The sequence below is a fragment of the Streptomyces malaysiense genome (genome assembly GCF_000980885.2).
GTDB classification, from domain to species: Bacteria; Actinomycetota; Actinomycetes; order Streptomycetales; family Streptomycetaceae; genus Streptomyces; species Streptomyces malaysiense.
Map to the genome: position 1 here is coordinate 1 of NZ_LBDA02000094.1, position 57,671 is coordinate 57,671.

Annotated in this window: 48 protein-coding genes and 2 pseudogenes; 26 read left to right on the forward strand and 24 right to left on the reverse strand. The window is 74.4% G+C overall.

Features of this window, described 5'->3' with window-relative positions:
• Positions 1–78 precede the first annotated feature (78 nt).
• The 7 genes from VT52_RS31195 to VT52_RS31225 form a co-directional block, all read right to left on the reverse strand.
• Positions 79–708: an acetate uptake transporter gene (locus VT52_RS31195; protein WP_046420579.1), complete on the reverse strand. Its 630-nt coding sequence runs from the start codon at positions 706–708 to the stop codon at positions 79–81.
• A 260-nt stretch (positions 709–968) separates the two neighbouring features.
• Entirely contained in the window at positions 969–2,534 is a 1,566-nt protein-coding gene (locus VT52_RS31200) for a sodium/solute symporter (RefSeq protein ID WP_079175399.1), read from the reverse strand.
• Positions 2,535–2,577: 43 nt separating this feature from the next.
• Entirely contained in the window at positions 2,578–2,931 is a 354-nt protein-coding gene (locus tag VT52_RS31205) for a hypothetical protein (RefSeq protein ID WP_206306653.1), read from the reverse strand.
• A gap of 13 nt (positions 2,932–2,944) precedes the next feature.
• On the reverse strand, positions 2,945–3,763 hold the full coding sequence (locus VT52_RS31210) for a LytR/AlgR family response regulator transcription factor (protein ID WP_046420576.1): 819 nt from the start codon (positions 3,761–3,763) through the stop codon (positions 2,945–2,947).
• Positions 3,764–3,794: 31 nt separating this feature from the next.
• On the reverse strand, positions 3,795–4,985 hold the full coding sequence (locus VT52_RS31215; RefSeq protein ID WP_053055490.1) for a sensor histidine kinase: 1,191 nt from the start codon (positions 4,983–4,985) through the stop codon (positions 3,795–3,797).
• 44 nt (positions 4,986–5,029) lie between these two features.
• Positions 5,030–5,716: an ABC transporter ATP-binding protein gene (locus tag VT52_RS31220; protein WP_046420571.1), complete on the reverse strand. Its 687-nt coding sequence runs from the start codon at positions 5,714–5,716 to the stop codon at positions 5,030–5,032.
• Positions 5,713–6,801, reverse strand: coding sequence for an ABC transporter permease (locus VT52_RS31225; RefSeq protein WP_046420570.1), 1,089 nt, complete (start codon positions 6,799–6,801; stop codon positions 5,713–5,715). Before VT52_RS31225 ends, VT52_RS31220 begins: the two co-directional genes overlap by 4 nt.
• A gap of 171 nt (positions 6,802–6,972) precedes the next feature.
• On the opposite strand from VT52_RS31225, the gene VT52_RS31230 reads away from it, so the two are divergent.
• From VT52_RS31230 to VT52_RS31245, 4 genes are all read left to right on the forward strand, one after another.
• On the forward strand, positions 6,973–8,265 hold the full coding sequence (locus VT52_RS31230) for a sensor histidine kinase (RefSeq protein WP_079175394.1): 1,293 nt from the start codon (positions 6,973–6,975) through the stop codon (positions 8,263–8,265).
• Entirely contained in the window at positions 8,262–8,912 is a 651-nt protein-coding gene (locus VT52_RS31235; protein WP_046420568.1) for a response regulator, read from the forward strand. The genes VT52_RS31230 and VT52_RS31235 overlap by 4 nt, the downstream gene beginning before the upstream one ends.
• A 453-nt stretch (positions 8,913–9,365) precedes the next feature.
• Complete coding sequence (locus VT52_RS31240) at positions 9,366–10,934, forward strand: SDR family oxidoreductase (RefSeq protein WP_046420565.1); 1,569 nt, start codon at positions 9,366–9,368, stop codon at positions 10,932–10,934.
• A gap of 129 nt (positions 10,935–11,063) precedes the next feature.
• Positions 11,064–12,440: a cryptochrome/photolyase family protein gene (locus VT52_RS31245; RefSeq protein ID WP_046420563.1), complete on the forward strand. Its 1,377-nt coding sequence runs from the start codon at positions 11,064–11,066 to the stop codon at positions 12,438–12,440.
• Between the two features lie 19 nt (positions 12,441–12,459).
• Here VT52_RS31245 and VT52_RS31250 read toward each other — a convergent pair whose 3' ends face one another.
• On the reverse strand, positions 12,460–13,887 hold the full coding sequence (locus VT52_RS31250) for an amino acid permease (protein ID WP_046420561.1): 1,428 nt from the start codon (positions 13,885–13,887) through the stop codon (positions 12,460–12,462).
• Positions 13,888–14,177: 290 nt separating this feature from the next.
• On the opposite strand from VT52_RS31250, the gene VT52_RS31255 reads away from it, so the two are divergent.
• The gene (locus tag VT52_RS31255) at positions 14,178–15,629 is read left to right on the forward strand and encodes a purine-cytosine permease family protein (RefSeq protein WP_206306654.1); all 1,452 of its coding nucleotides are present in this window, start codon (positions 14,178–14,180) and stop codon (positions 15,627–15,629) included.
• Between the two features lie 235 nt (positions 15,630–15,864).
• On the opposite strand, the gene absR1 is transcribed toward VT52_RS31255, so the two are convergent.
• Complete coding sequence (gene absR1, locus VT52_RS31260; RefSeq protein WP_046420559.1) at positions 15,865–16,947, reverse strand: beta-glucuronidase AbsR1; 1,083 nt, start codon at positions 16,945–16,947, stop codon at positions 15,865–15,867.
• A gap of 94 nt (positions 16,948–17,041) precedes the next feature.
• On the opposite strand from absR1, the gene VT52_RS31265 reads away from it, so the two are divergent.
• On the forward strand, positions 17,042–18,754 hold the full coding sequence (locus tag VT52_RS31265; protein WP_046420557.1) for a LuxR family transcriptional regulator AbsR2: 1,713 nt from the start codon (positions 17,042–17,044) through the stop codon (positions 18,752–18,754).
• Between the two features lie 100 nt (positions 18,755–18,854).
• Here VT52_RS31265 and VT52_RS31270 read toward each other — a convergent pair whose 3' ends face one another.
• Positions 18,855–21,467, reverse strand: coding sequence for a CHAT domain-containing protein (locus tag VT52_RS31270; protein WP_240509951.1), 2,613 nt, complete (start codon positions 21,465–21,467; stop codon positions 18,855–18,857).
• Positions 21,468–21,541: 74 nt separating this feature from the next.
• On the opposite strand from VT52_RS31270, the gene VT52_RS31275 reads away from it, so the two are divergent.
• From VT52_RS31275 to VT52_RS31285, 3 genes are read left to right on the forward strand one after another with little or no spacing between them, the layout of a single operon-like run.
• Positions 21,542–22,966, forward strand: coding sequence for a S8 family peptidase (locus VT52_RS31275; protein ID WP_046420553.1), 1,425 nt, complete (start codon positions 21,542–21,544; stop codon positions 22,964–22,966).
• 59 nt (positions 22,967–23,025) lie between these two features.
• Positions 23,026–23,601, forward strand: coding sequence for an RNA polymerase sigma factor (locus VT52_RS31280; protein WP_037663849.1), 576 nt, complete (start codon positions 23,026–23,028; stop codon positions 23,599–23,601).
• Positions 23,598–24,098, forward strand: a complete 501-nt coding sequence (locus tag VT52_RS31285; RefSeq protein WP_046420550.1) for a hypothetical protein — start codon at positions 23,598–23,600, stop codon at positions 24,096–24,098. Before VT52_RS31280 ends, VT52_RS31285 begins: the two co-directional genes overlap by 4 nt.
• A 12-nt stretch (positions 24,099–24,110) precedes the next feature.
• On the opposite strand, the gene VT52_RS31290 is transcribed toward VT52_RS31285, so the two are convergent.
• Entirely contained in the window at positions 24,111–25,337 is a 1,227-nt protein-coding gene (locus VT52_RS31290) for a cytochrome P450 (RefSeq protein WP_046420548.1), read from the reverse strand.
• 476 nt (positions 25,338–25,813) lie between these two features.
• On the opposite strand from VT52_RS31290, the gene VT52_RS37325 reads away from it, so the two are divergent.
• Positions 25,814–26,269 (forward strand): hypothetical protein, encoded by a 456-nt coding sequence (locus VT52_RS37325; RefSeq protein WP_046420544.1) that lies wholly within the window; start codon positions 25,814–25,816, stop codon positions 26,267–26,269.
• 69 nt (positions 26,270–26,338) lie between these two features.
• Here the strand turns inward: VT52_RS37325 and VT52_RS31300 are convergent, their stop codons facing one another.
• From VT52_RS31300 to VT52_RS31315, 4 genes are all read right to left on the reverse strand, one after another.
• The gene (locus VT52_RS31300) at positions 26,339–28,558 is read right to left on the reverse strand and encodes an NADP-dependent isocitrate dehydrogenase (protein WP_046420542.1); all 2,220 of its coding nucleotides are present in this window, start codon (positions 28,556–28,558) and stop codon (positions 26,339–26,341) included.
• Positions 28,559–28,837: 279 nt separating this feature from the next.
• Complete coding sequence (locus tag VT52_RS31305; protein WP_046420540.1) at positions 28,838–29,926, reverse strand: mechanosensitive ion channel family protein; 1,089 nt, start codon at positions 29,924–29,926, stop codon at positions 28,838–28,840.
• 189 nt (positions 29,927–30,115) lie between these two features.
• The gene (locus tag VT52_RS31310) at positions 30,116–31,627 is read right to left on the reverse strand and encodes an amino acid permease (protein WP_046420538.1); all 1,512 of its coding nucleotides are present in this window, start codon (positions 31,625–31,627) and stop codon (positions 30,116–30,118) included.
• A 60-nt stretch (positions 31,628–31,687) separates the two neighbouring features.
• On the reverse strand, positions 31,688–32,767 hold the full coding sequence (locus VT52_RS31315; protein WP_240509952.1) for a hypothetical protein: 1,080 nt from the start codon (positions 32,765–32,767) through the stop codon (positions 31,688–31,690).
• Between the two features lie 298 nt (positions 32,768–33,065).
• Between VT52_RS31315 and VT52_RS31320 the strand changes: the two genes are divergently transcribed.
• From VT52_RS31320 to VT52_RS31335, 4 genes are all read left to right on the forward strand, one after another.
• Complete coding sequence (locus VT52_RS31320; protein ID WP_046420537.1) at positions 33,066–34,499, forward strand: FGGY family carbohydrate kinase; 1,434 nt, start codon at positions 33,066–33,068, stop codon at positions 34,497–34,499.
• Between the two features lie 98 nt (positions 34,500–34,597).
• Positions 34,598–36,010: an FAD-dependent oxidoreductase gene (locus VT52_RS31325; RefSeq protein ID WP_046420535.1), complete on the forward strand. Its 1,413-nt coding sequence runs from the start codon at positions 34,598–34,600 to the stop codon at positions 36,008–36,010.
• Positions 36,007–37,269 carry an FAD-dependent oxidoreductase gene (locus tag VT52_RS31330; protein ID WP_046420532.1) on the forward strand — a complete coding sequence of 421 codons (1,263 nt, stop codon included), beginning with the start codon at positions 36,007–36,009 and terminating at the stop codon, positions 37,267–37,269. Before VT52_RS31325 ends, VT52_RS31330 begins: the two co-directional genes overlap by 4 nt.
• Before the next feature lie 39 nt (positions 37,270–37,308).
• Complete coding sequence (locus tag VT52_RS31335) at positions 37,309–38,586, forward strand: HEAT repeat domain-containing protein (protein ID WP_206306656.1); 1,278 nt, start codon at positions 37,309–37,311, stop codon at positions 38,584–38,586.
• A 39-nt stretch (positions 38,587–38,625) separates the two neighbouring features.
• Here the strand turns inward: VT52_RS31335 and VT52_RS31340 are convergent, their stop codons facing one another.
• Positions 38,626–39,384: a crotonase/enoyl-CoA hydratase family protein gene (locus tag VT52_RS31340; protein ID WP_046420588.1), complete on the reverse strand. Its 759-nt coding sequence runs from the start codon at positions 39,382–39,384 to the stop codon at positions 38,626–38,628.
• A 43-nt stretch (positions 39,385–39,427) separates the two neighbouring features.
• Positions 39,428–40,399: a lysylphosphatidylglycerol synthase transmembrane domain-containing protein gene (locus tag VT52_RS31345; protein WP_046420528.1), complete on the reverse strand. Its 972-nt coding sequence runs from the start codon at positions 40,397–40,399 to the stop codon at positions 39,428–39,430.
• Between the two features lie 195 nt (positions 40,400–40,594).
• Between VT52_RS31345 and VT52_RS31350 the strand changes: the two genes are divergently transcribed.
• From VT52_RS31350 to VT52_RS31370, 5 genes are all read left to right on the forward strand, one after another.
• The gene (locus VT52_RS31350; RefSeq protein ID WP_046420526.1) at positions 40,595–42,499 is read left to right on the forward strand and encodes an ABC transporter ATP-binding protein; all 1,905 of its coding nucleotides are present in this window, start codon (positions 40,595–40,597) and stop codon (positions 42,497–42,499) included.
• 208 nt (positions 42,500–42,707) lie between these two features.
• Positions 42,708–42,956, forward strand: a complete 249-nt coding sequence (locus tag VT52_RS38265) for a hypothetical protein (protein ID WP_046420525.1) — start codon at positions 42,708–42,710, stop codon at positions 42,954–42,956.
• Positions 42,953–45,334 (forward strand): glycoside hydrolase family 65 protein, encoded by a 2,382-nt coding sequence (locus VT52_RS31360; RefSeq protein WP_046420523.1) that lies wholly within the window; start codon positions 42,953–42,955, stop codon positions 45,332–45,334. Before VT52_RS38265 ends, VT52_RS31360 begins: the two co-directional genes overlap by 4 nt.
• A gap of 108 nt (positions 45,335–45,442) precedes the next feature.
• Complete coding sequence (locus tag VT52_RS31365) at positions 45,443–45,877, forward strand: cold shock domain-containing protein (protein WP_046420586.1); 435 nt, start codon at positions 45,443–45,445, stop codon at positions 45,875–45,877.
• Positions 45,878–45,956: 79 nt separating this feature from the next.
• Positions 45,957–46,706 (forward strand): thioesterase II family protein, encoded by a 750-nt coding sequence (locus VT52_RS31370; RefSeq protein ID WP_046420584.1) that lies wholly within the window; start codon positions 45,957–45,959, stop codon positions 46,704–46,706.
• A gap of 147 nt (positions 46,707–46,853) precedes the next feature.
• Here the strand turns inward: VT52_RS31370 and VT52_RS31375 are convergent, their stop codons facing one another.
• The 4 genes from VT52_RS31375 to VT52_RS31390 are packed head-to-tail and all read right to left on the reverse strand — an operon-like array spanning position 46,854 to position 50,317.
• Positions 46,854–47,507, reverse strand: coding sequence for a M15 family metallopeptidase (locus VT52_RS31375; RefSeq protein ID WP_046420521.1), 654 nt, complete (start codon positions 47,505–47,507; stop codon positions 46,854–46,856).
• A gap of 48 nt (positions 47,508–47,555) precedes the next feature.
• Positions 47,556–48,737, reverse strand: coding sequence for a cytochrome P450 (locus VT52_RS31380; protein WP_046420519.1), 1,182 nt, complete (start codon positions 48,735–48,737; stop codon positions 47,556–47,558).
• Between the two features lie 25 nt (positions 48,738–48,762).
• On the reverse strand, positions 48,763–50,118 hold the full coding sequence (locus VT52_RS31385) for an NAD(P)/FAD-dependent oxidoreductase (RefSeq protein WP_046420517.1): 1,356 nt from the start codon (positions 50,116–50,118) through the stop codon (positions 48,763–48,765).
• The gene (locus tag VT52_RS31390; protein ID WP_046420515.1) at positions 50,108–50,317 is read right to left on the reverse strand and encodes a ferredoxin; all 210 of its coding nucleotides are present in this window, start codon (positions 50,315–50,317) and stop codon (positions 50,108–50,110) included. Before VT52_RS31390 ends, VT52_RS31385 begins: the two co-directional genes overlap by 11 nt.
• Before the next feature lie 225 nt (positions 50,318–50,542).
• Here VT52_RS31390 and VT52_RS31395 point away from each other — a divergent pair, with 225 nt between their 5' ends.
• The 7 genes and pseudogenes from VT52_RS31395 (at position 50,543) to VT52_RS31420 (ending at position 55,427) form a co-directional block, all read left to right on the forward strand.
• Complete coding sequence (locus VT52_RS31395; protein ID WP_046420582.1) at positions 50,543–51,265, forward strand: FadR/GntR family transcriptional regulator; 723 nt, start codon at positions 50,543–50,545, stop codon at positions 51,263–51,265.
• Positions 51,262–52,098, forward strand: coding sequence for a sterol desaturase family protein (locus tag VT52_RS31400; RefSeq protein WP_046420512.1), 837 nt, complete (start codon positions 51,262–51,264; stop codon positions 52,096–52,098). Before VT52_RS31395 ends, VT52_RS31400 begins: the two co-directional genes overlap by 4 nt.
• 37 nt (positions 52,099–52,135) lie before the next feature.
• Complete coding sequence (locus VT52_RS31405) at positions 52,136–52,489, forward strand: hypothetical protein (RefSeq protein ID WP_046420510.1); 354 nt, start codon at positions 52,136–52,138, stop codon at positions 52,487–52,489.
• A 128-nt stretch (positions 52,490–52,617) separates the two neighbouring features.
• Positions 52,618–52,834 (forward strand): annotated as a pseudogene (locus tag VT52_RS39165) (acyl-CoA dehydrogenase family protein); the annotation flags it as partial.
• Positions 52,831–53,910 (forward strand): enoyl-CoA hydratase/isomerase family protein, encoded by a 1,080-nt coding sequence (locus tag VT52_RS31410; protein WP_046420508.1) that lies wholly within the window; start codon positions 52,831–52,833, stop codon positions 53,908–53,910. The pseudogene VT52_RS39165 and the gene VT52_RS31410, both read left to right, overlap by 4 nt.
• A 424-nt stretch (positions 53,911–54,334) precedes the next feature.
• The gene (locus VT52_RS31415) at positions 54,335–54,550 is read left to right on the forward strand and encodes a CbtB domain-containing protein (protein ID WP_046420505.1); all 216 of its coding nucleotides are present in this window, start codon (positions 54,335–54,337) and stop codon (positions 54,548–54,550) included.
• A 25-nt stretch (positions 54,551–54,575) separates the two neighbouring features.
• A complete protein-coding gene (locus tag VT52_RS31420) occupies positions 54,576–55,427 on the forward strand; it encodes a CbtA family protein (protein ID WP_046420503.1) in 852 nt (283 codons plus the stop codon).
• 109 nt (positions 55,428–55,536) lie between these two features.
• Here the strand turns inward: VT52_RS31420 and VT52_RS31425 are convergent, their stop codons facing one another.
• The 3 genes and pseudogenes from VT52_RS31425 to VT52_RS31435 all read right to left on the reverse strand — a co-directional run bounded on the left by VT52_RS31425 (position 55,537) and on the right by VT52_RS31435 (position 57,486).
• Positions 55,537–56,112, reverse strand: a complete 576-nt coding sequence (locus VT52_RS31425) for a histidine phosphatase family protein (protein WP_046420501.1) — start codon at positions 56,110–56,112, stop codon at positions 55,537–55,539.
• A gap of 80 nt (positions 56,113–56,192) precedes the next feature.
• A pseudogene (locus VT52_RS36325) lies at positions 56,193–56,351 on the reverse strand (short-chain fatty acyl-CoA regulator family protein); the annotation flags it as partial.
• 100 nt (positions 56,352–56,451) lie between these two features.
• Positions 56,452–57,486: an SDR family NAD(P)-dependent oxidoreductase gene (locus VT52_RS31435; protein WP_107481500.1), complete on the reverse strand. Its 1,035-nt coding sequence runs from the start codon at positions 57,484–57,486 to the stop codon at positions 56,452–56,454.
• Positions 57,487–57,671: the final 185 nt, after the last annotated feature.

Below are 57,671 nucleotides of genomic sequence, written 5' to 3' on the forward strand. Positions count from 1 at the left end.
TCCTTCAGCAGGTTGGCCAGGCTCATGTCACTCATCAGGACTCCGTCGTGGTCGGTCGGGTGGGCGGCGGTGGCGGAATCAGCCCGCGAGCGGCCAGGTGGGCAGGGACTTGTCCTTCCAGGTGGCGTTGGCCACGCCGGCGAACGAGCCGTACCAGGCCAGCAGCGCGGTGAGCAGGCCCGCCCAGCCGCCGGCGTGCGAGACGCCGGTGCTCTGCCCCAGCTCTCCGGCGGCGAGCAGGACGAAGGTCAGCGACAGCACCGTGAACACGGCGAGCAGGACCGCGTTGATCCGGGTGGCGACGATCGTCATGTAGACGGTGAAGACGGCCCAGGCGAGCAGGAACAGGCCGGTGGCCTGGTAGGCGTGGGCCGCAGGCAGCTTCGGGGCGACGAACCGGACGTAGGCCGCGAAGGAGAGCCAGAAGCTGCCGTAGGAGGTGAAGGCCACGGCGCCGAAGGTGTTGTTCTTGCGGAACTCCCACATCCCGGCGAGCAGCTGGGCGATGCCGCCGTACCAGAGGGCGAGCGGCAGCACCACGCCCTCCAGGGCGCCGTCCTTGATCAGGCCGGCGTTGAAGACGGAGAGCACGAAGGTGGTGAGGGCGAAGGCCGCCAGGCCCAGGGGACCGGGGTCGGCGATCTGGGCACGGGCCGCGGGACTCGCCGGGGTCCGCTCGTCGGTGCCGGGCGTCTGGGTGTCGGTCATGGTGCGGTCCTAGGGTCGAGGAGTGGCTCGGACAGCGGTCCGGGAGCGAGGCGGTGCGGACGCGGGCACGGCGACACGCGGGGGCGGTGTGCGTCGGGCCGCGGGGCCGGTCCGGGCGCGGGTGCGCGGACGGACGGAGCGGGTCCGGCCGCCGTTCCCGGTCGGGGAGCGGCCGGCCGTCCCTTGCCGGTGCCTTTCTCTGGTCGGTTACTGTGCGGCACACCCGCCCCGCCGGGGAGTCCCCGTACGGGACTTGTCGGTCAGCGGCGGCCGTCGCGCGACGAACGGACGGGGGCGGAGGACGAACGGTCGCCATCCGCTGCCGAGCGGTCGGCCGGACCCGCCGCGAGTGCCTCCGGAAGGTGCAGCCGGGCCAGCATCACGGAGGCCGCCGCCGGCACCCGGCCGGGCGTGAGCAGGGAGACGCCCACCATCGTCAGGAAGGCGGCCGGGACGCTCCAGGCCGCGGGCTCGGCGAGCAGGGCCCCCGCCCGGCCGCAGCCGCCCACCCCCAGCAGCGCGAGGGTCGGCGCGGCCGCGGACAGCCCGCCGCCGACCACCATCCCGGCGACGGCTCCGGCCGCGGTCAGCCGCCGCCACCAGATGCCCAGCACCAGCAGCGGGCAGAACGTGGAGGCGGCGACCGAGAAGACCAGTCCGACTTCGTGGGCGACGGACATCCCGCTGCCCGGCAGCAGCAGCGCGATCGCGCAGGGCACCACGACGGCCGGCGCGGCGGCCCGGCGAAATCCCCGTACGTCCCCGCCGAACAGGTCCTGCGACAGTACGGCGGCCACGGACAGGGCCAGCCCCGAACAGGTCGACAGGAAGGCGGCGAAGGCACCCGCGACCACCAGCGCCGTCAGCAACTGGCCCGTGGCGCCCGGCACCAGGTGTCCGGGCAGCAGCAGTACCTCGGTGTCCGCCCGGCCGGCCGCGGCCAGGCCCGGTGCGTAGCGCCGGCCGAGGGCGCCGTACACCTCGGGCAGCAGGTAGAAGACGCCGAGCAGGCCGAGGACGCCCACCGTCGTTCGGCGGGCCGCGCGGCCGTCCGGGTTGGTGTAGAAGCGGGCGGTGACGTGCGGCAGGCCCATCGTCCCGAGGAAGGTGGCCACCATCAGCGAGTAGACGCTGTAGAGCCCCTGCCCGCCGCCGTGCCCGCTCGCCGTGTGCGCCACGGGCACGGGAGCGGGGGCGGGGCCGCCGCCCGGGTGCCAGACGCCGCGCCAGACGAGCAGCAGCGCCAGGGCGGGGACGGCGAGCGCGGTCAGCTTCAGCCAGTACTGGACGGACTGGACGAGCGTGACGCTGCGCATGCCTCCGGTGATCACGCTCACCAGCACCACGGCGGTCACCAGCACCGTACCCGACCAGGCGGGCGCGCCGAGGACCGTGTGCAACGCGAGCCCCGCGCCCACCAGTTGGGGTACCTGGTAGAGCAGTCCGATGAGTACGACGAACACGGTGGCCGTCCGCCGGACCGCCATCGAGCCGAGGCGCGCCTCGGCGAAGTCGGAGACGGTGTAGGCCCCCGAGCGGCGCAGGGGCGCGGCCACCAGGACGAGCAGCACCAGATAGCCGGCCGTGTAGCCGACGCCGTACCAGAGCATCGTGCTGCCGTACGTCGCCAGCAGCCCGGCGATGCCCAGGTAGGAGGCGGCCGAGAGGTACTCGCCGCTGACGGCGGCCGCGTTGCGCAGCGGTGAGACGGTACGGGAGGCGACGTAGAAGTCCGGGGTGGAACGGGACCGCAGGCCGTAGCCCCCGATGCCCACCGTCACGGCGACGACCAGGAGGACGGCCGTCAGGTTCGCCGGCGCGTTCACCGGCACCTGCTCGTGAGCGGCGGACACGCCGGCCGGCTCGCCGTCATGAGCGGCGGACGTGTTCGTCGAAGTCGCGTTCGTTGCGCTCGGCCCGGCGCACGTAGCAGATCCCGGCCGTCACCAGCAGCCCGTAGACGGGCGGTCCGAGGGCCAGCCAGGGCAGCGCGGTGCCCCACGGCCGCGCCCAGTGGGGCAGCGGCACGTGTCCGAGCAGCGGCGGCAGGGCGGCCAGCGGCAGGAAGACCGCGGCGCAGACCAGCAGCCCGAGCCGGAGCTGGGTGCGCATCAGCGCCTTCATGTACACCTCGCCGAGCGGGGTCTGCTCGTGCACGTCGCGCACCGCGGCGTCCCGCCTGCCGGGCCGGGCGGCACGGGTGCGGGGGTGGCTGACGCTCACGCGCCTGGACGGGTCACCCATGGGCGGCCCGTCCGCCGCGCGGGAGACCGGAGGCGGGCGGCAGCATCAGTTCGCGCAGCCGGCGGCTGCTGCGGCGGCTCACGGGGAGCACGGTGCCGGCCACCCGGACCGACAGCCGCCCCGAGTCGGCGAGGAGTTCCTCGATATGGCCGGTGGCGACGAGATAGCGGCGGTGCACCCGCACGAACCCGGCGTCCTGCCACTGGTCCTCCAGGCTGGACAGCGGGGCCCGCAGCAGACAGCTGCCGGACGCGAGGTGCAGGCGTACGTAGTCGCCGCACGCCTCCACGTGCCGTACCTCGGAGCGCTGCACGAAGCGGGTCACCCCGGATATCTCCACCGGGATCGTCTCGTCGGCGGCGGGTGGCTGCGTGCGGGGTGCGGGCGGCGCGGGCGGGGGCGCCGGGGCCGGCTCCGGGGAGGCGCCGGCCGAGGTCCGCCGCTCGGCGATCCGCCGCACGGTCTCCGCGAGCCGCTCGGCGCGGACGGGCTTGAGCAGGTAGTCGAGGGCGCGCACCTCGAAGGCCGGCACCGCGAAGTCGTCGTACGCGGTGACGAACACGACCGGCGGCGGCTCGGCGAAGCGGGACAGGACCCGGGCCACCTCCAGCCCGTCCAGACCGGGCATGCGGATGTCGAGGAAGACCGCGTCCACGGGGTGCCCGTGGGCCAGGGCGCGGTCCAGGGCCAGCAGGGCCGCGGGGCCGTCCGCCGCGCACTCGACGGGGCCGACGCCCTGGTGCAGTCCGAGCAGGTAGACCAGCTCGTCGCGGGCGTGCGGCTCGTCGTCGGCCACCAGGATGCGCAGCATGCGCAAATATGAGCATTGCTCATATAGTTGGTCAATCACTCAAGGAGTGTGGGATTGGCCACATCTGCGGGGCCGTCACCCCCGCACGGTACTTGGGCACCCGCAGCCGCACCTTGGTGCCCGCGCCGGGCGCGGTCTCGACCACCAGCCCGTACGCGTCGCCGTACACCCGCCGCAGCCTGGCGTCGACATTGCCGAGGCCCACGCCGCCCGAACCGCCGCCCGCCGCGGAGGTGCCGCCCGAGACCAGGATGCGGCGCAGCATCTCGGGGTCCATGCCGGCCCCGTCGTCCTCCACCGTGATGTGCGCCTCGGCGCCGACGTCCCCCGCGAGCACGGTGATCCGCCCCGGCCCGGTGCCGCCCTCGAAGCCGTGCCGCACCGCGTTCTCGACCAACGGCTGCACGCACAGGAACGGCACGGCCACCGGCAGTACCTCCACGGCCGCCTGGACGTCGATGCACAGCCGGTCGCCGAACCGTGCCTGCTCCAGCACCAGATACTGGCCGATCGATCGGAACTCCTCGGCCAGGGTGGTGAATTCGCCGTGCCGACGGAACGAGTAGCGCGTGAAGTCGGCGAAGTCCAGCAGCAGTTCACGGGCCCGCTGCGGATCGGTGCGCACCAGCGAGGCGATCGCGGTCAGCGCGTTGCAGGAGAAGTGCGGTGATATCTGCGCGCGCAGCGCCCGCAGTTCCGCCTCCACCAGGCGGGTGCGGGAGCGGTGCGTCTCCGCGAGTTCCAGCTGACCGGAGGTCCAGCGCGCCACCTCTCCGGCGGCCCGGACCAGGCCCGCCGACACACCCGGGGCGTAGACCAGCAGCGCGCCCTCGACCCGGTCCTCCACCACCAGCGGCGCCACGACGGCCTCGCGCAGCTCGCAGCGCAGGTCGCCGCACCACACCCGGTCCGCCTTCAGCACGGCGCTCCCGCCCCCGGCCAGCACGTCCCCCGCCAGCTCCGCCGCGCCCGCGCCATGGTGCCTCCCGGCGCCGTCCCAGGCGAGCACCCGCTCGGTGTCGGTGACGGCGAGACCCGGGGCGCCCAGCAGCTCGCGCAGGTGCCGGGCGGCCGCACCGGCCGACGTCTCGGTCAGGCCGGCGCGCAACGCCGGCGCCGCGAGGGACGCGCGGTGCAGCGCCTCGAAGGCCGCCTGCCCGGCGCGCCCGTCGAAGCCGGCGTGCCGGCGCAGCCGACCGGGCCGCCGGAACATGTCTGCCATGCCGGCCAAGGTAGCCGTCCGGACACCGTGCGAGGTACCCCGGGTCACTTCGCCGGTCTCGGCACCGGCACGAGCCTGCCGTCCCGCACCTCGGCCGTCCGGTCCGCGGCCGCGAGGTGGGTGCGGTCGTGGGTGACCAGGACGGTGGCGGTGTCCCGGTCATGGGTGAGCCGGACCAGCAGGTCGAGGACGGCGGTGCCGCGCTCGTGGTCCAGGGCGCTGGTGGGCTCGTCGACCAGGAGGACGGTGGGGTCGTTCATCAGCGCGCGGGCGATGTTGACGCGCTGACGCTGGCCGCCGGAGAGCTGGTGGGGGCGGCGCCCGGCCTGGTCGGCGAGGCCGACCGCGTCGAGGAGCGCCATGGCCCGCCCACGGGCCCCGGCGGGCGAGCGGCCGTCGATGTGGGCCATCACCTGGAGCTGCTCGGCCGCGGTCAGCGAGGGCAGCAGGTTGGGCTGCTGGAAGACGATGCCGATCCGGCCCCGGCGCAGCTCGGTCAGCTCGCCCCGGCCCAGCCCGGTGGTACTGGTGCCGTCGATGGTGACGGTCCCGGTGTCGGGCGTGATCAGGGTGGCGGCGACGGCCAGCAGGCTGGACTTGCCGGAGCCGGAGGGGCCGACCACGGCGGTCAGGCTGCCCCTGGGCACTTCCAGGCTGACCCGGTCCAGGGCGGTCAGCCGGGTGTCCCCGTCGGGATAGGTGAGGGTGATGTCGTTCAGGCTCAGGCTCATCGGGCGCTCCCCAGGGCGGTCAGCGGGTCGACGGAGGTGATGCGGCGGACGGACAGCGCGGCCCCGAGGGCGCCGAGTACGACCGTCACCGCGGCCGGGACCAGGACGGTGCCGGGGGAGAGGACGAACGGCACGGCGCCATCCACGACGAGGGCTCCCAGGGCGGCGGCGATGCCGGTGCCGAGCAGGGTGCCGCCGACGAGCAGGACGACGGCCTGGCCGAGCGCGTCCTTGAGCAGATAGGCGGTGGAGGCGCCCAGGGCCTTCAGCACGGCGACGTCGGCGCCGCGCTGGATGGTCCACACGGTGAAGAAGGCGCCGATGACCAGCGCGGAGATGGCGAACAGGAAGCCGCGCATCAGCTGCAGCGAGCCGTTCTCGGAGGTGTAGGAGCCGATCGCGGACAGCGAGTCGGCGGTGGAGACGGTTTTGGTGCCGGCCCGCCGGTCGACGGCCGCGATGTCGGTCCCCGAGGTGGTGGTCAGGGCCAGGACGGTGGCGGCCGGGCGTTCCCCGTCGCCGGTGGGCGGCGCGGTCCCGCGCCAGACGTCGAGACCGGTCCAGACGACCGGGGTGTGGCTGAAGAAGGCGTCGCCCCGCACCGCGGCGACCGTCAGCCGCTGTCCGGCGAGGGTGAGGGAACCGCCGGCCCCGACGCCGAGGTCGTCGGCCGCCCCGGTGGACAGCACCACCGTACGGTCGCCGAGCCTGTCGCCGTCCGGGGCGAGGCGGGAGCCGGGCCGGACACCGAAGACGGAGACCCCCGTGCTCCGGTTCCCGGCTGTGGCCTTGGTGGTGGTGATCCCGAGGGGTTCGGCGCTCTCGACGCCGGGGGCCCCGGCCCACTGCCGCAGCTGGGCCTCGGTGACGGTGGAATCGGCGTACGACAGACCCTGGCCGTGGGCGGGGGCCTGGAAGGCGATCTCGGTGGCGGGCAGCCCCGTGATGGCCGAGACGTTCTGCCGGCCCAGTCCGGCCGTCAGCCCGGACAGCAGCCCGACCAGCAGCGTGATCAGTACGACGACGGTTCCCATCAGGGCGAAGCGCCCCTTGGCGAACCTCAGATCTCTCCAGGCGACGAACACGGCCTCGGCTGTCCTTCCAGCGGTGAAAACGGTACGTCCCCACCGTCGCCGCCGAGCCCCCGTCCGCGCGTCCGGCGCAGGACGGCACTTCACGGGCCGGAAGGCGGCGGGCGGGTTCCAACTTTCGACAGAGGCCGGCGGGCCGGGGACTTCCGTAGCCTGGGAGGCACTGTGAACACCGCTTCCCCCGCTTTGACCCCCACCACCCGGGCCCTGTCCTGGTGCCTGCACCTGCTGGTCCTCGGCCTGCTCACGCTGGCCGCCTGGCGGGCCGTCGCCGACAGCCGTCCCACCGCCTGGCCGGTCGTCGCCGCCGCCGCGGCCTGCGCCGGGGTGTACGCGGCCGGGCCGCTGCTGCCCGGCGTCCGCCGCTCCCGACGGGCCGCGGCCCTGTGGCTCGCCGCGGTGGGCGCCGTATGGCTGGCGCTGCTGGTCCTTTCCCCCGACGCCGTGTGGATGGCGTTCCCGCTGTACTTCCTCCAGCTCCATCTGCTGCCGCGCCGGGCCGGGCTCGCCGCCGTGGCCGCCACCGCCGCGGCGGCCGTCGTGGGCTTCGCCGCCCATCAGGGCTTCTTCAGCGCGGCCATGGCGATCGGCCCCGCGCTCGGCGCCGCGGTCGCGGTCGCGGTGGTGCGGGGCTACGAGGCTCTGTACCGGGAGAGCGAGCGGCGCAGGCGCCTGATCGAGGAACTCACCGCCACCCGAGCCGACCTGGACCGGGTCCAGCACACCGCGGGGGTGCTGGCCGAACGCGAGCGCCTGGCCCGTGAGATCCACGACACCCTCGCCCAGGGCCTGTCCAGCATCCAGTTGCTGCTGCGCGCCGCCGAACGCGCCCTGCCCGCACGGCCCGATGCCGCCGCCGGGCATGTGGAGGCGGCCCGCCGGGCCGCGGTGGACAACCTCGCCGAGGCCCGCCGCTTCGTCGCCGCCCTCACCCCGCCCGCCCTGGACGGCACCACCCTGGCCGACGCGCTGGCCCGGCTGTGCGCCACCACCGGCACCAACCACCGGATCGCCGCGCGCTTCCACCTCACCGGCGACCCGGTCCCGCTGGCCACGGAGCACGAGGTCGCCCTGCTGCGCATCGCCCAGTCCGCGCTCGCCAACACCGTGCGCCACGCCCACGCCACGAGTGCCGACATCACCCTCGGCTACCTCGGCGACCGCGTCGCCCTCGACATCGCCGACGACGGCACCGGCTTCGACCCCGCCCTGCTGCCCGCGCCCGATCCGGAGAGCGGCGGCTTCGGCCTGGCGGCGATGCGCGCCCGGATGCACGCCCTCGGCGGCACCCTGACCATCGGGTCCGCGCCCGGCAAGGGCACTTCCCTGGCCGCCCGGCTTCCGCTCGGCGAGGCCGCCGGCGACCGGCCGGGAAGCGCGTCCGGGATCATGTACGACAGCACGTCCACCCCCGCACCCACTTCCGCACCCGACACCACGCCCGAGGCTCGCCCATGACCGACGACAGTTCCCCCGGCACCCCCATCCGGCTGCTCCTCGCCGACGACCACCCCGTGGTCCGGGCCGGGCTGCGGGCCGTGCTGGAGACCGAGCCCGGCCTCGTCGTCGTGGCCGAGGCCGCCACCGCGGAGGAGGCCGTGGACCGTGCCGCCGGGGGCGACGTCGATGTGGTGCTGATGGACCTCCAGTTCGGCAAGGGCATGGGCGGCGCGGAGGCCACCGCGCGGATCACCGCCAGGCCGGGGGCCCCGCGCGTGCTGGTCGTCACCACCTACGACTCCGACGCGGACACCCTGCCCGCCATCGAGGCCGGGGCCACCGGCTACCTCCTCAAGGACGCGCCGCCCGAGGACCTGGCCGCCGCCGTGCGCACCGCCGCGGCCGGCCGCACCACCCTCGCGCCCACGGTCGCCGAGCGGCTCATGAACCGGCTGCGCATGCCGGGCACCGCGCTGACCCGGCGCGAGACCGAGGTCCTCACGCTGGTCGCCGACGGCCTCTCCAACCAGGCCATCGGCCACCGCCTCCACCTCACCGAGGGAACCGTCAAGTCCCACCTCGCCCGCGTCTACACGAAGCTGGGCGTCGACTCCCGCACGGCGGCGGTCGCCGCGGCCACGGATCTCGGGCTCATCCGGCGTTGACCTCGGCGTCGTCCGCCGTGCGCCGCGGACCGGGCGCGCGCCCCGACCGCGCTCGCCGGTCGCCGAGGCCGAGGAGGCGGGCCTGCCCGAGTCGCCGGCGCGGATCTCGGTGGACCCGCTGCGCGGCACCTCGTCCGGAAGGCCGTCGTCCTCTCCTGCTCTGCGCGCGCCGCAGCGCCGCGGCCGAGGCGACCCCCGACGCGGTCGACGTGCCGGACACCGAGCGGGCCCGCCGGATCGTCGCGGAGGAGTGGGCACGGCTGGGCGTGGCGGACGAGCCCGCTGCGACCCGGCGAGTGACCTGGGGGCCGCCCCCGAACCCCCTCGAAACACTCCCGTACGTCACCCGATCGGTCCATGCCCCGGGCGCGTCCCCGCACGCGACCGCCACGCTGGAGACAGCCGGGAGCGCGATCCGACGCCCCGGGAGGCGAGCGTGGACGGGGCGGATCCGTGACGGACGAGACAGTGGCCCAGAACGCGCACGAGGACGGCTCGCGGGCCTGCCTGGTCACCGGCGCCAGCGGGTACATCGGCGGCCGCCTCGTGCCGGAACTGCTGGACGCCGGGTACCGGGTGCGCTGCCTCGTCCGCACCCCGCACAAGCTGCGCGACCACCCGTGGGCCGGCCGGGTGGAGATCGTCCAGGGCGACGTCACGGACGCGGCGTCGGTGGCGCGGGCGATGACCGGCATGGACGTGGCCTACTACCTGGTGCACGCGCTCGGCACGGGCCGCGATTTCGAGCGCACCGACCGGCAGGCGGCCCGGGTCTTCGGCGAGCAGGCCCGCCGGGCCGGCGTGCGGCGCCTGGTCTACCTCGGCGGGCTGACCCCGGCCGAAGTGCCCGAGCGCGAGCTGTCGCCGCATCTGCGTTCCCGGGCCGAGGTCGGCCACATCCTGCTCGCCTCCGGCGTGCCGACCGCCGTGCTGCGTGCCGCCGTCATCATCGGCTCCGGCTCCGCGAGCTTCGAGATGCTCCGCTACCTCACCGAACGGCTGCCGGTGATGGTCACCCCGCGCTGGGTGCACACCCGGATCCAGCCCATCGCCGTACGGGATGTGCTGCGTCTGCTGGTGGGCTGCGCGAAGCTGCCCCCGGACGTCAGCCGCGCCTTCGACGTCGGCGGCCCCGAGGTGCTCACCTACCTGGACATGATGCAGCGCTACGCCTCCGCCGCAGGGCTGCCCCGGCGGGTGATCCTGCGCGTGCCGGTGCTCACCCCGGGCCTGTCCAGCCACTGGGTCGGGCTGGTGACCCCGGTGCCGGCCGCCATCGCGCGCCCGCTGACGGAGTCGCTGCGGCACGAGGTCGTCTGCCACGAGAACGACATCGAGCGGTACGTGCCGAGCCCGCCCGGCCACCCCCTCGGCCTGGACCGGGCGCTCGCCCTGGCGCTCCAGCGGGTCCGCGAGGCCCAGGTCGTCACCCGCTGGTCCTCCGCCGCCGTGCCGGGCGCCCCGAGCGATCCGCTGCCCACCGACCCGGACTGGGCGGGCGGCAGCCTGTACACGGACGTGCGCGAACGCGAGGCGGACGTGCCGCCCGAGGCGCTGTGGCGGGTCGTGGAGGGCATCGGCGGCGAGAACGGCTGGTACTCCTTCCCGCTGGCCTGGGCGGTGCGCGGCTGGCTCGACCGGCTCGTCGGCGGTGTGGGCCTGCGCCGGGGCCGTCGGGACGCGCGGCGGCTGCGGGTCGGCGACTCACTGGACTTCTGGCGGGTGGAGGAGATCGAACGCGGCCGGCTGCTGCGGCTGCGCGCCGAGATGAGGCTGCCGGGCCTGGCCTGGCTGGAGATGCGGGTGGACGACGACGGCGGCGACGTCCGGTACCGGCAGCGGGCGCTGTTCCATCCCCGCGGGCTGCTCGGCCACCTGTACTGGTGGAGCGTCTCGCCCTTCCACGCCGTCGTATTCGGCGGCATGGCCCGCAACATCGTGCGCGCCGCCGCCCGCGCCCAGGACGACGAAGGCCGCCACGACCGCGACCCGGCCGCGACCGGGCACGGCGCCTCAGGATGACCACCGCCACCCGGACCCGGACCCGACGCGGACCTTGACCCGGACCCGGGCCGACCCGGATCCGCGTCCGGGCCGCCGCGCCGCCGGAGGACCGCGACCGCCCCGGTCACCGCGAATAGGCTGACCGCCATGTCCGTCTCGCTCGTCCTGTTCACCTCCGACCTGCGTCTGCACGACCATCCGCCGCTGCGGGCCGGGCTCGCCGCCGCCGACCAGGTCGTCCCGCTGTTCGTCCGGGACCGTGCCGTCGAGGCGGCCGGGTTCGCCACCCCGAACCGCACCGCGTTCCTCGCCGACTGCCTGGCCGACCTGGACGCGTCCCTGCGCGAGCGCGGCGGGCGGCTCGTGGTGCGCTCCGGCGACCTGGTGTCCCAGGTGTGCGGCACGGCGGCGGAGGCGGGCGCCGACGAGGTGCACCTGGCGGCCGCGCACAGCGCCTTCGCCACACGCCGGGAGGACCTGCTCCGGCGGGCGCTGGAGGCCGACGGGCGGCGGCTGTTCGTGCACGACGCGGTGACCGTGGCCGTGCCGCCCGGCGAGGTGACCCCGGTCGGCTCCGACCACTTCGCGGTCTTCACACCGTATTACCGCCGCTGGTCCCAGGTCGGGCTGCGCGCGCCCCTGGCCGCCCCGCGCCGGGTGCCCGTGCCGGACGGGGTGCAGGGCGAAGCGCTGCCCGCCCGCGAGGACGTCACCGGCGTCTCGCCCGCCCTGCCGGACGGGGGCGAGCGCGAGGGCCGCAAGCGGGTGAGCGCCTACTGGCGCAGGGGCCTGGACGCCTATGACGACACCCGCGACGATCTGGCCGCCGACGCCACCTCCCGGTTCTCCGCGCATCTGCACTTCGGCACCCTGTCCCCGGTGGAGCTGGTCCAGCGGGCCCGCCGGCACGGCGGTCCGGGCGCCGATTCGCTGGTCCGGCAGCTTGCCTGGCGCGACTTCCACCGCCAGGTGCTCGCCGCCCGCCCGGCGGTCGCCCGCGCCGACTACCGCACCAAGGGCGACCGCTGGCGCACGGGGCAGGCCGCGCGCGCCGACGCCGAGGCATGGCGGGAGGGCCGTACCGGATACCCGGTGATCGACGCGGCGATGCGGCAGCTGCGCCACGAGGGCTGGATGCACAACCGGGCCCGGCTGCTGACCGCGTCCTTCCTGGCCAAGACGCTCTACGTCGACTGGCGGACCGGCGCCGAGCACTTCCTGCACTGGCTGGTCGACGGCGACATCGCCAACAACCAGCTCAACTGGCAGTGGGTCGCCGGGACCGGGACGGACACCCGCCCCAACCGGGTCCTCAACCCCGTCGCCCAGGCCAGGCGGTACGACCCCGACGGCGGCTATGTGCGCCGCTGGGTACCCGAACTCGCGGACGTCGCCGACCGGTTCGTGCACGAGCCGTGGAAGCTGCCCGGCGCGGAGCGTGCCGCACTGGACTACCCCGACCCGGTGGTCGGGCTGTCCGAGGGCCTGGACCGGTTCCGCAAGGCCCGCGACCGGGGGAGATGACCGGCCCAGCCCGGATGCGCTACGCGGAGCGCCGCTCGGCGGCCGGTTCGGCCGCCCGTTCCCGCCGTGCCGCCATCACGGCGTAGACGAGGACGCCGGCGAAGAGGAACAGCGCGCCCTGGTACACCGCCGCGTACCCGGCGCCCGCCATCAGCCAGATCGAGAAGGCCGCGGCGGCCGAGGCGACCACCGCGTCCCGGACCAGCCGGCCCCGGTCCACCGAGCCGGCGCGGCCGGAGACGAGGTGGAAGAGCTGGGCGGCCGTGGCCAGCAGGTAGGGGACGGTCGCGGTGAAGGTGGTGACGAGGACCAGGACCTCGAAGACCCTGCCGGAGCCGGAGAGGTAGTTGTAGGCCGTGAGCAGGGAGGCCAGCACCACGGTGACGGCGACCCCGACCGTCGGCACGCCCCGGCGGCGCCGGGTGAAGGCGGCCGGGAAGAGTCCGTCGCGCGCGGCGGCGTACGGGGTCTGGGCGCTGAGCAGGGTCCAGCCGTTCAGGCAGCCGATCATCGACACCAGCGCGGCGAGCGCCACCGCCCAGCCGCCCCAGCTGCCGCCGAACATCGCGTTCACGGCGTCCGAGAAGGGCGCGGTGGAGTCGACCAGGCGGTGGTGCGGGACCGTACCGAACACGGACAGCGTGCCCAGCAGATACACCAGCGCCGCGCCCGCGGTGCCGATCACGGTGGCCCGGCCCACGTTGCGCCGGGCGTTCCTGACCTCACCGGCGCTGACCGCGGCGGACTCCACGCCGAGGTAGGAGAAGAGCAGCAGCGCGGCGGAGGCGGAGACCGCGCCGATCGCGCCGTGGCCGCTGGAGTTGAACGGGCCGAGCCGGGAGGGGTCGAAGAAGAACAGCCCGCCGATCGCCACGAGCAGCAGCGGCACGAACTTCAGCACCGTGGAGACCAGTTGCACGGCGCCCACGTACCGGGTGCCGGCGAAGTTGGCGAGCGCGGGCAGCCACTGGATCACCAGCGCGGCCAGGCACGCGGTCCAGCGGTGTCCGCTCACCGGGATCAGCACGTCCAGATAGCCGACGGCGGCCACGGCGAGCGCGGCGTTCGACACCCAGGTGGTGATCCAGTACGACCAGGCCGCGAGGAAGCCCGCGAAGTCGCCGAACGCCCCGCGGGCGTAGACGTACGGGCCGCCGGTGCGGGGATCGCGCGCGGCGAGCCTGCCGAAGGTCAGCGCGAGGGCGATGGCGCCGACGGTCAGCACGCCGAAGGCGACCAGGCTGACCGTGCCGTAGGGGGCGATGGAGGCGGGCAGCAGGAAGATGCCGCCGCCGATGATGTTGCCCATCACCAGGGCGGTGGCCACGGGCAGACCGAACCGGCGCGCGTGCCGGCTGCCGTTCGGGCCCTGGGGGTCCCCGACGGGCGCCGCGAGGCTCTCCGAGGGGGCCGGAGCCGGCGGGGGAGCGGTTCCGGTGACGTGCATGGGTGGTGCGCCTCTCATCAAGCCGACGTCCCGGGATCGCCGGGACCCAGTCATGGTCGGTGACGCCCCTACCGGTGGCAAAATCGCCGTTTCTTGTCTCGTCCGGGCATTCCGTACACGTAAAAACTGAGCCGGAGGGCCTCTCGGGCCGTGATATCTCCGGTAGCCGCCCGCCCCGCCGGGATCGCCCCACCGCGATCGCCCCGGGGTGCCGTCGTCCGCGGTCTCGTCACCGGGCCCGCGCCGGGGCACCATGTGATCCGAGTGACGAGGCGGGCTCGGGAGGCGGCATGAGCGTGTCGGAGCAGGGCAGGGTGTCCGGGATCGAGGTCCGGTCCATCGACTACGTCCCGCTGAACGAGCGGCACGGCAAACTGTGGCACCTGGGGCCCCTGTGGTTCATGTCCAACGCCCAGATCGCCACCCTGGCCGTGGGGCTGATCAGCATCACCGGCGGCGGCAACCTCGTCTGGTCGCTGCTGGCCATCGTCGCGGGCACCGTCCTCGGCACCTTCTTCATGGCCTTCCACTCCGCCCAGGGACCCCAGCTGGGCCTGCCGCAGATGATCCAGTCGCGGCCGCAGTTCGGCTATGTCGGCGCGCTCCTGGTGTGGCTGTTCGCCTACGTGCAGTACGCCGGGTTCAACGTCTTCAACAGCATCCTCGCCGCCGACGCCCTGCACGCCACGCTGCACGGCGGGGTGAAGCCCTGGGTCCTCGCGGTCACCGTGGTCGCGCTCGTCATCGCCCTGGTGGGCTACGACGTCATCCACAAGGCGGAACGGATCCTGACCTACGTCTTCCTGGTCGTCTTCGGGATCTTCACCGTCGGTGTGCTGCTCACCCTGCACTACCCGGCCGGCTCCTTCGACCTCGGCGCCTTCGAGTGGACGCCGTTCCTCGCCCAGTTCGGCGTGGTCGCCGGCTATCAGATCAGCTGGGCCATCTACGTCTCGGACTACTCCCGCTACCTGCCGCCGGACGTGACCGTCCGCAGGACCTTCTACTGGACCTACTTCGGCTCCGCGCTCGGCGGTATCTGGATGATGGTCCTCGGCACCCTGCTCGCGGCCTGGGCGGGCGCCCGCTTCGAGACGATCACCTCGATCGACGCCGCCGGTGACAAGGTCTTCGACGGCTTCGGCGCGATCGTGCTGCTCTTCGCCGCCCTCGGCCTCGTCTCCGTCACCGCGCTCAACATGTACGGCGGTTCACTGACCCTCATCAGCGCCATCGACTCGGTACGACGGGTGCGGCCGACGCTGTCCGTACGCCTGCTCACCCTCGCCCTCACCGCGGCCCTCTCCGTGATCGGCGCGCTCGCCGCCACCGCGCACTTCCTCGCCGACTTCAACGACTTCCTGCTGCTGGTCCTCTACCTGTTCATCCCGTGGACCGCGGTCAACCTGATGGACTACTACGTGGTGCGCCGGGGCCACTACGCGGTCGCCGAGATCTTCAACCCCCGCGGCATCTACGGCCGTTGGGGCTGGCACGGGATCATCTCCTATCTGGTCGGTTTCGCGGTCATGGTCCCGTTCTTCTCCGTCGGCACCCTGTACGTGGGCCCCGCCGCGAAGGCGCTCGGCGGAGCGGACATCTCCCTGTTCATCGGCCTGCCCGTCTCCGCCCTGCTGTACTGGTGGCTGACCCGCTCCCTCGACGTCGAGGCGGAGGAACGGCTGGCGCGTGCGGAGGCGGAGGAGCTGGAACGCGCCGCGTCCGAGCACCGGGAGCCCTGAGCGGCGGGGCCGCTCGTCCCGCAGCCGGGTCAGCGGCGCCACCGCGCCCAGGCCGGCCACGAGAACGCGTCCCCCCGCGACCGTCTCGGCCGCCCCCCGGTCGCCGCTTTTGGCCGAGCGGGCCTCGTGGACACCGGCAGGGCACCGGCGCGGGCGCGCACGTCACCTCCCCCGTGGGTGACGTACGCGCCCGCTCCCCCGGTGCCGGACCGTGGGCCGTGCCGCCCGCGTGTGCTCACCAGCACATCACCGCCGTCTGCCCCGACCCCCAGACGGAGTAGAGGCGGACGCGGACGAAGTAGCGGCGGCCCCGGACGAGCCGTACCCGCAGCCGGGCGTTGTCCGGGGTGCCGCCGTCGTCGTGGCCGGCGAGGAATCGCGGCTCCCCGTCCCGCTCCTCGAAGACCACGAGCACGGTGTCGGCGTCGCCGAAGGTCCCCACGGTGTAGTCGCGGGTCCCCGTCGGCTCGACGACGAAGTCCGCCTGCTCGCCCGGCCCCAGGCCCAGCGGTGCCGAACGGAACGGCACCAGCGGGTCGGGTCCGGACGTGGTACCCGGGTACCAGCGCAGGACGAACTCCCGGTCCCGGTCCGAGGGCCGGCCGGCCGGACGCAGCCCCCCTCGGTACTGCTCCGGCTCCAGCACGAGCCCCGGACCGAACGGCAGGGCCATCACCGAGCACGGGTCCCACACCGCGCCCCTGGACTCCCCGGCGTCCAGCGCCCGCAGGACGTTGGTGTACGCCGTCTCCCGGCTCCAGTGGTTCGGCGGGCCCGCCAACTCCGCGTAGACGGCCTCGTCGTCCCAGTGCAGCCCGGCGCAGGGGTTCTGGTGCTCGTGCACCAGTCCCAGCGCGTGCCCGATCTCGTGCAGGACGGTGCCGCGCTCCCCCCGCGCGGTCACGTCCCAGCCGAGATTCATGGTGCGCTCGCCCCGGCCGACGGCGAGGGCCTCGCGGCCCACCGCCGACCAGGACCCCCCGCCGGCCTGGAACCCGATCCGCAGCTCGGCCTCCCCCCGGTCGCCGACCTCCGCGAAGGCGACCCCGATGCCGAGCGCCTCCCACTGCGCGAAGCACTCGCGGACCACGTCCAGCTGCTCCTTGCCGCCCGCCCACGCCACCCGGCGCAGCTCCCCGCTCCCGGGGACCTGGATCACCGAGGCGTCGTGGCCTGCGTCGAGGAAGCAGTAGTGCAGGACCGTGCCGTTGACCCACATGCGCCGTCCGGCGAGCAGCGCGGCCTGCCGCTCGGCGGTCAGCCCCGGTCCGAAGGACGGGGCCGGCTGCCGCGACAGCGAGCACAGGCGTCGGGTCATGCCGTCAGCGTGCCCGCCCCCGGCCGCGGGCGCCTGAGTCGGGGGCTACTCAAGTCGCCCTGTATCAAACCCGAGTACGCGCGCTCTGGTTGGTGTGAGGACTTACGAACAGGACGCGAAGACTCTGGAACTGCCCTGGCCGTTCACCGGCCGGGAGGACGAACTGGAGCTGGTACGGGGGGCGGTGGCCTCGGGCCGGCGCGGCATCGTGGTGACCGGCCCGGCCGGGCGCGGCAAGACCCGGCTGGTCACGGAGGTGGTCCGGGGCACGGACCACGCCCGGGTGACCGGCACGCCCGAGGCCCGCCATCTGCCCCTCGCGGCGTTCGCGCACCTGCTGCCCGGCACCGGCTCGCTGCCCGGCGCGGTGCGGGCCCTGTCCGGCGTCCGGCTCCTCGTCGTGGACGACGCCCATCTGCTGGACGAGGACTCCGCCGCGCTGGTCCACCAGCTGGCCGCGAACGGGCGCACCCGGCTGGTCGTCACCGCGTGCGACGAGGGCGCGGCACCCGGCGCCGTGTCCCGGCTGTGGACCGGGGAACTGCTGCCCCGGCTGGCCCTCGCCCCGCTGCCCGAGGAGGACACCGCCGCCCTCCTCGGCGCGGCCGGCTTCGAAGCGCTCACGGTACGGCGGCTGCACCGGCTGTGCCGGGGTGATCTGCGGCTGCTGCGCTCCCTGGCGGACGCGCTCCGGACCGGGGCTGCCATGGTCGCCGTACCCGGCACCGGTGAGCGAGCCTGGCGCGGGCCGCTGCCCCTCACCCCGGCCGTCCGCGACCGGCTCGCCCTCGTGCTGGAGCACCGTACGCCCGGTGAACGCGAGATCCTGGAACGCCTCGCCTTCGCCGAGCCGGCCCCGCTGCCGCCGCACGGCCTCGGCCTGGACGTCCTCGAAGGGCTGGAGGCGGCCGGCCTGGTCGCCGTGGACGACGCCGGCGGGGTCGGGCTCGCCGACCCGCTGCACGGACCGGCGCTGCGGGCGGCGACCGGGCGGCTGCGCGCACGCCGGCTGAGCCGGGCCGCGGCGGGCCGCGGTGCCGCGCTCGACGCCGAACGGCATTTCCTGTTGCGGAGGCTGACGCGGATGGACGTGCGGCCGGTGGCCACGCCGGTGGGGGACTGGGTGGTGGCCGAGGGGGAGCCGGTGCCGGCCGGGTACGCGGCCGTACGGGCTCGGTTCGCGCGGCTGGGGGGCGCGGTGCGGGACGCCGCCGCATGGGCGCGGGAGGGTCTGCGGTGGACCCCGGAGGACGCCGATTGCGCAGCGGAACTCGCCCTGGCGGAAGCGGAGTCGGACGAGTCCGGGCACGGCTTCGCCGAGGGGGACGTGTACGCGCGCTACGGGGCCGTACGCGCCGGGGAGCTTGCCGGCGCGCTGCCCGCGGGCAGTGTGCTCGCGCGGCACGCCGAGGCGCTGGCACGAGGGGACGGGGGCGCGCTGGACCGTGCCGCGGCCGCCCTGGAGGAGCGCGGATTCCTGCTGTTCGCGGCGGAGGCCCACGCCCAGGCCGTACGCGCCCACCGCGACCCGGGGGCCGGGCGCCGCTCCCGCACCCGGGCGCTCGCCCTCGCCCGCCGCTGCCAGGGCGCGCGCACCCCGGCGCTGGCCGGGCTGGTGCTCGGTGAACTCACCGCGCGGCAACGGCAGGTCGTGGCCCTGGCGGCGGCGGGCCTCAGCAACCGGGAGATCGCCGAGCGGCTGACGCTGTCCGTGCGCACGGTCGGCAACCACCTGTACAGCGCGTACACCCGGCTCGGCACGGGGAACCGGGGCGCGCTGCCCTGCCTGCTGGACAGGCCGGCCTAGGGTCTTTCGTTCGGATCACGCCGGGCTGATCCGAACGAAAGACCCCAAGGACACGATCCGGAAGAAGAAGGGGCCCGGCCGGACTCCCGCCCCGCCCGGCTCACGCCGCTCCGAACGCCGCGAACGCCCACCCCGTCGCCTGGTGCACCGTGTCGGACGGCAGGGCGGTCCGGGCGTCCCGGAGCGACTCGGCCAGCGAGAGGCCCGCGGCGAGGCCCTTGTGCAGGGCGAGCATCAGGGGGATCACCGCCGCGTCGTTGACCGGCGCGCTGCTGGCGACCACCCCGGCCGTACCCAGCGGGAGCAACGCCGTGACCAGGCCGAGGAGTTCATCGGCCCCGACCGAGGCGAGCCGCGCGGTGTCGCAGCTGGAGAGGATGATCCGGTAGGGGCTGCGGGCCAGGCGTTCGAAGTCGTGCACGATCAGGGGGCCGTCGGACATCCGCAGGGCGGAGAAGAGGGGGCTGTCGGCGCGGAAGGTGCCGTGGGCGGCGAGATGGGCGAGCCCGGCGCCGTCCAGCTCGGACAGCACCCGGGGAACTTGGGCGTCGTCGCCCTCCAGGACCGTCGCCGTGCCGTAGCGGTCGGCGAGTTCGGGCACCTCCGCCCCGCCCGTGGCGAGACCGGGGCCCCGCACCAGGACGGCGCGGCCGTCCCGCGGCGGCTCCGTCTCCCGGGCGCGCAGCCAACTGCCCGCCGACGGCGACACGCTGAGCACCCGGTCGCGCAGCGCGGGCAGCAGTGCCCACGGCACCCGGTGCAGAGCGCCCGGCGGCACGATCACCACCGGGCCCGCGCCCAGATGCGGCACGGCCCCGCCGAGCAGCAGCTCCTGGAGCCGGGCGCCCGCCGCCTCCACCAGCGGCAGCCGCGCCTCCGCACCCGGGTGCGCGAGCCGTCGCAGCCCGGCCTGCACGTACTCCGCCTCGGCCACCGCGTCCGCGAGCGGACCGCCGGCGAACCGCCGCACCCTGCCCTGACCGCACAGCAGCACATGCACCCGCCCCCGCACGACGGCGAGTTCGACCAGCCGGCCCGCACCGAGCAGGTCCAGCAGCCGGGGCACGTCGAAGCGGGCCCCCTCGTGCGGGGCGGAGCCGCGGATATGGCGGGTGCGGGAGCGGATCTCCCGTTCCAGGCGCCGCTGTTCGCGCTCCAGGGCGGGCACCGGACGGCCCTCCATGCGGGACTCCTCCGCGCGGGCCGCTATCTCCCGGTAGGCGGTGAGGCCGCTGAGCAGCGCCGCGTCGGCGGGCGGCCGGGTCGGCGGGGTGGACAGCACGGTCGCCCGCCACCGCTCGCTCCACTCCAGCAGCCGCCGGGGACCGCCGTGGGTGAGGCTCGCCTCCTGGGCCAGCGCGGCCAGTTCGGCGCCCTGCGCGGTCACATGGGCGCGCAGCTCCGAGGCGCCCAGCGTCATCCGGTGGTCGTCCAGGACGCCCAGGCCGCGCCGGCACGCCTCCAGGACACCGCGCCGGGACCCGGCCGCGCGTGCCCGCAGCGCCTGCGCCGCCCAGCCGGTCATCCGGGCCGGTGGCGGACCGACCCGGCGGCTGCGGGCCGCCACCGCCAGATGCCGTTCCGCGTCCGCCGTCCAGCCGAGGGCCAGCGCGATACGGCCCGCGAGCAGCGATGCCTCGGGCGCCGCGGGCGAGCCGAAGGAGGCCAGCCGCTCGGCCACCGCCGCCGCGTCCCCGACCAGCCGCCCCGAGCGGCGCCCGGCCGCCACCCGTGCCTCGATCAGCACCAGCCGGGCGTGCGTCTCCCACCACAGCCGCCGCTGCGCCGCGAACAGCCGTACGGCGACGGCCGCGCGGGCGATCGCGGTGGGCGCGTCCCCGGCCGAACGGGCCGCCCGCGCGGCCGCCAGCAGCAGCTCGGCCTTGCGGGTCGACTGCCCGCCCAGCCGGTCCAGCAGGGCGATCGCCGCGTCCGCCTCGGCCAGCGCCTCCGGGGCCAGCCCCGCGGCCATCAGCACCTCGCAGCGCCGTACCGACAGCATGTAGGTGGGCGTGCCGAGCTTCGCGTACCGCTCCTCCGCCTCGTCCAGCAGCCGCAGCGCGAGGGGGATGTCCCCGGAGCGGAACGCGGCCAGGCCCCGGCTCTCCACCGCGTCCGCCTTGTCGTGCTCCTGGCCCGTGGTGTCCCAGAGGCGCTCCGCCGCCGTGAAGTCCGCGTCGGCCCGCTCCACCGCGCCGAGCGCCAGATGCACCGTCGCCCGCAGGGTCAGCGCCCGCGCGGTCCAGATGTCGTCGCGCAGCTGTCTGAGCACCGGCAGGGCCCGCCGTACGTCCTCCAGCGCCTCCGGGTGACGCCCCAGCACCCACCAGACGTACGCCCGCCGGTACAGCACCCGGGCCCGGGTGTGCCCGGTGCCCCGCGCGACCCCCCGCTCGAAGGAGGCGAGCCCCTGCCGTGTGCGCCCCGCGTGCACCAGTGCGACCCCCAGCGTCGCCAGCACATCCGCCTCCCGGTCGGCGGACTCGGCGCGCGCGGCGAGGTCCCGGGCCCGGCGCAGGTGCGTGAGCGCGATCCGCAGATCGCCGAAATCCCGCTGCCAGATGCCGAGGACCTGGTGGGCGATGCTGGCGGGCAGCGGCGCCGGAGCCGATTCGAGCAGCAGTTCTGCGCGCGCCCGTGCCTCGCCGGGATCGGCGAACACCAGGGGCAGCAGTTGGAGGGCCGGCTCGCTTCCCGCTGTCACGCCTCGCATGGTAGTGGCCTGTATCAGATGGCGGACCCGCGGCTCTCACTGTCGTAGACCGCTCTACCGGGGGAGGACACGGCATGGCACCCCAGCGATACCGCGAGCAGTTCGACCACATCCAGCGCTCGATGCCCGAAGTCCCGTTGGTCATGGGCCCGGACTCCGACGCCCACCCGCTGTACGAGAAGGGGGTGGTCCTCGCCCGCTCCGGGGAGGAGGCCCGCGCCGTGGAGGACGCGGTGCGCGCCCACTTCGGCGAGACCCGGGGACTGCTGCCCGAACACGTGCGCCGCGACGGCCCGGACGGCGGCCGCAGCGGGGTCACCCGCATCCGGGTCGGCGCCCCCGACCTCGGGGAAGACGCCGTACCGCACGCCCTGGGCGCCCTGCGGTCCGCCGAGGAGCGGCACGGACGCCGGCTGGTCAGCCGCAACCACGTGGTGCACATCGCGGTCAACGCCTGCCCCGGGGACGAACCGGTTCCCATCGCACGCTCCGCGGCGCCCAACCCGGCCGCCGCCGGGACCGGCCACGACCCCGGCACCGCCGTCCGCGTCCTGGTGGTCGACACCGGTCTCGTGCACGACCACCACGCCTACCCGCTGCTGGCCCACACCACCGGCGACACCCAGGCGGCCGAGACCGACGGCGGCGGGATGCTGCGCCAGTACGTCGGCCACGGCACGTTCATCGCGGGCATCCTCGCGGCCGTCGCGCCCAACACCGACATCACCGTCCGCGGCACCCTGAACGACGCGGGCGCCGTACTGGAGTCGGAGTTCGGCGCCCGGCTCTTCGATGCCGTGGACGGCGCCGGGTGGCCCGATGTGATCAGCCTCTCCGCGGGCAGCCCCGCCCCGGGCCTGCACGGGCTGCTCGGCCTGGAGGCGTTCATGCGTGAACTGCGCGACCAGCGCACCCTGTTGGTCGCCGCCGCCGGGAACAACGGCAGCGACGTGCCGTTCTGGCCCGCCGCGTACTCGGCCCTGCCCGAGTACGCGGACAGTGTCGTGTCCGTCGGCGCGCTGCGCTCGGACGGCGAGGGCCCCGCGTGCTTCAGCAACCACGGCCGCTGGGTCCGTGTCTTCGCCCCCGGCGAGCGCCTCACCAGCGCCCTCACCGGCTTCGGCACCCCGGTGCCCTACCTCTACCAGCACTCCACCTACGACGACTGCCGGTACGGCTTCGACTACTCCTGCACCTGCCAGTACCCCCGCCACACCGGCGCGTTGAGCGAGGCGCGGGAGAGCACCGGCGGCAAGCCGGACCAGGTGATGTTCGACGGGTTCGCGCAGTGGAGCGGCACCTCCTTCGCGACCCCGGTCGCCGCCGGGCTCGTCGCCGCCCTGATGACGGCGGAGCGCGAGCGCGACCCGCGCACGGCGGGCGCCCGGCTGCTGGCGGACGCGACCCACCGCACCGACGTGCGCGGGGCGAAGGTGCGCGCGCTACGGCCCCCGACCTGGCGCCCGGTTCCCGTCCCGGCCCCGGCGCTGCCGGCGTGAGCGCCGGAACCCTCTGCTCCACGGCGTACCATGACGAGCCCTATACGAGGGGTGGAGCCGTGGACCGAACAGAGGTCGGCGCGCTCGTCCGGTCCGCCGTCGACGGGGACGCCGCGGCCTGGAAGGCGCTGGTGGAGGGCATGAGCCCGCTGGTCTGGTCGGTGGTGCGCGCCCATCGGCTCTCCGACGCCGACGGGCACGAGGTCTACCAGACCGTGTGGTTCCGCTTCGCCCAGCACCTGGGGCGCATCCGGGAACCCGACAAGACCGGCGCCTGGCTCGCCAGTACCGCCCGGCACGAATGCCTGAAGGTCATCAAGGGCATGACGCGGCTCACCCTTACGGATGATCCGCAGGTCCTGGACCGGGCCAGCGACGACCGTACGCCGGAACAGACACTGATCGACTCCGAGGAGGCGGCGGACCGGGCCGAACGGGTCCGCCGCCTGTGGCAGGAGCTGGACGAACTGGGCGAGCGCTGCCGTCAGTTGCTGCGCGTGCTGGTCTCCTCGCCGCCGCCCAGCTATGTGGAGATCTCGGCCGCGCTCGGCATCGCGGTCGGCAGCATCGGCCCCCTGCGCCAGCGCTGTCTGCGCCGGCTGCGGGCCCGGATGGACCAGCGGGGTGCGGCATGAACGAGGACGACGGGTTCCGGTACGACGAGGCGGACGGGGGCGGTGACGAGCCGGCGGCCGCGCCCACGGCGGACACGCTGCTGGAGGAGGAGCTGCGCCAGGCGGCGGCCGTCCTCGACCCCGTGCCCGACTTCCTGCGCCAACTCGCGGTGGAGGCCTACGCCTTGCGCGATCTCGACGCGCGGATCGCCGAGCTGACCTTCGACTCGCTGGTGGACGCGCTGCCGGTGCGCGGGGTCACGGACGCGCCGCGCATGCTGACTTTCCGTGCGGGCGCGCTCACCGTCGACGTCGAGGTCACGGGGGACGGTCTGATCGGGCAGGTGCTGCCGCCGGGCTCGGCGCGGATCGAGGTGCTCGGCGGTCCGGGTGCCGCCCGCCCGGTCGCCGTCGACACCCTCGGCCGCTTCATCAGCGACGACCCGCCCTCCGGCCCCTTCGCCCTGCGGCTGCGTACCGGCTCGGAGGTGATCGTCACGCAGTGGCTGCGAGCCTGAGCGGGGACCGGCTCACCAGGTCACCGGCAGGGTGCGCGGCCCCCGGATCATCGTCTGCCGCCGCCACTCGACATCCTCCGCCGGCACGGCGAGCCGCAGCCCCGGCAGCCGGTCGAGGAGCGTGTCCACCAGCAGTTCCAGCTGGAGTCGGGCCAGGACCGCGCCGGTGCAGTAGTGGTGGCCGTTGCCGAAGGCGACATGCGGGTTGGGATCCCGGTCGGGTGCGATGCCGTCCGGGTCCGGGAAGACCTCGGGGTCGCGGTTGGCGGACAGGTAGGAGACGTAGACCGCTTCGCCCGCGGCGATCCGGTGGCCGGCGATCTCCACGTCCTCCAGGGCGATCCGGGCGAGCCCGACCGTGTTGCGGTGCGGGATCCAGCGCAGCAACTCGTCGAACACCGGGCCTCGTTCGTCCGGCCGCGAGCGCATGCGCGCCATCAACTCCGGCCGGGTCAGCATCAGATAGAGCATCTGCCCGCAGTTGTGGGTGACCGCCTCGCCGCCGATCTGGAGCGGACCGGCGAGTCCTACGGCCTCCTCCTCGCCGATCTCACCGCGCGCCACGGCCCGCGCGAGCATGGAGTAGACGTCCTCGCCGGCGCTGCGCGCACGGGCCCGGACGATGTCGGTGATCCAGCCGTACAGACCGTTCTTGGCCCGGTCCGCGGCCTCCGCGCCCCCGCACAGGGAGATGATCTGCCGGGTCCAGGAGTGCACCTGGTCCCGGTCGGTGTCGGGGACACCCATCACCTCGCTGACGACGTACAGCGGGAACGGCTCCAGCACCCGCTCGACCAGATCGGCGGGCGGGCCCTCGTGGACCAGCGCGTCCACCAGCTCGTCCAGGATCTCCTGGGCGCGGGGCCGCAGCCGTTTCATCGCGCCGACCGTGAAGGCGCCGGCGACGGGCTTGCGCAGCCGGTTGTGGTCCGGCTGGTCGGCCCAGGCGAGCGAACCGGGGCGGGGCGCGAAGTTCGGCGCCAGCCGGGTGACCTGGCCGCGGGCGACCGCCGCACGGCTGAAGCGCGGATCGTTGGTGATCAGCTTCACGTGTTCGTAGCGGGTGGCCAGCCAGGCCCAGCCCTCCCCGAACGGCAGCCGTATTCGGGTCAGCGGCCCCTCGCGCACCAGTCCCGCGAGCACCGGGTCGAACTCGGTGCCGTCCAGATCGAGCGCGGGCCAGTCCCGCACGGGGGGCGGTTCCTGGCCGGTGGGCGCACTGGTCTCCAAGGTCGTCATGCCCTCCACGATGGGCCGGGGCGCGGCGGGTGTCGTGCGGGACTGCTCCAGGCGGAGGGTCCGCCGACCGCCGGCCGGCGTGGCGGCGGCGATATCGGCCGGGCCCCGCTACGGCGTGCCGACCGGGGTGGCGAGCGCCGCCGCGAGCCGGTCGAGTCCCGCGAGGCCGGTCCGCCGGTCCGCCCGGCTCCCGCGTGTGGGCTGTCCGGCTCCCCCGCGACCGCCTCACGGGCGGCGTCGAGCAGCTTCGGAGGGGTGTGGCAGTGGCCGGATGCCCAGGCACACGCTCCGGGGGACGTGGGCCGCCGCCGTGCGGGCGAGCGCTCGCGCCGCCGTACGGGCGCGGCCCGCGGCGATCGTCCCGGTCGGGTACCGGTTGTCACCGTCCCGTCACAGCCGCGGGGGCCGGTGAAACCCGTGATCCCGGTCCGCTATCTCCCTCGGTGTCAGCAGATCTTCACAGCAGAGGATGCCCGATGAACCACCGTCACATCTCCGCCGCCCTCGTCGCCGCCTCGGCCGTGGCCCTCCTCGCCACCTCGTGCGGGTCCGCCGGCGCCGTCCCGAGGGAGGGGGCCGCCCACACCGCCAGGGCCACGAGCTGGAAGCCGTGCTACCTGCCCGCGGGCCGGCACTTCCTGAAGCTGGACTCCGCCAGGAACGTCAAGGGCAAGGCCGTCGTGCGCGTCACCCCGCAGACCTGCAAGGTGAACACGAGGAACGACGAGGACGTCGTCTACACCCCGAACGGCGCCGCCCGCTCGCTCGGCTTCGCGCCGGGCGCCTCCGTCGAGGTCCTGCGCGAGACCACGAGCGTGAAGGTCGCCCCGACGTGGCTGGCGAACCACAAGCTCGCCAACAGCCCGTACTTCTACTACCACGTCAACGGCAAGGGCCAGATCAGCGCCCTGTCGGAGATCTACCACCCGTAGCGGGGACGACACCGCGCCCCACCGCCCGGCGAGGGCGGTGGGGCGCGGTGGTGCCGGGGCGAGCCGCGGTCAGCTCAGCGAGGCGAGCGCCGTGTTCCAGGTGGCCGACGGGCGCATCACCGCGTCCGCCTTCTCCTGGTCGACGCGGTAGTAGCCGCCGAGGTCGGCCGGGTTGCCCTGGACACCGTTCAGCTCGGACACGATCTGCTGCTCGTCGGCCGAGAGGGCCTCGGCGAGCGGCGCGAACGCCTTGGCCAGATCGGCGTCGTCGGTCTGCTTGGCCAGCTCCTGCGCCCAGTACAGGGACAGGTAGAAGTGGCTGCCGCGGTTGTCGATGCCGCCGATGCGACGGGTCGGGGACTTGTCCTCGTTGAGGAAGGTCGCCGTGGCGCGGTCCAGGGCGTCGGCCAGGACCTTGGCGCCGGTGTTGCCGGTGGCCGCCGCGTACTGCTCCAGGGAGGGCACGAGCGCGAAGAACTCGCCGAGCGAGTCCCAGCGCAGGTAGTTCTCCTTGACCAGCTGCTGGACGTGCTTGGGCGCGGAGCCGCCGGCGCCGGTCTCGAACAGGCCGCCGCCCGCCATCAGCGGGACGACCGACAGCATCTTGGCGCTGGTGCCCAGCTCCAGGATCGGGAACAGGTCGGTCAGGTAGTCGCGCAGCACGTTGCCGGTGACCGAGATGGTGTTCTCGCCGCGGCGGATGCGCTCCACCGACAGCTTGGTGGCCTCGATCGGGGACAGGATCCGGATGTCCAGGCCCTCGGTGTCGTGCTCCGGCAGGTACTGCTTGACCTTGGCGATCAGCTGCGCGTCGTGGGCGCGGTTCTCGTCCAGCCAGAACACGGCCGGGTCGCCGGTGGCACGGGCGCGGGTGACGGCCAGCTTGACCCAGTCGCGGATCGGGGCGTCCTTGGTCTGGCAGGCGCGGAAGATGTCGCCCGGGGCCACGGCCTGCTCCAGGACCACGTTGCCGGCCGCGTCCACCATGCGGACCGTGCCGGCGGCCGTGATCTCGAAGGTCTTGTCGTGGGAGCCGTACTCCTCGGCCTTCTGCGCCATGAGGCCGACGTTCGGCACCGTGCCCATGGTCGACGGGTCGAAGGCGCCGTTGGTCCGGCAGTCCTCGATCACGGCCTGGTAGACGCCGGAGTAGCTGTGGTCCGGCAGCACCGCGAGGGTGTCGTGCTCCTGGCCGTCCGCGCCCCACATGTGGCCGGAGGTACGGATCATCGCCGGCATGGAGGCGTCCACGATGACGTCCGAGGGGACGTGCAGGTTGGTGATGCCCTTGTCGGAGTCGACCATGGCCAGCGCCGGGCCGTCGGCCAGCTCGGCGTCGAAGGACGCCTTGATCTCGGCGCCCTCGGGCAGGTTCTCCAGGCCCTTGTAGATGCCGCCGAGGCCGTCGTTCGGGGAGAGGCCGGCCGCCTTGAGCGTCTCGCCGTACTTCGCGAAGGTCTTCGGGAAGAAGGCGCGCACCACGTGACCGAAGATGATCGGGTCGGAGACCTTCATCATCGTGGCCTTCAGGTGCACGGAGAACAGCACGCCCTCCTGCTTGGCGCGGGCGACCTGCGCGGCGAGGAACTCGTTGAGGGCGGCGGCGCGCAGCACGGCGGCGTCCACGACCTCACCGGCGACGACCGGCAGCGGTGCGCGCAGCTCGGTGGTGGTGCCGTCGGCGCCGACCAGCTCGAAGCGCAGGGTGGTGTCCTCGGTGATCACCGCGGACTTCTCGGTGCTCGCGAAGTCGTTCTCGCTCATGGTCGCCACGTTGGTCTTGGACTCGGCGGTCCAGGCGCCCATGCGGTGCGGGTGGGTCTTGGCGTAGTTCTTCACCGAGGCCGGGGCACGGCGGTCGGAGTTGCCCTCACGCAGGACCGGGTTGACCGCGGAGCCCTTGATCTTGTCGTAGCGGGCGCGGATCTCGCGCTCCTCGTCCGACTTCGGGTCGTCCGGGTAGTCCGGCAGCGCGTAGCCCTTGCCCTGCAGCTCGGCGACGGCGGCCTTGAGCTGCGGGATGGACGCCGAGATGTTCGGCAGCTTGACGATGTTGGCCGAAGGGGTCTTGGCGAGCTCGCCCAGCTCGGTCAGCGCGTCCGCGATGCGCTGGTCCTCGTCCAGGTACTCCGGGAAGACGGCGATGATGCGCCCGGCCAGCGAGATGTCGCGGGTCTGCACGGGCACACCGGCCTGCGAGGCGTACGCCCGGACCACCGGCAGGAACGAATGCGTCGCCAGGGCCGGGGCCTCGTCTGTGTACGTGTAGATGATGGTCGAGTCAGTCACCGGGTGCTCCGCTCCACGTCTGCAACATTGCTCGACATCAAGATATCTCGTGCCGGGGGCGGGCTCGACAGGGGTGGCGCCCGGGGCCACTGTTTTCCGCCGACCGGCCGCGCGCCCGGTCGGCCGCCCCCGCCCGTTTCCCCGGCCCCGCGGGCGCGCTCGCGCTCGGTCCAGCGGCAGATCACCTCCACGACGTACAGGTGCTCGGCCCTGCTGAGCCGCCGTCCCGGTCGGCCATGCCCCCCGCGACCCGCCCGCCCCGGTTCCGCGACCGGCCCCCTACTCGGTGGCCTCCGGAGCCGTGTCCCCCGCACCGCCGCGCTGCCGCGGAATCGTGAGGGAGCCCTGCTGGATGGCGACCGTGCGGACGGGGGAGGGGATGTGGATGCCCTCCTCCCGGTAGCGGCGGTGCAGGCTCTTGATGAATTCGTGTTTGATCCGGTACTGGTCGCTGAACTCACCGATACCGAGGATGACCGTGAAGCCGATGCGGGAGTCGCCGAAGGTGTGGAAGCGGATCGCGGGCTCGTGGTCCGGCAGCGCGCCCGGCACCTTGTGCATGACCTCCTCGACCACCTCGGCGGTCACCCGCTCCACCTGCTCCAGGTCGGCGTCGTAGCTCACCCCCACCTGCACCGACACGGTGAGCCGCTGCTCGGGCCGGGTGTAGTTGGTCATGTTGGCCTTGGCGAGCTGGCCGTTGGGGATCACCACCAGGTTGTTGGACAGCTGGCGGACCGTCGTCTGACGCCAGTTGATGTCCACCACGTACCCCTCCTCGCCGCCGCTCAGCTGGATGTAGTCACCCGGCTGGACGGTCTTGGACGCCAGGATGTGGACGCCCGCGAAGAGGTTCGCGAGCGTGTCCTGGAGGGCGAGCGCCACCGCCAGACCGCCGACGCCCAGCGCGGTGAGCAGCGGCGCCACGGAGATCCCGAGCGTCTGGAGCACCACCAGGAAGCCGATCGCCAGGACCAGCACCCGGGTGATGTTGACGAAGATCGTCGCCGAGCCCGCCACGCCCGACCGCGACTGCGTGAGCGTGCGCACCAGACCGGTGATCACCCGCGCCGCGGACAGCGTGGCCACGAGGATCAGCCACACCTCCAGCACCTGATCCGTGTGGTGCCGCACGGTGCCGCTGAGGGGCAGCACGATCGCCCCGGCCGCCACACCCGCCGCGATCAGCGCCCACGGCACGATCGAGCGCAGCGCGTCCACGATGACGTCGTCACCGCTCCAGCGGGTCCGCTTGGCGTGCTCGGCCAGCCGGCGCAGCAGCGAACGGGAGAGGAGGGCGGCCACCAGGCCCGCCGCGACCGCGATGCCGGCGACCACCGCGTCGTGCAGGGTCAGCGCACGGTTCACCGGTCACCTCCGGAACCCGGGATCTGTGCGGAGCGCCGTATGCGAGGTCTCGTCACGTTGTCACCTGCTCGATGTGCGGGAAGTACGAACGTGCCGGCCCCGGAACTCCGGTGACCGGCACGAACGTTCATCCTGCCGTATCCGGAACGCGCCCTACCACCGGGGCCGCGGGCACCCCGGAGCCATCGATCAGATGATGTCCTCGGCGAGTTCGGCCTGGTCGCGGCCGCTGCCGTACGCCGCCTTCGGGGTGCCGTACGAGCGGCGGGCGACGTACCACCAGACGCTGGCGAGGAGGAGGACGGCGGCCAGGGCCACGGCCGCGTAGTTCATCGTTCCGACGGTGACCGGTGAGGACTGCGGCAGGCAGAACAGGACCGTGACACCCGCCACCCAGACCACCGCGACCCAGCCGACCGGCCTGCTCCACCGGCCCAGATGCCACGGCCCGCGGCGGAACCGGTCGCCCGCCCGCAGCCGCAGCAGCACCGGTATGGCGTACGCGGGGGTGATGCCGATGACATTGATGGCGGTCACCGCGTCGTACGCCGTCGCCGAGTACAGCGACGGCAGCGCGAGGCCCCCGGCGACCCCGACCGACAGCCATACGGCGGCCACCGGGGTCTGGGTGCGGCCGCTGACCGCGCGCCACAGCCGGGAGCCGGGCAGCGCGCCGTCCCGGCTGAACGCGAACACCATCCTGCTGGCCGCGGCCACCTCGGCGTTCCCGCAGAACAGCTGGGCCACGATCACCAACAGCAGCAGCGCCTTCGCGCCGCCGGCGCCGAGGCCGTCGAGCAGGATCTGCGCGGGCGGCACCCCGGTGGCCGTGGTGCGCGTGGCGTCGTAGTCCTGGATGGCGAAGGTGAGCCCGGCCAGCAGGACGAAGCCCGCGAGCCAGGAGACCCAGATGGCACGGACGATGCCCTTGGCCGCGGACACCGAGGCGCGCGAGGTCTCCTCGGACAGATGGGCGGAGGCGTCGTAGCCGGAGAAGGTGTACTGGGCGAGCAGCAGGCCGATCGCCGCGACGTAGACCGGGTTCGACCAGCCGGTCCCGTTGACGAACGTGGTGAACACGAAGGACGGCGACCGGTGGTGGTCGGGCACCACGGCGAGCGCGCCGACGATCAGCGCGACGCCCGCCAGGTGCCACCAGACGCTCACCGAGTTGAGCAGGCTGACGACGCGGACGCCGAACAGGTTCAGCACCGCGTGCAGCAGCAGGATGGCGCAGAAGATCAGCATCGTCCTGCCCGGCGACGGCACGAAGCCCCACTGGAGGTCGGCGAACGCACCGGTGAAAAGGGCGGCGCCGTAGTCGATCCCGGCGATCGCGCCGAGCAGCCCCAGCAGGTTCAGCCAGCCCGTGTACCAGCCCCAGCGGCGGCCGCCGAGCCGGTCGGCCATGTAGTACAGGGCGCCCGAGGTCGGGTACGCGCTGGTGACCTCGGCGAGCGCGAGCCCGACGCACAGCACGAACAGTCCGACGCCCGCCCAGCCCCACAGCATCACGGCGGGCCCGCCGGTGTTCAGGCCGAACCCGTACAGGGTCATGCAGCCGGACAGGATCGAGATCACGGAGAAGCTGATCGCGAAGTTGCCGAAGCCGCCCATGCGGCGGGCGAGTACGGGACGGTAGCCGAGCTCGCGCAGGCGCCGCTCCTCGTCCTGCTGGGGCGGTTCCGGGGAGGGGGACATGGAGACCTCCGGGGGTGGGGGACCTGGGAGCTCGGGAGCCCGTGGGGACGGTCAGGGAGCTCAGTGGCGGGTTCCGGTGCGGGCGCGGGGCTCGGCGCAGGCCGCGGCGCAGACCTCGGTACGAGTACCTGCGGCGGCGCCGTGGGCCAGCGCGCGGCAGTGCTCCCGGGCGCGTGTGAACACGTCCACCGCGCGCTCGCCGTCCTTGGCGCGGTACATCCAGGGCGGCGGACCGAAGTACGGGCCGATCGCCTCGAACACCCGGTCCGCGCAGGTGAATCGGCGGGCTCCCCACAGGGCGTGCGCCAGATGGTTGAGGTCCGGTTGCGCGCGCCGGCCGGGCGACGCGTGCTCGAACCAGGAGTGCAGGGCGGAGCGCGCCTCGTCGGCGGCGGCGTCCGTGGCCCAGTGCGTGTCGGGGCGGCGCGCGCGGCGGTGCCGCTCGACCCGGACGTAGAGCGGCAGGAGATGGAGCGCCGATCCGGGCGGGGCCTGTGCCGCGGCCCAGCGGGCGTAACCGGCCGACTCCGTGAGCCTGTCGGGGTCGCCGTCGGCCACCGGGGCTCCCGTGCGACCGTCCACGCCGCCCCGTGCGTGGAAGAACTGGAGCATCCGGTGATGCGCCTCGCGGTTGAACGGGTCGCGCTCGGCGGCCTCGGCCAGCAGCCCCCAGGGGCCCGGCACGAGGTACGGCTCGGGCGGGTCGGCCCGGTGCTCCGCCCAGCGCTGCTCGGGGTCCAGCTGGGCGAGGGCGAGCAGACAGATCCAGGGCACCGGATCGTGCGGAGCGAGCAGGGTGGCGGTCTCGGCGGCGTCCCACGCCTCGATCCACAGCTCGTGCGCCCGCAGGTACCGCGCCCGGCGCGCCCGTAATGCCCGCTCCACCCCGATGCGGGCCCGCATCACCGCCGCGTGGGCGCTGTCCGGTTCCTCCGCGAGCCAGGCGCGCACCACGTCGCTGCCGGCGGCCGCCGCCGCGAGGATCTGGGTGCGCCGGGTCCACGTCCACCACCCGGTGGTCTCCGCGAGCAGGGTGCGCATGGCCACCCAGCGCCCGGCGCGCAACTCCTGGAGCACCGCGCGCAGGGCGTGGTCGGGCCCCGCGGGGTCGTAGGAGGGTCTCGCTCCCACGCGTGCCATCAGCCGGAGCCCCGGAGCCGATGACGCACGGACGAGGCGGCGGAATGAGGTGGCAACAGCCCTCCCCTGGGCGGTGCGTGGTGGTCGGCGGACACTATAGAGGTGGTGCCTGCGCCTCACCATTGTTGCCAACTCAATAAGCCAGTCAGGTGAGTTGGCAGATCATCGGGCCGACTCGCGCGGGCTTGGACCGGCTTGACGCCGAGTGCGCGCGGCGGCAGGCTGACGCGGTGATCTCTGGTACCGGGCACGGGAGGGTACGGATGGCGCAGGCGGCACGCCGGACGGCTGGACCGGCGTGACGACGGGGCCGGTGCTCGCCGTCGACCAGGGCACCTCCGGCACCAAGGCCCTCGTGGTCTGCCCGGAGCGCGGTGTCCTCGGCACCGGATACGCCGAGGTCCGGCCCCGGCACCGGCCCGGCGGGCTGGTCGAGGTGGATCCGCAGACGCTGTACGCCTCGGTGCTCACGGCCGGTCGCGGCGCCCTCGCCGAAGCCGGGGAGCGTGTCGTCGCCCTGGGCCTCGCCAACCAGGGCGAGACCGTCCTCGCCTGGGACCCCGCGACCGGCCGCCCGCTCACCGACGCCCTGGTCTGGCAGGACCGCCGTGCCGAGACCGTCTGCGCCGAACTCGGCCCCCACGGCGACGAGCTGCGCCACCTCACCGGTCTCCCCGTGGACCCGTACTTCGCCGCTCCCAAGATGGCCTGGATCCGCCGCCGTCTCACCCGCGAGGGCGTCGTCACCACCTCGGACGCCTGGCTGGTGCACCGCCTCACGGGCGCCTTCGTCACCGACGCCGCCACCGCCGGCCGCACCCAGCTCCTCGATCTCGACGACGTCCGGTGGTCGTCCCGCGCCCTCGACATCTACGGCCTCACCGGGGAACGCCTCCCGGAGATCACCGACACCGCCCAACCGGTCGGGCATACGCGTGAGTTCGGCTACGACATCCCGCTCACCGGCCTGATCGTGGACCAGCAGGCCGCGCTGCTCGCCCAGCGCGTCACCGCCCCCGGCGCCGCCAAGTGCACCTACGGGACCGGCGCGTTCCTGCTCGCACACACCGGCGGACGCCCCCGGCGCGGCGGCTCGGGACTGGTCAGCTGCGTGGCCTGGCGGCTGGACGGGACCACCAGTTACTGCCTGGACGGGCAGGTCTACACGGCCGCCTCCGCGGTGCGCTGGCTCGCCGATCTCGGCGTCATCGGCTCCGCCGCCGACCTCGACCCGGTCGGCGGCGCCGTTCCCGACAGCGGGGGCGTCACCTTCGTACCCGCCCTCGCCGGACTCGCCGCCCCCTGGTGGCGCGGCGAGCTGCGCGGCTCCCTCACCGGGCTCGGCCTCGACACCACCGCCGGCCACCTGGTGCGCGCCCTGTGCGAGGGCATCGCCGCCCAGGTCGCCGAACTCGCCGAGGCGGCAGCCACCGACCTCGGCACCCCGCTCGGCGCGCTGCGCGTCGACGGCGGCCTCACCCGCTCCGCGCTGCTCATGCAGACCCAGGCCGACCTGCTGCAGCTCCCCGTCGAGGTGTCCGCGCTGCCGGACGCCACCGCGCTCGGCGCCGCCACCCTGGCCCGCCTCGGTGCCGACCCCGACCTCAGCATCGCCGACGCCCTGCCGAAGGAGCGCCCCGCCGCCGTGTACGAACCCCGCGTCCCGCCCGACCGGGCGGCCGAACGCCGCGCCCGCTTCCGCGCGGCCGTAGCCGCCCTGCCCGGCTCATGAGGGGCCCCGGCGAAGCGGAGCCGCGGCCGGCGGAGGCCGGTCGCGTCCCGCCGTCCGCACGTCGGACGGACACGGCCGGGGGTCCGCCCGCGGCGGCCGTGACCGTCACCGCCGAAGGCCCCTTGCCCGACCGGTCGTACGACATCGCGATCGTCGGCGCCGGAGTCGTCGGCTGTGCCATCGCCCGTCGACTCGCCCGCCATCCACGTCCCAGGATCGCCCTGGTCGAGGCGCAGGACGACGTGGGCCAGGGCACCTCCAAGGCCAACACCGCGATCCTGCACACGGGGTTCGACGCCGTACCGGGCACCCTGGAGGCCCGGCTGGTGCGCGAGGGATCCGCCCGGCTCGCGGCCTACGCGGCCGAGTCCGGCATCCCCGTCGAACCCGTCGGCGCGCTGCTCGTCGCCTGGGACGGGGAGCAACTCGCCGCGCTGCCGCGGCTCGCCCGGAAGGCGGCGGCCAACTCCTGCTCCGACACCCGCCTGTTGGACCGAGCGGAGCTGTACGCCCGCGAGCCGCACCTCGGCCCCGGCGCGCTCGGCGCCCTGCACATCCCGGGCGAGAGCGTCATCTGCCCCTGGACCACCACCCTGGCGTACGCCACCCAGGCCGTCCGCGCCGGAGTCGACCTGCACCTCAACACGATGGTGGAGCGCGCGACCTGGGACGGCGGACACCATCTCCACACCACCCGCGGCACTCTGCGGGCCCGCCACCTCGTCAACGCGGCCGGCCTGGGCGCCGACATCCTCGACCACCACCTCGGACGCGACGACTTCGGCGTCAGACCGCGCCGCGGCCAGCTCCTGGTGTTCGACAAGTTCGCCCGTCCGCTGGTCCGGCACATCCTGCTGCCCGTACCGACCGCGCTCGGCAAGGGAGTCCTGGTCGCCCCCACCGTGTACGGCAACGTACTGCTCGGTCCCACCGCCGAGGACCTGGACGACAGACGGGCCACCGGCTCCACCGCCGAGGGCATCGCCCTGCTGCGGGAGCGGGGCCGCCGTGTCCTGCCCGCGCTGATCGAGGAGGAGGTCACCGCCGTGTACGCGGGGTTGCGCGCGGCCACCGGGCAGGAGGACTACCGGATCGCCGCACACCCCGAGCGGTCCTGCGTCACCGTCGGCGGCATCCGCTCCACCGGCCTGACCGCCTCCCTGGCCATCGCCGAGCACGTCACCGCCCTGCTCACCGGCACCGGCCTCGACCTCGGCCCCGAACGTGACCTCGAACCGGTGCACATGCCCAACCTCGGCGAGGCGTTCCCGCGCCCCCACCAGCGCCCCGGACTGATCGCCGCCGACCCGGCCTACGGCACCCTCGTCTGCCACTGCGAGCGGGTCTCCCTCGGCGAGATCCGCGACGCCCTCGCCGGCCCGATCCCACCCCGCGGCGCCGACGGCCTGCGCCGCCGCACCCGGGCGCGGGCGGGACGCTGTCAGGGGTTCTACTGCGGGGCGGCGGTAAGGGAGTTGCTCGAACGGCGGGGCAGGGGTGAGCGCGGATGACGGCGGTACGGCAGGTCGACGTCCTCGTGGTCGGGGCCGGGCCCGCGGGCCTCGCCGCGGCGGCCCGGCTCGCCGCCGCCCGAGCCGGACGCGTGGAACTCCTGGAGCGGGAGGCGCGGCCCGGCGGAGTGCCCAGGCACTGCGCCCACCGCGGGTTCGGCACCTGGCCCCGAACGCTGACCGGTCCGCGCTACGCCCGCCTCCTCACGGCGGAGGCGGAACGGGCCGGCGCCGTGATCAGGACGCGAACCACCGTGCTGGACTGGGAGGCCGGGGCCGCCTTTGCCCCGAACGTCGTGCTGACGGTCGGGCCCGGCGGACCCGAGGCCCTCGCCGCGCGGGCCGTCGTCCTCGCCACCGGGGCCCGCGAACGCCCACGCGCGGCTCGTCTGGTGCCCGGCACCCGGCCCGCCGGCGTCTACACCACCGGTGAACTCCAGCAGGCGGTGCACCTGTTCGGGCAGCACATCGGTACCCGGGCGGTGGTGGTCGGCGCGCGGGACGTGTCGTACGCGGCGGCCCGGACGGTCCGCACGGCCGGCGCCGAGGTCGTCGCGCTGGTCACCGAACACCCCAGGGCCCGCACCGGCCGCGCCCGCGCGCGGTCCGCCCGTCTCGTCGAGGGCATTCCGCTGCTGACCGACACCGCGGTCGTCGAACTCCTCGGCCACGGACGGCTGTCCGGTGTGCGCGTCCGCCACCGGGACGGCCGCACGGCCGTACTGCCCTGCGACACCGTCGTGTTCACCGGCGACTTCGTCCCCGACCAGGAACTCGCCCGGCGCGGCGCCCTCGATCTCGACCCCGGAACGCGCGGCCCCGCCGTGCACGCAGGCCTGCACACCTCGCGCCCCGGCGTCTTCGCCGCCGGAAACCTCCTGCACGCGGTGGAGCCCGCGGGCACCGCGGCCCGTGAGGGGGCCAGGGCGGCGGCCGCCGTCCTCGGCCATCTGTCCGGCGCCCCCTGGCCCCGCCCCGGGATCCCGGTCACCGTCGAGCGGCCGCTGTGCCACGTCACCCCGAACCGGATCGATCCCGACCGCGGCCGTCTTGGCCACCCGGCCGGCCCGCCCCACCTCCTGCGCACCGACACCCCCCTGCCCCGCCCGGTCCTGTACGTCCATCAGGACGGCCGCCTGCTGCACCGCGCCCGCCTCGGCCCCGGCACCGCCCGGCCGCACCGCGCCCTGAGGCTCGACGGCTCCTGGCACGGGAGGGTGGACCCGGACGGTCCGGAGGTGAGGGTGAGCGCGGGCTGAGCCGGGGGCGCTGTCAGTGGCGCGTGCGACAGTGCCGTCGTGACTGAGATCGACACTCCGGTGCCCGCCGCGCTGTCCGGCCTCGACGGCCTCGACTGGTCCGCGCTGACGCACGCCTACGGCCCCGCCGACGACGTGCCCGGACTGCTGCGCGCCCTGTGCTCCCCGGACGCGGAGCAGCGCCACCAGGCCCTGGACGCGCTGTACGGCAACATCTTCCACCAGGGCAGCCGGTACCCGGCCACGGCCGCCGCGGTGCCGTTCCTGGTCCGCATGGCGGCGGACCCCGCGCTGCCCGGCCGCGCCGTGTGCCTGGAACTGCTGGCCGCCCTCGCCGTCGGTTACGACGAGGCCCGTCTGCCCGGTGGTGTGGCGGTCGCCGAGTGGCGGGCCGCCGTCGCCGAGGTCCGCGCGCAGGACCCGGCGGCGATACGCGCCGAGTACGACGCCTGGGTCGGGGCGGCGGCCGACGAAGGGGAACGCCGGACGCGGGAGTTCCGCCGCGACCTGTACGACCATGACCGGCATCTGGAGGCCATGGCCGCCGAGCTGGGCGCCTACGACGCGGTGCGCGCCGGGGCACCGGCACTGCTTCCCCTGCTCGGGGACGCGGACGCGGCCGTACGGGCGGGCACGGCGTATGTGCTGGCCTGGTTCCCGGAGGCGGCCGGGGAGAGCCTGCCGCGGCTGCTGGCGACGCTGGACGAGGAGCGCGAGCCGGTGGTCCTGGCCACCGCCCTGGTGGCCGCCGGGCTGCTCGGGGACACCGGGACCGGCCCCGAACTGGCGCTCCGGCTGCGGCCGTTCCTCGGCGCCGGAGAGCCGGTGGTGCGGTGGGCGGCGGCCACGGCGCTGGCCCGGCTCGGCGGCCGGGGCGTCGAGGCGGCCGTCACCGCCGACGTGGCGGCCGAACTCGTGGCCGCAGCCCGGGACCCGGCGCCCGGTGAGCCCCCGATCCCGTTCCACGAGGGCGATCTGCGCGGCTACTCCGCCGCGTCCCTCACCCTGCTCGCCGAGGTGTACCCGCGAGAGGCCCTGGACGCGGTGACCGACGGACTCGCCGCCACCAGCGGCCCGGCGAGCTTCCCGCTCGCCACGGCCGCGCTGCGGCTGGCCTTCGGCGAACCCGGCACGGACGGACCCGGCGCGTTCACGGAGCTGACCGAGCCCCAGCGCCGCCTGGTCCGGGTCCTCGCGGAACTCGACCGGGCCACCTGGCAGTGGGCGAACTTCTGGGGCATCGTCCGCTCCTGGGGCCTGCCCGCCCCGCGCGACGCACTGCGCGCCTATGCCGGACTGCCGCGGGAACGACCGTGACGGGAGCGCTCGTACGCCGCGTGCCCGTCCGTGGCGTGCTCAGCTGAACGAACCGTGCCGCCCCGCCCCCGAGGCGAACCGGGCGGCGCCCTCCGCGCTCTGCGCCAGCACGCCCGCGCCATGGCGGAGTTCGCCGAGCAGCGCCGCCTCCTCCGGCAGGCCCTCCTGATCGAGGACCGAGGCGCGGTCGCTGCGCAGACACGCCTGCGGGAACCTGGCGATCTCCGCGGCCAGCGCCTCCGCCTCCACGCGGGCGGTGCCGGCCGGCACCACACGGTTGGCGAGCCCCATCGCGTACGCCTCCCGGGCCGGCACCGGCCGGCCGGTCAGGATCAGGTCCATGGCCCGGCTCGTCCCGATCAGCCGGGGCAGCCGTACGGTGCCGCCGTCGATCAGCGGTACCCCCCAGCGGCGGCAGAACACGCCGAACACCGCGTCCTCCTCGGCCACCCGCAGATCGCACCACAGGGCCAGTTCCAGGCCGCCCGCCACGGCGTGCCCGGCGACGGCCGCGATCACCGGCTTGGACAGCCGGAGCCGGGTCGGACCCATCGGACCGTCGCCGTCCTCGGCCACCCGGTTGCCCCGCTCGGTGCCGATCGCCTTCAGGTCGGCCCCCGCGCAGAACGTGCCGCCCTCACCCCACAGCACCGCCACCCGGGCGTTCTCGTCCGCCTCGAACTCACGGAACGCGGCGACGAGTTCGGCCGCCGTCGGACCGTCCACGGCGTTGCGTGCCGCGGGCCGGGACAGGACGACGGTGGTGACGTACTCCTCGCGCTCCACACGGACCGGCACGGCGGGCACTCCCTCTCCAGACGACTGGGAGTGCCACTCTGCCTCAGATGACCTTCAGCCGCACCAGCGCCCCCAGCGTCAACGCCCCCGGCAGCAGCGGCGCCCAGACCGTGATGATCCGGTAGGCCAGCACCACGGCCGTGGCCGGCGCCGCCGGGCCGCCGACCGCGACCAGGGCCACGATCAGCGCGGCCTCGACCGAGCCGAGCCCGCCCGGGGCCGGGACCAGGGCCACCGCGACCGTCGCCGCGAGATAGGCGAGCGCCATGTGGGCGGGCGGCACCGGCAGCCGCAGAGCCCGGCCCACCGCGGCGAGCCCGGCCGCCTGGAGCGCCGGGAAGGCCAGCGAACCGCCCCACAGGGCCAGGGCGCGGGCCGGCCGGGTGTGCACGCAGCGCGCCTCGCCCACAGCGTCCCGTACGAAGGCGGAGGCCCGGACACGCAGCGGTCGTACCAGCGCCCCGGCGGCCACCGCCGCCACCAGCGCGGCCGCGCCCAGCAGCAGCGGCCGCGCCGAGCCGTCCGGCAGCAGCGGGCCGAGCCGCAGCGCGTGGGGGAAGGCGAGCAGCAGGGCGGCCAGCAGCCCGAGCCGGCCCGCGCTCTCCGCGAGCACGTACAGGGCCAGCGCGGCCGAGGAACGGGCCGCCGGCACCCCGCACACGGTCATGAAACGCAGGTTCACCGCGCCCGCGCCGAGCCCGGTGGGCAGCAGGTGGTTGGCTGATGCCGCCGCGAACTGGGTGGCCAGCAGCCGGCCCTTGGGCAGCGCCTGAACCACCGCGCCCTGCCGGGTGACGGCCGCCGCCACCCAGGTCAGACAGGTGGCACCGGCCGCTGCGAGCAGCCAGGGCAGGGAGGCTGCCCGCAGCTGGCCGAAGCCCGCGCCGAGCAGCGCGCGGTTGCGTACGGCGGCCACGGCGACCAGCGCGAGCGGCAGCAGGCACAGCGCCCGGCGGACGGGCACGCGACGGGGGAGTCGTACCCGGGAGAGCGGGGGAGTGGGGACGGCGGTCACATCCGCAGAGGGTCGCGGCACCGCCCCAACAGGGAATGGCGTCGTCGGGGACGGCGGCTTACGGGCAGTGGTCGGCGGGGTCATGGGGGCCGCCCGGTCTCGTCGGGGCGCCCCGGTTCCCGGACGCCGGAGCGGGTGAAAAGCCTCGGACCTTGACCTCAACGATGCTTGAGGTTCTACGTTCTCCTCATGAGCATGGAGACCACCGCATGGACGCAGTTGCACAGCGTGATGAACGCGCAGGCCGACCGCCGTCCCCTCGCCCGCGCCACGCTGCGCCGTATCGCCGCCTTCGCCCGCCCGCACCGCGCCGGCATCATCCGCTTCGTCCTGCTCGGGGTGGTGACGGCGCTGCTCGCCGTGGCGACCCCGGTGCTCGCCGGGCACGTCGTGGACGCCATCGTGTCGGGGCACGACTCCGGGACCGTGGTCCGTCTGTCCCTGCTGATCGCCCTGGTCGCCCTCGCGGAGGCCGGGCTGGGCATCCTCGGCCGGCGCCTGTCGTCCACGCTCGGGGAGGGACTCATCCTCGACCTCAGAACGGCCGTGTTCGACCATGTGCAGCGCATGCCCGTCGCCTTCTTCACCCGGACCCGCACGGGAGCCCTGGTCAGCCGCCTCAACAACGACGTGATCGGCGCCCAGCGGGCCTTCGCCAACACCCTCTCCGGTGTGGTGACCAATCTGGTGACCCTGCTGCTCACGCTCGCCGTGATGCTCACCCTGTCCTGGCAGATCACCCTGCTCGCGCTCGTACTGCTGCCCGTCTTCGTGCTGCCCGCGCGCCGGATGGGCAGCCGGATGGCCCGGATGCAGCGGGAGGCGGCGGCACTGAACGCGGCCATGGGCACCCGGATGACCGAGCGGTTCTCCGCGCCCGGCGCCACCCTGGTCAAGCTGTTCGGCCGCCCCGACGAGGAGTCGGCGGAGTTCGCCGCCCGCGCCTCCCGGGTCCGGGACATCGGGGTGCGCACGGCCACCGCCCAGTCGGTATTCATCACCTCCCTCACCCTGGTCTCCGCCCTCGCGCTCGCCCTCGTCTACGGCCTCGGCGGCTGGTTCGCGCTGCGTGGCACCCTGGAGGCCGGCGCGGTCGTCTCGCTGGCCCTGCTGCTGACCCGCCTCTACGCGCCGCTCACCGCGCTCGCCGGGGCCCGGGTGGAGGTGATGAGCGCACTGGTCAGCTTCGAACGGGTCTTCGAAGTGCTCGACCTGAAGCCGCTGATCGAGGAGAAGCCGGACGCGGGCGAGGTGCCCGAGGGCCCGGTCAGCGTCGAGTTCGACGCCGTCCGCTTCGCCTACCCGGCCGCCGACCAGGTCTCCCTCGCCTCCCTGGAAGAGGTCGCCGCCCTCGACACCCGCGGCGGCACCGAGGTCCTGCACGGCATCTCCTTCCGCGCCGAACCCGGACAGACCGTCGCCCTCGTCGGCTCCTCGGGTGCGGGCAAGTCCACCATCGCCCAGCTGCTGCCGCGGCTGTACGACGTCGACGGGGGCGCCGTCCGGGTCGGCGGGGTGGACGTGCGTGACGTGACGGCGGCCTCGCTGCGGGCCACGCTCGGCATGGTCACCCAGGACGGCCACCTCTTCCACGACACCGTCCGCGCCAACCTGCTGCTCGCCCGCCCCGACGCCGCCGACGAGGAACTGTGGGACGCCCTCGGCCGCGCCCGCCTCGCCGAGGTCGTACGGTCCCTGCCCGACGGCCTCGACACGGTCGTCGGCGAGCGCGGCTACCGGCTGTCCGGCGGCGAGCGCCAGCGGATGACGATCGCCCGGCTGCTGCTGGCCCGCCAGCGCGTCGTCATCCTCGACGAGGCCACCGCCCACCTGGACAACACCTCCGAGGCCGCCGTCCAGGAGGCCCTGACCGAGGCGCTGGAGGGCCGCACCGCCGTGGTCATCGCCCACCGCCTTTCGACCGTCCGCGCCGCCGACCAGATCCTCGTGATCGAGGCCGGGAGGATCGCGGAACGCGGGACGCACGAGGAACTGCTGGCGGCGGGCGGGCGGTACGCCGAGCTGTACCGGACACAGTTCGCGCAGGGGGACGAGGCCGGGGACGCGGTGACGGCGGAGACGGAGGTGGGGGCGGTCTGAGGCGGCGCCGGGCCCGGCCGAAGCCTCCGCGGCCGGGCCCGGCCGCGTCGAGCGCGACCGGCACCAGGAAGCCCGGCGGCACCCCCGCGACCGCGTCCGCGGGCCACGAGCCGCCCCCTCGCCCGTGCGCGGCCCCTACGTGTGAGCTCCGCGAACCTGGATACGCGGAGCGCACGGCACCACGGTACGTCCGGAAGGCCCACCGCCCATGACCAGCGAGAACGCGCCCGCCACGAGATCGGGGACCGTCCTGGGGACGCCGGGCGGGCCGCACGCCCCGTACGCCGGCCGCCACCGCGTCCCGCCGGACCCGCTTCGCGCGGACCCGGGCCCCACCGCCGTCGGCACGCCCGCCGGCCCCGCGGGCCGCCGCCCCGGCCACGCCACCGGCGTCCGCCGCCGCGAACCCTCCCGCGCCCCCGGCCGGCTCCCCGCCGGTGCGCCGGGCGCGGGATGACGGTGACCGGGCCGACCTGGGAGTACGAGGGGTACCAGGCCGAACGGGAGCGGCTGCGGGAGTCCCTGTGCACCCTGGGCAACGGCTACGTCGCCACGAGGGGCGCCCTGCCCGAGTGCACCGCCGACGAGATCCACTACCCGGGCACCTACGCGGCCGGCTGCTACAACCGGCTCACCTCCGAGATCGCGGGGCGGCGCGTCGAGAACGAGGACATGGTCAACCTGCCCAACTGGCTCCCCCTGCGCTTCCGTCCGTCGGCGGACGGGGCGGGCTGGCTGACCCCCGACACGGCCGCCGTCACCGAACACCACCTCACCCTGCACCTCGACGCGGGTGTGCTGGAGCGCCGTACCCGCTACTCCCTCGGCTCCCACGGGTCACTGCTGGTCACCCAGTCGCGCCTGGTCCACCTCGGTGATCCCCATCTGGCCGCGCTCCGAACGGAGTTCACCGCCGAGGGCGCCGCCCTGGACCTGGACGTCGAGGCCGCGCTCGACGGCGACGTCACCAACGCGGGCGTCGCCCGCTACCGCGACCTGGACGGCCGCCATCTCACCGGCGTACACACGGGAGTCGCCGACGCCGCCACCGTGTGGCTCAACTGCCGCACCCGCACCTCCGACATCCGGATCGCCCTCGCGGGCCGGCTCACCGGCCCGCCCCCCGTCGCCGCCACCGCCGAACCCCGCCGCGCCGTACAGACGCTGCGCCTCGCCCTGTCCCCCGGCCGTACCGTCACCGTCGACAAGACCGTCGCCCTGCACACGTCCCACGACCCCGCCATCGGCGACCCGCTGCGCGCGGCCCTCGACCGGCTGGCCGGGGCCCCCGGCTTCCCGGACCTGCGGGAATCCCACCGCGCCGCCTGGGCGCGACTGTGGCGGCGCACCGTGCTCGACGTACCCGGCGAGGCCGGCCGGATCCTGCGCCTGCACCTCTTCCACGTGCTCCAGACGCTCTCCCCGCACACCGCCGACCTGGACGTCGGCGTCCCCGCGCGCGGACTGCACGGAGAGGCGTACCGCGGCCACGTCTTCTGGGACGAGCTCTTCGTGCTGCCCTACCTCGACCTCCATCTGCCGGAGGTGTCGCGGGGGTTGCTCCGCTACCGGCACCGCCGCCTGGACGCGGCCCGGCGGGCGGCCGCCCGGCTCGGCAGGCGCGGCGCGTGCTATCCCTGGCAGAGCGGCAGCGACGGTCACGAGGAGACCCAGGAACTCCATCTCAACCCCCGCTCCGGCCGCTGGCTGCCCGACAACTCCCGCCTTCAGCACCACGTCGGGTCGGCGGTCGCCTACAACGTGTGGCGGTACTGCGAGGCCACCGGCGACAGCGACTTCCGCGCGGGCGAGGGCGCCGAGCTGTTCCTGGAGATCGCCCGCTTCTGGGCGGACTCCGCGGTGTACGACGACCACCTCGGCCGGCACCGCATCCGGGGCGTGGTCGGCCCCGACGAGTACCACGACGCCTATCCCGGCGCCGGCCGGCCGGGCCTGGACGACAACACGTACACCAACGCCACCGCCGCCTGGGTGCTCGCCCGCGCCCTGGACCTGCTGCGCACCCTGCCCGAGCCGCGCCGCCGCGAACTCACCGAGCGCATGGGTCTCGAACCCGGCGAGAGCGAGCGCTGGGCGGAGGTCGCGCACACCCTCCATGTGCCCCGGCACGACGGCGTGATCAGCCAGTTCGCGGGCTACGGCGACCTCGCCGAGCTGGACTGGGACGCCTACCGCGCGCGCTACGGCGACATCCGGCGCCTGGACCGGATCCTGGAGGCCGAGGGCGACACCGTCAACCGCTACCGGGCGTCCAAGCAGGCCGACGTCCTGATGCTGGCCTACCTCTTCGCGCCCCGCGAACTGCATGCCCTGTTCCGGCAGTTGGGCCACGACATCGACGAGGACACCTGGTCGGCGACGGTCGACTACTACCTGGGCCGCACCAGCCACGGCTCCACCCTCAGCGGACTCGTGCACGGCTGGATCCTGACCCGGGCCCGCCGTGCCGACGCCTGGGCCTACGTCCAGGAGACGCTGCGCGGCGACATCGCCGACATCCAGGGCGGCACCACCGGCGAGGGCATCCACCTCGGCGCGATGGCCGGCACCCTCGATCTGGTGCAGCGCGGGCTGACCGGCCTGGAGACCCGCGACGGCGCCCTCCGGCTGGACCCCGTCCCGCTGCCCGAGTTCTCCTCCTACGGCTTCTCGATCCGCTACCTCGGCCACTGGGGGATCGGCGTCCGCCTGGCCAGGAGGCAGCTGGAGATCGCCGTGCCCGACTCCGAGGGCGCCCCCGTCGACGTACGGCTGGCGGACCAGGTGGTGACGGTGCGGCCGGGACGTACGGTGCGGCTGGTGCTGCCGGAGTGAGGGCCGGCCGCCCGACGACTACCGCCCCCCGGGGTCGAAACCGGGCCCGAACCTGTGTAAGTTCAGCAGCGTTGTCGTTGTGCTGGTGTTGCTGGAGGTGTGTGGGCGGTGCTGATGACCGGCAAGGTGCTGCGATTCGACGAGGTCCGCGGATACGGGTTCATCGCCCCTTCCGAACCGGGCGAGGACGTCTTCATGCACGCGAACGACCTGCTGGACGAGAAGTACCTCTACCACGAGGGCAGCGAGGTCGAGTTCCACCTGGAGATGGGGGACAAGGGACCGAAGGCCTCCCAGATCCGGCTGGTCTACCAGCCCTCCTCGCACCGCCTGCCCAACCGCCCCGTCTTCTCCGACGGCTCCGCCACCGCCGAGCGCCCCGCCGCCGCGGCGTCCGGGGAGGGCACCGGCGCGGGCCGTTTCCGCACCGAGCTGACCGAGGTCCTGGTCGCCTCGGTCGACTCCCTCACGGCCGCGCAGATCCGCCAGGTCAGGGAGCGGGTCGTCGAACTGGCCAGGGAAAAGGGCTGGTTGACCGTCTGACCGGGTTCGCCGAGGGCCCTCGGCCGGACCGGCGAGGGACCCCGCCACCACCTGCTTCTCCCGGCCCTTGGAGCACACCGTGACGACAGCCTGCCCGACCGGCGATCCGTGGGTGCGCCGCTTCCACCCGGCGCCGCAGGCGCCCGCCCGGCTGGTGTGCTTCCCGCACGCCGGCGGTTCGGCGACCTTCTACTTCCCGCTCTCCGCGGCCCTCGGCGGCACGGTCGACGTGGTCGCGCTGCAGTACCCGGGACGGCAGGACCGGCACGCGGAGAAGGGCATCGAGACCATCGCGGAGCTGGCGGACCGCGCCCATGAGGCGCTGCAGCCCTACGCGGACCGCCCGTTGACGTTCTTCGGGCACAGCATGGGGTCCATCGTCGCCTTCGAGGTGGCCCGCCGCTTCGAACGCGACGGCGAGGGCCCCGTCCACCTCTTCGCCTCCGCACGCCGCGCCCCGTCGGCCTACGCGGGCGAGAACGTGCACCAGCGGGACGACGACGGCATCATCGCCGAGATGCGCCGGCTCAGCGGCACGGACGACCGGCTCCTGGACGACGAGGACATCCTGCGCATGATCCTGCCGGTCCTGCGCAGCGACTACACGGCCATCGAGACCTACCGGGCCACGCCCTCCACCGTCATCGCCGCCCCCGTCACCGCCCTCACCGGGGACACGGACCCCCGCGTCACCCCCGAGCAGGCGCACGCCTGGCGCGCCCACACCACCGGCCCCTTCGACCTCCGGATCTTCCCGGGCGGCCACTTCTACCTCTCCGACCAGATCCCCGAACTGGCGGAGCTGGTGCGGTCCCGGCTGCCGGCCTGAGGCCCTCGCACGCTCAGGCGGCCCCCGCCGGCGGCGCGTCGGTCCCGGCCGGCACCCGGGCGTGGGCCACGGCTTCGGGACGCGGGCCGTGCCGCGGCCTGGGGCCCGGCCGGCGAGGGTGCCGCCCCGGCCCCGCCCGGCGCCGGTCTACCCGACTTGCACGGGGCCGTAGAGCGCTGCCGGAGCGCCCGTCGCCAGGGCCCAGTACCGGTCGCCGTACGACCAGTGCCACCACTCCGTGGGGTAGTTCACCAGTCCGGCGGCGGTCAGGGCCGTACCCAGGACCTGCCGGTGGGCGCGGGCCGTGTCGCTGATGCCGGCGGCCCCCGTGTAGCAGGCGCCCGCGCTGTCCTCCGGGTTCGCGTTCATCGCGGTGCCCATGTCCAGCTCCCGGCCGGCGCTGTCGACGAGCGTGAGATCGACGGCCGCCCCGGCGCTGTGCGGTGCGATCCCGGGTGGCGAGACGTAGCGGCTCGCCGCCGAACGCACCCGTTCGGCGGGCCAGTCGGGATGGGCGGCGCTCAGCCCGGCGCCGTACTGCTCGAAATAGCGCCGCTGGAGGGACGGCGGCCGGTAGCCCTCGACGAAGAGCAGCCGCAGCCCCTTCGGCAGTGAGTCCTGCGCCGTGAGCAGCCGTTCGAACACGCCCTCCCGCAGCCGGGCGAACGCACCGTCCTCGTCCGCCTTGCGTCCGTCGACCGGCAGCCGGCCGTCGCGGCGCACATCCACCAGCCGCTCACCGCACTCCCGTACGGGCACGGCGGCGACTTCCGGATCGGACATCAGGATGATCTCTGTCATGGGACGATCGTCCCAGCCCCGTGCCACCGGCGGGAGACGTCCGAACCGTCAGAGCCTCAGCGCCAGATGGCGCGGCCCCCGCAGCATCGCGTTCTGCCGGTACGGCGGCGGGTCCTCGGTCAGCTCCGCCGTGGCCAGCCGGGGGAGCAGCGCCGTGAGCGCGTACTGGGCCTCCAGGCGGGCCAGCGGGGCGCCGTAGCAGAGGTGGATGCCGGAGCCGAAGCCGAGATGCTCGTTGTCGAACCGGGTCGGATCGAAGCGGTCGGGATCGGTGAAGCGGCGCGGGTCGCGGTTGCCCGAGGCCAGGGCCAGGAACACGGAGGAGCCGCTGGGGAGCGTGGTGCCGGCGACCTCGAAGTCGACCAGGGGGATGCGCTCGCGCATGTGCACGGGGGGTTCGAAGCGCAGCAGCTCCTCCACAGCGCGCGGCATCAGGCCGGGTTCGCGGCGCAGCCGGTCGAGTTCCTCGGGGTTGCGCAGCAGGGTCAGGACGCCGTTGGTGATGAGGTTGACCGTGGTCTCGTGCCCGGCGATCAGCAACAGCACCGCGGTCTGCGCGAGTTCCTCCCGGCTGAGCCGCAGCTCGGGGTCGGGCTCGGCGACGAACGCGGAGAGCAGGTCGTCGCCCGGGTCGTCGCGGCGCCGCTCGGCCAGGCCCACCAGGTACCCGCCCATCTCCTGTCGGGCCCGTTCGGCCTCGTCGCGCGGTGCCGAGCTCGCGTCCGGCCGTACGTCGGCGGACGCCACCAGCGTGTCCGACCAGGCGCGGAAGAGCGGTTCGTCCTCGTGCGGCACGCCGAGCAGCCGGCAGATCACCGTGACCGGCAGCGGATAGGCGAAGTCGTCCACGACATCGATCCGCCCGCCCGGCTCGAACGGCGCCAGCAGTTCCTCGGTGATGTCCTCGATCTCGGTGCGCATCCCGTCCACCCGGTGCGGGGTGTGCGGCGGCCCGAACGGCCGCATGGCCAGCGTGCGAAGCCGGTGGTGCTCCGGGTCGTCCAGGCGCAGGAACGGCGGCTTGGCGGTCTCCACGCCGCGGGTGCGGGGATCGGCGCTCATCCGCGGATCGTGCAGCAGCGCGGCGACCTCGTGGTAGCCGCCGATCAGCAGGCTGCCGTCGGCCTGCGGGACGACGGCGCCGGCCTCGCGCAGCTCCACGTACAGGGGGTAGGGGTCGGGGCGGTTGGCGTAGTCGGTGATCCTGGCCAGCAGGGTGCCGGGGTCCATGTCGGCTCCTCGTATCGGGCTTGGGCTATACCACCGTCAGCCGGCGGTCCGGCAGATAGCCGGTCAGTGCGACCGTCGGGCCGTGGGACAGCACCGACGGGTCCGGTACGTCGGACGGGATCGGGATCTCGGCCGCGATGGCCCGGTCGGCGGCGCCCGGCGGCGGCGGGAACGGCGCGCCGGTCTCGATCAGATGCTGGTAGTAGTCGAGCGACTTGGCCATGTCGACGGTGACCGCGGCGGTGACCCGGCCCCGGTAGCCGTAGACCATGGCGAGCCGGCGCGCCTCCAGGGAGCCCTGCGCGATGACCACGTGGTCGGAGTAGGTGGGCACCCCCACCGACTTGATGTTGAGCCCGAACTGCGTCGACCAGAACGTCGGCAGGGCCAGGTGCGGGCGGCGCAGCGGCCCGGGGCTGACCATGTTGTGGGCCGCGACCTCGGCCTGGATGACCGCGTTGCCCCAGTGCTCCAGGGACAGCAGCTGGTAGCCGAAGAGCGGGTGCGGGAAGCGGGAGACGTCGCCGGCCACGAAGACGTCGTCGGTGACGATGCCGTACATGGTGAAGGCCCGGCAGCCCGCGTCGCAGGCCAGCCCGCGCGGGCCCGCCGCGAGCCCGGAGTCCGCCAGCCAGTCCACGTTGCGCACCGCGCCGAGCGCGACCACGCACACATCGGCGTCCACCTGGCTGCCGTCGGAGAGCTCCACGCCGGTGAAGGCCTTGTCGCCGAGCAGCCTGGTCACCGTCACCCCGGTGCGCAGGTCCACGCCGTTGTTGCGCTGCATCACGGCCGCGAGCTTGGACAGGGTGCCGCCCAGCGCGCCGACCAGGGGCGCCGGGCCGCGCTCGGTGACCGTGACCTCCAGACCGCGCTCCCGGCAGGCCGAGGCGATCTCGGAGCCGGTGAACCCGCCGCCGATCACCAGCACCCGCCGGGGCCCGGCGTCCAGGGCGGCCGCCAGCCCCGCGGCGTCCTCGCGGGTGCGCACGGTGAACACGCCGTCCAGCGCCGCCTCCGCCGGGTTCGGCCAGGGCCGGGCACGGGTACCGGTGGCGATCAGCACCCGGTCGTACGGCAGCGACTCCCCGTTGTCGAGCAGCACCCGCCTGCCCAGCGTGTCCAGACCGGTGGCCCTTACACCGAGCAGCCACTCCGCCTTGGGGTCGCGGCGCATCGGCAGCCCCGTGGAGTCGGCCGGCGCGACGCCCAGCAGCACCTGCTTGGACAGTGGCGGGCGGTCGTACGGCGGATGGGGCTCGTCCCCGACCACCGTCAGGGAGCCGGTGAAACCCTGCTCGCGCAGTTCCTCCGCGGCCCGCAGTCCGGCCAGCGAGGCGCCCACGATGACGATCCGGCCGTCCGTGAGGTCATCGGGCACCGCCGCTCACCTCTTCCCCGAGGAGAATGGCCTGTACCGGGCAGGCCGCCGCGGCCTGGCGCACCCGTTCGACCTGGTCGTCCGGGACGGCCGGGGCGTACAGAAGTCCTTCCTCGCCGTGCAGCCGGAACACGTCCGGCGCGAGGAACACGCACTGCGCGTAGCCCTGGCAGCGCGTGAGGTCGACAACGGTCTGCATCGCAACCACTTCCTCCTCCGCCGTACCGCCCCCTCCCATCCAGCATGGGGCGAGACCGGGGACCTCGCACGGCCACCCGGGCGGCGGCCGGGAGCGGCGCGCCAACGCGCCGGGAAAGAGAGCCGTTTGACGGATCAGGACGAACACCGACATGTTCCCGGGCCCGCGCGGAAAGACTGGTCCAACCAGTTGACCACTGCACGGACCGCCTCCACCCTGGTCGCCATGACCGAGGGACACATACGGCGCGAGGCGGTCTCCGACCAGCTCTTCGCCCTGTTGCGCGACAGGATTCTCGGCGGGGCGCTGCCACCGGGCGGCGCGCTCACCGCGGAGCGGGAACTGGCGGCCGAGTTCGGGGTGAACCGGCACGCCGTACGGGAGGCCGTCAAACGGCTCCAGCAGGCCCGGCTGGTCGAGGTCAGCCATGGCGGCCGCACCCAGGTACTGGACTGGCGGCGCACCGCCGGGCTGGAACTCGCCGTGGGCATCGCCGCCGCCGACAGCGGGCCCACCGTGCAGGACATCGCCCGTGACGCCCTGGAGATGCGGGCCTGTATCGGCGCCGACGCCGCCCGGCTGTGCGCGCTGCGCTGCTCCGCGCGGGCCGCCGCCGAGATAGCCGCCGCCGTGGAGGCGCACGCGCAGGCCGGGCCCGATCTGACCGACCTGGACGAGACCTACATCGCCTGGTGGCGGCTGATTGTGGAGGGCTCCGGGAACATCGCCTACCTGCTGGCCTTCAACAGCCTGGTCGACGGCATGATCCCGGTCGCCGACGTGCCCGCAGACCTCGGCGCGGGCGAGATCCTCGACGTCGAGGCCCACCGCCGGCTGGCCGGGCACATCTCGGCCCGCGAGGCCGGCGCGGCCGAGCTGCTGGCCCGCGAGCTGCTGGCCCGCAGCGTGCCCGCCGCGCCGCGCGCCCGGAAGGGTGCGCGGCGATGATCCCCACCGTGGTCTACGCGATCCCGGCGTTCGTGCTGCTGGTCGTGGTGGAGGCGCTGTCCTACCGCTTCCTGCCGGACGACGACGAGCGCGGGTACGAGCTGCGCGACACCGTCACCAGCATGTCCATGGGCGCGGGCAGCCAGGTCATAGCGGTGCCGTGGAAGGTCGCGACGATCGTGGTCTACGCCGCCGCCTACACCGCCGTCCCCTGGCACCTGTCGCCGTCCTCCGGCTGGACCTGGCTGCTGCTGTTCTTCGGCGACGACCTGGCCTACTACGCCTACCACCGCGCCCACCACCGGGTACGGGTGCTGTGGGCGAGCCATGTGGTGCACCACTCCAGCCTGCGTTACAACCTGTCCACCGCGCTGCGCCAGACCTGGACGCCGATGACCGGTCTGCCCTTCTGGCTGCCGCTGGCGCTGCTCGGCGTGCCGCCCTGGATGATCCTGGTCGAGCAGGCGGTCAGCCTCGTCTACCAGTTCTTCCTGCACACCGAGCGGGTGGACAGGCTGTGGCGCCCGGTGGAGTGGTTCTTCAACACGCCCTCGCACCACCGGGTCCACCACGGCTCCAACCAGGTCTACCTGGACCGCAACTACGGCGGCATCCTCATCATCTGGGACCGGCTCTTGCGCACGTTCGAGCCGGAGGGGGAGCGGGTGGTGTACGGGCTGACGAAGAACATCGGCACCTACAACCCGGTGCGGGTGGCCTTCCACGAGTACGCGGCCGCCTGGCGCGACGTCCGCGCCGCGGCGCGGTGGCGGGACCGGGTCGGCTACGTGTTCGGACCACCGGGCTGGTCACCGCGTCAGCCGGTGAGATGATGATCGTCAAGTCGAGCCGGAAGTGCGGGGGGTAGAGATGGCCGGATCGGTCCCGTGCCGTGTCGTCGTGTGCCGTGACTGCTGCTGCGGCAGCCCCAAGGTGACCGGCGTCGACCACGCGGCGCAGACCGCCCGGCTGCGGGCGGAGGTACCGGTGCGGATCTCCGACTGCCTCGACGTGTGCGACCAGGCCAACGTCATCGTCGTCCAGCCCTCCACCGCCGGCCGGGCCGCCGGAGCCCGCCCGGTCTGGCTGGGGCTCGTCAACGACCCGGAGGCGACCGAGGACATCATCGACTGGGTCCGTTCCGGAGGACCGGGCGTGGCCCCGCTGCCGGAGATCCTCGGCCTGTACGCCTGCACGCCGCCGGGGCGGGCCGCGAACCCCTGAGGACCCGGGCCGGCGCGGCGGCGAGGCCACGGGCGGCGTACTCCCGGGTCCCGCCGCGGTGCCCGTCCCGCCACAGCCTCCTTCGCGTCACCGCGGCCATCGCGCCGCCCCGGCCCGTCCGGCCCACCCGCCAGACGTCCCGGACGCCGTATCCGTGCGCCGTGACGAAGCGGCTCGCCACCGGCACCGGGTACCCGGTCGCCACCGGACGGCGGATACGGCTGCCTCGCCGGGCAAGGCATTGAGAAGATCGTCCGCGACCTTCGCGTCCACCACACCCTGGAAGGAACCAACGAGATCATGCGCGTCATCACGGCCCGCGGCCTGACGGAGGTTTTCGGATGAGCAACGACGCCGCGGAACCCGTCCTCCTGCGTACCAGCGGCCGGGCCGCCCGGATCATCCTCAACCGGCCCAGGGCCCTCAACGCCCTCACGCACGAGATGATCACCCGTATCGACGCGGCGCTGACCGACTGGGAACACGATCCCGCCGTGCGGGCCGTCGTCATCAGCGGTGCCGGGGAGCGCGGACTGTGCGCGGGCGGCGACATCCGCGCCGTCCACGACGACGCCCGGGACGGCGACGGGGCCGCCTCGGCCGCGTTCTGGCGGGACGAGTACCGCCTCAACGCCCGTACGGCCCGCTACCCCAAGCCGTACGTCGCCCTCATGGACGGCATCGTGATGGGCGGCGGGGTCGGCATCTCCGCGCACGGCGGCGTCCGGATCGTCACCGAGCGCTCCCGGATCGCGATGCCGGAGACCGGCATCGGCTTCATCCCGGACGTCGGCGGTACCTATCTGCTCTCCCGCGCGCCCGGCGAGCTGGGTACCCTGCTCGCCTTGACGGGCGCTCAGATCGGCGCCGGTGACGCCCTGTCGTGCGGTCTCGCCGACCACTACGTGCCGTCCGGCGCCCTGGACGTCCTGCTGGACGACCTCGCCCGGATGCCCGTCCCGGACGCCCTGGAGCGACACGTGGAGCCCGCGCCACAGGGGGAGTTGGACGAGCGACGGGACTGGATCGACGCCTGCTGCTCCGCCGACTCCGTCGAGGAGATCGTCGAGCGGCTGTTCGCGCACGGCGGCACGGAGGCGAAGGCGGCGGCCGAGACCCTGCTCGCCAAGTCGCCCACCGCGCTCAAGGTCACCCTGGCCGCCGTCCGCCGCGCCCGGCGGCTCGGATCCCTGGAGGAGGTCCTCGACCAGGAGTACCGCGTCTCGTGCGTCGGCCTGAAGTGCCCCGACCTGGTGGAGGGCGTCCGCGCCCAGATCATCGACAAGGACCGTGACCCGCACTGGTCACCCGCGACCCTGGCCGAGGTCGCCGAGGCCGACGTGGAGCGCTTCTTCGCCCCGCTCGGCGACCGCGAACTCGGCCTCGCCGGGCCGGGCGATCCGACGGGGGCGGTGCGGTGAGCGGCACCGGCCGGGCGCCCGGTGCCACGTCCCGGGCTTCTTCGGCATCCTGACGCGTCCGCCTCCGGCGGAGTGACCGGCGCCGAAGTCCCGGTGCCGGGCAGGCGGCGAAGATGTCCTGGTCCCGGGGCCGGTCCCGGTGAGCCCCGCCGACCGGGACACCGGCCCGGCTTCGCCCCGCGCTGATCCGGAGCCGGCCCGCGTCCGTACGCGCGTATTCCGCGGGCATCGGCCTGATTGACGGACGATCCTCGTTTCCGTACTCTCCGCTCATAGTGATGGTCTGAGGAAGCTGGTGGGAATCCAGCACGGTCGCGCCACTGTGTACGTGCCTCTCCGCGAGAGCGGGCACGAAGTCAGACACCTGGCCATCGCGACGCTCCATTGGCTGAGGGACGCACGATCCCCTGAAGGAGGCTCACCCATGAGCAGCTTGTCCGCGCCCGCCGCGCTTCCCACCCCCGTCGTCCTCCCGGCCACGAAGGCCGTGCTGTGGCTGGTCGGCACCGCGCTCCTCGCGCTGGCGGTCTACTACTTCATCGGCGTCGACCAGGGCGCCTACTCCGTCTTCGGCAAGGACATGCACGTCCACGAGTTCGTGCACGACGCCCGCCACTTCCTGGGCTTCCCCTGCCACTGACGAGAGCCGGCACGGACATCTGAACATGGAAAAGAGACTCATTCTGCGCGGCGTCATCGCCGGCGCGGTCGCCGGTCTGCTCGCCTTCGTCTTCGCACGGATCTTCGCCGAGCCCCAGATCGCCAGGGCGATCGACTACGAGAGCGGCCGGGACGCCGCGCAGGCCGTCCTCGACAAGGCCGCCGGAATCACGGCCGGGGCCGAGGGCCCCGACATCTTCAGCCGGACGATCCAGGCCGACGCCGGCATCGGCGTGGGCATGGTCCTCTTCGGCGTCGCCATGGGCGCCCTCTTCGCCGTCGCCTACGCGGTCTGCCTCGGCCGCGCGGGCAAGCTGCGCCCCCGCAGTCTGGCGATGCTGGTGGCGCTGGGCGGCTTCCTCGGCATGTACCTGGTGCCGTTCATCAAGTACCCGGCCAACCCGCCGGCCATCGGCCACGCCGAGACGATCAGGGACCGGGGCAATCTCTATCTGGCGATGGTGGTCTGCTCGGTGGCCTTCCTCGTCGCCGCGGTCTGGCTCGGCAAGCGCCTCCGGCCGCGCTTCGGCAACTGGAACGCCACCCTGCTGGGCGCCGGCGCCTACGTGGTGGCCATCGGCATCGTGATGGCGCTGCTCCCGGCGATCGGCGAACTCTCCGCCAACGTGGGCGAGTACGGCCACCACGCCACCGAGACCCCGCTGCCGCTGACCGACCCCAAGGGCACCATCGTCTACCCGGGCTTCCCGGCCGACGTCCTGGCCTCCTTCCGCTTCTACTCGGTCGCCGCCCAGGCCCTGCTCTGGGCGACCCTGGGTCTCGTCTTCGCCCCCATGGCAGAGCGGCTGCTCGATCCGGCGGCACGGGCTGCCGCGGAACCGGCGGGTGCCGCGTGACCCACCCCGACCGGCACCGCGTCGAGCACGCCGACCGGCGCGCATGACGCACCGAGGGCCGCACCCCCGGCGGGGCGCGGCCCTCAACCCGTCGAAGGGCGCCCCTCGTTCACGCCTCCGGCGCGGCCAGCGGCCCCCCGAGCCGGAGGTTCCACCGCCCGGCCCGCCCGCTGAGTTCCGTCACCGTCAGCGGCACCACGTCCAGTCGCCAGAACGTGCTCGCGGGCAGCCCCAGAGCCTGGACGACCGCGGCCCGTACCACCTCCGGCTCGGCCACGGCCACCGTACGACCGTCGCGCGCGCCGTCCAGCCAGGCCCCGACCCGTGCGCACACCTCGCGCACCGGCTCCCCGCCGTGGCCGGCCCAGTCGGGGTCGGTGAGCCAGTGGCCCAGGGCCTCGGGCTCGGCCGCCGTCACCTCGTCGAGGGTGCGACCGCGCCAGCGGCCCACGTCCATGCCCCGCAGAGCGGGCTCCTCCACACCTCCGTCCAGGCCGAGGGCCCGCGCCGTCTGTCGGCAGCGCGCACTAGGGGACACCACCGACCGGGCGGCCGCGGGCAGCGACCCGGCAGCCGAACGGGCCCGCGCCGCACCGAGGTCCTCGACGCGGTCGCCGTCGTAGAAGCGGGCCTGCCGCAGCGAGGGGGTCATGGCGGGGGAGACGAGAAGGACACGGCTGGTCACGCGGGACACTCCTGCGGGGTCGTCAAGGGGTACGGGTCTCCACCGGGTACGGCACGTACGCGCGCCGGTCCGGATCGACGGCGAGGCGCCCGCCGGCCGAAGCCGCCCCGCGTGATGGTGCGCGCCACCCGGAAGTACCGCTTCCCGTGCGGCATTTCGGCGACCTCGGTGAATATCCGGCCGGGCACCGGGAACGCCTCGTACACCGTCCACGGCGGCCGGGTGCCGCCGAGCCGGGACGCTCGGCCGTTCGCCGGCCACGCGCACACCTCCCGGTCCCGCCCGCCGTTCCCGCGAACGTAGCATTCGCGGGATTCGCGGATTTCGACGGCGGCGCGCCTACCTGAACCCGAGGCCCGGATCGACGCCGGCCAGCTCCCCGCTGGCGGCCCACAGACGAGCGGCGACGGCCGGGTCGGCCATATGAGGGAGGACGGGCTCACGCCGCGGCAGGCCGCGCAGCCCGAACACCCGGGGCCCCCACAGCTGTCCTCCCGCCACCTCCGGGTCGAGGACGGCACGGACGACGGGCCATGCCCCGGCGTCCTTGCCCTGCACCAGGAGCGTGGCGGGCAGGGCGCGAAGCCGCTCGCCGGGGGACGTCACACGTACCGGAGGGCGGGACGGGGTGAGGGAGTCCAGTGCGCCGCCGGGGTGGGCCACCACGCTGAGCACCGTGCTGCCGGTGGCGCGCAGACGGCGATCGAGTTCGAAGCCGAAACTCATCTGCGCCAGCTTCGACCGGCCGTAGGTGCGCTTGGGCCGGTAGTCCTGGTTCGACTGCAGATCGCCGAGGTCCAGTCGCTCGGACCGCGCCGCGAAGCTCCCCACCGTCACCACGCGGGCCGCCGGGGCCGCGGTCAGCAGCGGGGCCAGCCACCGCGTCAGCGCGAAGTGGCCGAGGTGGTTGGTGCCGAACATCAGCTCGTGGCCGTCCTCGGTCACCCGGCGTGGCGGGTCGTCGAGCGCGACGCCTGCGTTGTGGACCACCGCGTCGAGACGATCGAGGTCCAGCCCGGCCACGGCGGCGGGGAGGGACGACAGGTCGGCGAGGTCCAGCCGGAGGTGGCGCACCAGCGCGCCGGGGACGCGCGAACGGATCGAGGCCATGGCGGCCTCGCCCTTCGCGCGGTCCCGGCCGCCCAGCACCACGACGGCGCCGGTCGCGGCGAGTTGCTCCGCGGTGAAGTAGCCGATCCCGGCGTTGCCCCCGGTGACCAGGAAGGTCCGGCCCTCGGCGGGCGGCAGGCGGTGGACGTCCCACGACAGGTTCGGGGAGGGAGAGGACACGTCGGAAGGCTCCTTGCGCTCCGGGGCGGTGTGCTCGTCGGGAGCGCCACCTGGTCCGCCCAAGGTCGCGGACGCCACCGACATACCGCCGACAGATCACCTTCGCCGCCGACAGGTTTCCGACACTCCCTCGGCGGACGGCGAGGCGAGCGAGCGGGCCGGCGCGCGACGACCCCGCGCGACTGCCCCCGCGCGACTGTTTCCGCGCGACGGACGGCACGCGACCGGTCCGGACCCGCTCCGGCGCGCGGTGCGGGCCGGCCGCACCT

Coding starts and splice junctions, on each gene's coding strand:
- VT52_RS31270 (WP_240509951.1), bottom strand. CDS start 21,467: ATGCGAGGCGTGACAGCGGGAAGCGAGCCGGCCCTCCAACTGCTGCCC.
- VT52_RS31435 (WP_107481500.1), bottom strand. CDS start 57,486: ATGTCGGTGGCGTCCGCGACCTTGGGCGGACCAGGTGGCGCTCCCGAC.
- VT52_RS31290 (WP_046420548.1), bottom strand. CDS start 25,337: ATGACGACCTTGGAGACCAGTGCGCCCACCGGCCAGGAACCGCCCCCC.
- VT52_RS37325 (WP_046420544.1), top strand. CDS start 25,814: ATGAACCACCGTCACATCTCCGCCGCCCTCGTCGCCGCCTCGGCCGTG.
- VT52_RS31415 (WP_046420505.1), top strand. CDS start 54,335: ATGAGCAGCTTGTCCGCGCCCGCCGCGCTTCCCACCCCCGTCGTCCTC.
- VT52_RS31420 (WP_046420503.1), top strand. CDS start 54,576: ATGGAAAAGAGACTCATTCTGCGCGGCGTCATCGCCGGCGCGGTCGCC.
- VT52_RS31275 (WP_046420553.1), top strand. CDS start 21,542: ATGGCACCCCAGCGATACCGCGAGCAGTTCGACCACATCCAGCGCTCG.
- VT52_RS31285 (WP_046420550.1), top strand. CDS start 23,598: ATGAACGAGGACGACGGGTTCCGGTACGACGAGGCGGACGGGGGCGGT.
- VT52_RS31395 (WP_046420582.1), top strand. CDS start 50,543: ATGACCGAGGGACACATACGGCGCGAGGCGGTCTCCGACCAGCTCTTC.
- VT52_RS31405 (WP_046420510.1), top strand. CDS start 52,136: ATGGCCGGATCGGTCCCGTGCCGTGTCGTCGTGTGCCGTGACTGCTGC.
- VT52_RS31350 (WP_046420526.1), top strand. CDS start 40,595: ATGGAGACCACCGCATGGACGCAGTTGCACAGCGTGATGAACGCGCAG.
- VT52_RS31255 (WP_206306654.1), top strand. CDS start 14,178: ATGAGCGTGTCGGAGCAGGGCAGGGTGTCCGGGATCGAGGTCCGGTCC.
- VT52_RS31360 (WP_046420523.1), top strand. CDS start 42,953: ATGACGGTGACCGGGCCGACCTGGGAGTACGAGGGGTACCAGGCCGAA.
- VT52_RS31195 (WP_046420579.1), bottom strand. CDS start 708: ATGACCGACACCCAGACGCCCGGCACCGACGAGCGGACCCCGGCGAGT.
- VT52_RS31220 (WP_046420571.1), bottom strand. CDS start 5,716: ATGAGCCTGAGCCTGAACGACATCACCCTCACCTATCCCGACGGGGAC.
- VT52_RS31400 (WP_046420512.1), top strand. CDS start 51,262: ATGATCCCCACCGTGGTCTACGCGATCCCGGCGTTCGTGCTGCTGGTC.
- VT52_RS31410 (WP_046420508.1), top strand. CDS start 52,831: ATGAGCAACGACGCCGCGGAACCCGTCCTCCTGCGTACCAGCGGCCGG.
- VT52_RS31330 (WP_046420532.1), top strand. CDS start 36,007: ATGACGGCGGTACGGCAGGTCGACGTCCTCGTGGTCGGGGCCGGGCCC.
- VT52_RS31210 (WP_046420576.1), bottom strand. CDS start 3,763: ATGCTGCGCATCCTGGTGGCCGACGACGAGCCGCACGCCCGCGACGAG.
- VT52_RS31380 (WP_046420519.1), bottom strand. CDS start 48,737: ATGGACCCCGGCACCCTGCTGGCCAGGATCACCGACTACGCCAACCGC.
- VT52_RS31245 (WP_046420563.1), top strand. CDS start 11,064: ATGTCCGTCTCGCTCGTCCTGTTCACCTCCGACCTGCGTCTGCACGAC.
- absR1 (WP_046420559.1), bottom strand. CDS start 16,947: ATGACCCGACGCCTGTGCTCGCTGTCGCGGCAGCCGGCCCCGTCCTTC.
- VT52_RS31215 (WP_053055490.1), bottom strand. CDS start 4,985: ATGGCAGACATGTTCCGGCGGCCCGGTCGGCTGCGCCGGCACGCCGGC.
- VT52_RS31390 (WP_046420515.1), bottom strand. CDS start 50,317: ATGCAGACCGTTGTCGACCTCACGCGCTGCCAGGGCTACGCGCAGTGC.
- VT52_RS31235 (WP_046420568.1), top strand. CDS start 8,262: ATGACCGACGACAGTTCCCCCGGCACCCCCATCCGGCTGCTCCTCGCC.
- VT52_RS31315 (WP_240509952.1), bottom strand. CDS start 32,767: ATGGCACGCGTGGGAGCGAGACCCTCCTACGACCCCGCGGGGCCCGAC.
- VT52_RS31310 (WP_046420538.1), bottom strand. CDS start 31,627: ATGTCCCCCTCCCCGGAACCGCCCCAGCAGGACGAGGAGCGGCGCCTG.
- VT52_RS31250 (WP_046420561.1), bottom strand. CDS start 13,887: ATGCACGTCACCGGAACCGCTCCCCCGCCGGCTCCGGCCCCCTCGGAG.
- VT52_RS38265 (WP_046420525.1), top strand. CDS start 42,708: ATGACCAGCGAGAACGCGCCCGCCACGAGATCGGGGACCGTCCTGGGG.
- VT52_RS31375 (WP_046420521.1), bottom strand. CDS start 47,507: ATGACAGAGATCATCCTGATGTCCGATCCGGAAGTCGCCGCCGTGCCC.